General features: G+C 67.4%; 60 protein-coding genes (2 of these 60 only partly in view). 24 read left to right on the forward strand and 36 right to left on the reverse strand.

What is annotated here, in order from left to right; all coding sequences use genetic code 11:
* Both ACNR9O_RS14240 and efp read right to left on the reverse strand, forming a co-directional pair.
* Nucleotides 1-1,084, reverse strand: partial view of a TRZ/ATZ family hydrolase gene (locus ACNR9O_RS14240; protein WP_473687739.1) — the 5' portion only. The gene continues 257 nt to the left of window position 1, outside the view; only the first 1,084 of its 1,341 coding nucleotides appear in the window; the start codon lies at nt 1,082-1,084; the stop codon falls past the left edge of the window.
* A gap of 94 nt (nt 1,085-1,178) precedes the next feature.
* Entirely contained in the window at nt 1,179-1,748 is a 570-nt protein-coding gene (gene efp / locus ACNR9O_RS14245) for an elongation factor P (protein ID WP_473687737.1), read from the reverse strand.
* Nucleotides 1,749-1,831: 83 nt separating this feature from the next.
* Here efp and epmB point away from each other — a divergent pair, with 83 nt between their 5' ends.
* Nucleotides 1,832-2,842: an EF-P beta-lysylation protein EpmB gene (gene epmB, locus ACNR9O_RS14250; protein ID WP_473687735.1), complete on the forward strand. Its 1,011-nt coding sequence runs from the start codon at nt 1,832-1,834 to the stop codon at nt 2,840-2,842.
* A 139-nt stretch (nt 2,843-2,981) separates the two neighbouring features.
* Nucleotides 2,982-5,033, forward strand: a complete 2,052-nt coding sequence (locus tag ACNR9O_RS14255) for an EAL domain-containing response regulator (protein ID WP_473688375.1) — start codon at nt 2,982-2,984, stop codon at nt 5,031-5,033.
* Between the two features lie 114 nt (nt 5,034-5,147).
* Here the strand turns inward: ACNR9O_RS14255 and rplS are convergent, their stop codons facing one another.
* The 5 genes from rplS to ffh all read right to left on the reverse strand — a co-directional run bounded on the left by rplS (nt 5,148) and on the right by ffh (nt 8,668).
* Complete coding sequence (gene rplS, locus ACNR9O_RS14260; protein WP_473687733.1) at nt 5,148-5,519, reverse strand: 50S ribosomal protein L19; 372 nt, start codon at nt 5,517-5,519, stop codon at nt 5,148-5,150.
* Between the two features lie 31 nt (nt 5,520-5,550).
* Complete coding sequence (trmD, locus tag ACNR9O_RS14265; RefSeq protein WP_473687731.1) at nt 5,551-6,330, reverse strand: tRNA (guanosine(37)-N1)-methyltransferase TrmD; 780 nt, start codon at nt 6,328-6,330, stop codon at nt 5,551-5,553.
* Between the two features lie 34 nt (nt 6,331-6,364).
* Entirely contained in the window at nt 6,365-6,880 is a 516-nt protein-coding gene (rimM, locus tag ACNR9O_RS14270) for a ribosome maturation factor RimM (protein ID WP_473687729.1), read from the reverse strand.
* A gap of 2 nt (nt 6,881-6,882) precedes the next feature.
* Nucleotides 6,883-7,140 carry a 30S ribosomal protein S16 gene (gene rpsP, locus ACNR9O_RS14275; RefSeq protein ID WP_473687727.1) on the reverse strand — a complete coding sequence of 86 codons (258 nt, stop codon included), beginning with the start codon at nt 7,138-7,140 and terminating at the stop codon, nt 6,883-6,885.
* A 148-nt stretch (nt 7,141-7,288) separates the two neighbouring features.
* The gene (gene ffh / locus ACNR9O_RS14280) at nt 7,289-8,668 is read right to left on the reverse strand and encodes a signal recognition particle protein (protein ID WP_473687725.1); all 1,380 of its coding nucleotides are present in this window, start codon (nt 8,666-8,668) and stop codon (nt 7,289-7,291) included.
* A 94-nt stretch (nt 8,669-8,762) separates the two neighbouring features.
* On the opposite strand from ffh, the gene ACNR9O_RS14285 reads away from it, so the two are divergent.
* Both ACNR9O_RS14285 and ACNR9O_RS14290 read left to right on the forward strand, forming a co-directional pair.
* Nucleotides 8,763-9,560: a cytochrome C assembly family protein gene (locus ACNR9O_RS14285; protein ID WP_473687723.1), complete on the forward strand. Its 798-nt coding sequence runs from the start codon at nt 8,763-8,765 to the stop codon at nt 9,558-9,560.
* A gap of 17 nt (nt 9,561-9,577) precedes the next feature.
* Nucleotides 9,578-10,186 carry a glutathione S-transferase family protein gene (locus ACNR9O_RS14290; protein WP_473687721.1) on the forward strand — a complete coding sequence of 203 codons (609 nt, stop codon included), beginning with the start codon at nt 9,578-9,580 and terminating at the stop codon, nt 10,184-10,186.
* An 18-nt stretch (nt 10,187-10,204) separates the two neighbouring features.
* Here ACNR9O_RS14290 and ACNR9O_RS14295 read toward each other — a convergent pair whose 3' ends face one another.
* The 8 genes from ACNR9O_RS14295 to ACNR9O_RS14330 form a co-directional block, all read right to left on the reverse strand.
* On the reverse strand, nt 10,205-11,893 hold the full coding sequence (locus ACNR9O_RS14295; protein ID WP_473687719.1) for a hydrogenase maturation protein: 1,689 nt from the start codon (nt 11,891-11,893) through the stop codon (nt 10,205-10,207).
* Nucleotides 11,894-12,078: 185 nt separating this feature from the next.
* A complete protein-coding gene (gene radA, locus ACNR9O_RS14300; RefSeq protein WP_473687717.1) occupies nt 12,079-13,458 on the reverse strand; it encodes a DNA repair protein RadA in 1,380 nt (459 codons plus the stop codon).
* A 77-nt stretch (nt 13,459-13,535) separates the two neighbouring features.
* Entirely contained in the window at nt 13,536-14,624 is a 1,089-nt protein-coding gene (gene alr, locus ACNR9O_RS14305) for an alanine racemase (RefSeq protein ID WP_473687715.1), read from the reverse strand.
* A gap of 206 nt (nt 14,625-14,830) precedes the next feature.
* A complete protein-coding gene (locus tag ACNR9O_RS14310; RefSeq protein WP_473687713.1) occupies nt 14,831-16,225 on the reverse strand; it encodes a replicative DNA helicase in 1,395 nt (464 codons plus the stop codon).
* A gap of 203 nt (nt 16,226-16,428) precedes the next feature.
* Complete coding sequence (gene rplI, locus ACNR9O_RS14315) at nt 16,429-16,878, reverse strand: 50S ribosomal protein L9 (RefSeq protein ID WP_473687711.1); 450 nt, start codon at nt 16,876-16,878, stop codon at nt 16,429-16,431.
* A gap of 98 nt (nt 16,879-16,976) precedes the next feature.
* Complete coding sequence (rpsR, locus tag ACNR9O_RS14320; protein WP_131150740.1) at nt 16,977-17,207, reverse strand: 30S ribosomal protein S18; 231 nt, start codon at nt 17,205-17,207, stop codon at nt 16,977-16,979.
* Between the two features lie 14 nt (nt 17,208-17,221).
* Nucleotides 17,222-17,647, reverse strand: coding sequence for a 30S ribosomal protein S6 (gene rpsF / locus ACNR9O_RS14325; protein WP_473687707.1), 426 nt, complete (start codon nt 17,645-17,647; stop codon nt 17,222-17,224).
* Nucleotides 17,648-17,818: 171 nt separating this feature from the next.
* Entirely contained in the window at nt 17,819-18,145 is a 327-nt protein-coding gene (locus tag ACNR9O_RS14330; protein WP_473687705.1) for a HesB/IscA family protein, read from the reverse strand.
* Between the two features lie 165 nt (nt 18,146-18,310).
* On the opposite strand from ACNR9O_RS14330, the gene asnS reads away from it, so the two are divergent.
* From asnS to ACNR9O_RS14365, 7 genes are all read left to right on the forward strand, one after another.
* Complete coding sequence (gene asnS, locus ACNR9O_RS14335; RefSeq protein ID WP_473687703.1) at nt 18,311-19,711, forward strand: asparagine--tRNA ligase; 1,401 nt, start codon at nt 18,311-18,313, stop codon at nt 19,709-19,711.
* Nucleotides 19,712-19,726: 15 nt separating this feature from the next.
* Entirely contained in the window at nt 19,727-20,605 is an 879-nt protein-coding gene (locus tag ACNR9O_RS14340; protein WP_473687701.1) for a hypothetical protein, read from the forward strand.
* Between the two features lie 47 nt (nt 20,606-20,652).
* Nucleotides 20,653-20,967: a hypothetical protein gene (locus tag ACNR9O_RS14345; RefSeq protein WP_473687699.1), complete on the forward strand. Its 315-nt coding sequence runs from the start codon at nt 20,653-20,655 to the stop codon at nt 20,965-20,967.
* Between the two features lie 43 nt (nt 20,968-21,010).
* On the forward strand, nt 21,011-21,802 hold the full coding sequence (locus ACNR9O_RS14350; RefSeq protein ID WP_473687698.1) for an SDR family oxidoreductase: 792 nt from the start codon (nt 21,011-21,013) through the stop codon (nt 21,800-21,802).
* A gap of 99 nt (nt 21,803-21,901) precedes the next feature.
* Nucleotides 21,902-23,353 carry an aldehyde dehydrogenase gene (locus ACNR9O_RS14355; protein ID WP_473687696.1) on the forward strand — a complete coding sequence of 484 codons (1,452 nt, stop codon included), beginning with the start codon at nt 21,902-21,904 and terminating at the stop codon, nt 23,351-23,353.
* A 10-nt stretch (nt 23,354-23,363) separates the two neighbouring features.
* Complete coding sequence (can, locus tag ACNR9O_RS14360) at nt 23,364-24,032, forward strand: carbonate dehydratase (RefSeq protein ID WP_473687694.1); 669 nt, start codon at nt 23,364-23,366, stop codon at nt 24,030-24,032.
* Complete coding sequence (locus ACNR9O_RS14365) at nt 24,029-24,451, forward strand: RidA family protein (protein ID WP_473687692.1); 423 nt, start codon at nt 24,029-24,031, stop codon at nt 24,449-24,451. The genes can and ACNR9O_RS14365 overlap by 4 nt, the downstream gene beginning before the upstream one ends.
* A gap of 64 nt (nt 24,452-24,515) precedes the next feature.
* Here the strand turns inward: ACNR9O_RS14365 and ACNR9O_RS14370 are convergent, their stop codons facing one another.
* From ACNR9O_RS14370 to ACNR9O_RS14385, 4 genes are all read right to left on the reverse strand, one after another.
* Nucleotides 24,516-24,731, reverse strand: coding sequence for a hypothetical protein (locus ACNR9O_RS14370; protein WP_473687690.1), 216 nt, complete (start codon nt 24,729-24,731; stop codon nt 24,516-24,518).
* A 187-nt stretch (nt 24,732-24,918) separates the two neighbouring features.
* Nucleotides 24,919-25,698 (reverse strand): N-formylglutamate deformylase, encoded by a 780-nt coding sequence (gene hutG, locus ACNR9O_RS14375; protein WP_473687688.1) that lies wholly within the window; start codon nt 25,696-25,698, stop codon nt 24,919-24,921.
* A 108-nt stretch (nt 25,699-25,806) separates the two neighbouring features.
* A complete protein-coding gene (gorA, locus tag ACNR9O_RS14380) occupies nt 25,807-27,156 on the reverse strand; it encodes a glutathione-disulfide reductase (protein ID WP_473687686.1) in 1,350 nt (449 codons plus the stop codon).
* Between the two features lie 73 nt (nt 27,157-27,229).
* A complete protein-coding gene (locus ACNR9O_RS14385) occupies nt 27,230-28,489 on the reverse strand; it encodes an NAD(P)/FAD-dependent oxidoreductase (RefSeq protein ID WP_473687684.1) in 1,260 nt (419 codons plus the stop codon).
* A gap of 69 nt (nt 28,490-28,558) precedes the next feature.
* On the opposite strand from ACNR9O_RS14385, the gene ACNR9O_RS14390 reads away from it, so the two are divergent.
* The 5 genes from ACNR9O_RS14390 to ACNR9O_RS14410 all read left to right on the forward strand — a co-directional run bounded on the left by ACNR9O_RS14390 (nt 28,559) and on the right by ACNR9O_RS14410 (nt 32,888).
* Nucleotides 28,559-29,845: a hypothetical protein gene (locus ACNR9O_RS14390; RefSeq protein WP_473687682.1), complete on the forward strand. Its 1,287-nt coding sequence runs from the start codon at nt 28,559-28,561 to the stop codon at nt 29,843-29,845.
* Nucleotides 29,846-29,873: 28 nt separating this feature from the next.
* Entirely contained in the window at nt 29,874-31,181 is a 1,308-nt protein-coding gene (locus ACNR9O_RS14395) for a hypothetical protein (RefSeq protein ID WP_473687680.1), read from the forward strand.
* Nucleotides 31,182-31,268: 87 nt separating this feature from the next.
* A complete protein-coding gene (locus ACNR9O_RS14400; protein ID WP_473687677.1) occupies nt 31,269-31,829 on the forward strand; it encodes a C40 family peptidase in 561 nt (186 codons plus the stop codon).
* Nucleotides 31,830-31,951: 122 nt separating this feature from the next.
* A complete protein-coding gene (locus tag ACNR9O_RS14405; protein WP_473687675.1) occupies nt 31,952-32,404 on the forward strand; it encodes a MarR family winged helix-turn-helix transcriptional regulator in 453 nt (150 codons plus the stop codon).
* Nucleotides 32,405-32,447: 43 nt separating this feature from the next.
* Nucleotides 32,448-32,888: an organic hydroperoxide resistance protein gene (locus ACNR9O_RS14410; protein WP_473687673.1), complete on the forward strand. Its 441-nt coding sequence runs from the start codon at nt 32,448-32,450 to the stop codon at nt 32,886-32,888.
* A gap of 81 nt (nt 32,889-32,969) precedes the next feature.
* On the opposite strand, the gene ACNR9O_RS14415 is transcribed toward ACNR9O_RS14410, so the two are convergent.
* Nucleotides 32,970-33,455 carry an FKBP-type peptidyl-prolyl cis-trans isomerase gene (locus tag ACNR9O_RS14415; RefSeq protein ID WP_473687671.1) on the reverse strand — a complete coding sequence of 162 codons (486 nt, stop codon included), beginning with the start codon at nt 33,453-33,455 and terminating at the stop codon, nt 32,970-32,972.
* A 48-nt stretch (nt 33,456-33,503) separates the two neighbouring features.
* On the reverse strand, nt 33,504-34,748 hold the full coding sequence (locus ACNR9O_RS14420) for an MFS transporter (RefSeq protein ID WP_473687669.1): 1,245 nt from the start codon (nt 34,746-34,748) through the stop codon (nt 33,504-33,506).
* 135 nt (nt 34,749-34,883) lie between these two features.
* Between ACNR9O_RS14420 and ACNR9O_RS14425 the strand changes: the two genes are divergently transcribed.
* Together ACNR9O_RS14425 and ACNR9O_RS14430 are read left to right on the forward strand one after the other, a co-directional pair.
* Nucleotides 34,884-35,543, forward strand: coding sequence for a class I SAM-dependent methyltransferase (locus tag ACNR9O_RS14425; protein ID WP_473687667.1), 660 nt, complete (start codon nt 34,884-34,886; stop codon nt 35,541-35,543).
* A 118-nt stretch (nt 35,544-35,661) separates the two neighbouring features.
* Nucleotides 35,662-36,972 (forward strand): DEAD/DEAH box helicase, encoded by a 1,311-nt coding sequence (locus ACNR9O_RS14430; protein WP_473687665.1) that lies wholly within the window; start codon nt 35,662-35,664, stop codon nt 36,970-36,972.
* A gap of 100 nt (nt 36,973-37,072) precedes the next feature.
* On the opposite strand, the gene rimJ is transcribed toward ACNR9O_RS14430, so the two are convergent.
* From rimJ to ACNR9O_RS14445, 3 genes are read right to left on the reverse strand one after another with little or no spacing between them, the layout of a single operon-like run.
* The gene (gene rimJ / locus ACNR9O_RS14435; RefSeq protein WP_473687663.1) at nt 37,073-37,624 is read right to left on the reverse strand and encodes a ribosomal protein S5-alanine N-acetyltransferase; all 552 of its coding nucleotides are present in this window, start codon (nt 37,622-37,624) and stop codon (nt 37,073-37,075) included.
* Complete coding sequence (fghA, locus tag ACNR9O_RS14440; protein ID WP_473687661.1) at nt 37,621-38,466, reverse strand: S-formylglutathione hydrolase; 846 nt, start codon at nt 38,464-38,466, stop codon at nt 37,621-37,623. The genes rimJ and fghA overlap by 4 nt, the downstream gene beginning before the upstream one ends.
* Before the next feature lie 50 nt (nt 38,467-38,516).
* Nucleotides 38,517-39,266: an SDR family oxidoreductase gene (locus ACNR9O_RS14445; RefSeq protein ID WP_473687659.1), complete on the reverse strand. Its 750-nt coding sequence runs from the start codon at nt 39,264-39,266 to the stop codon at nt 38,517-38,519.
* A gap of 120 nt (nt 39,267-39,386) precedes the next feature.
* Here ACNR9O_RS14445 and ACNR9O_RS14450 point away from each other — a divergent pair, with 120 nt between their 5' ends.
* Together ACNR9O_RS14450 and ACNR9O_RS14455 are read left to right on the forward strand one after the other, a co-directional pair.
* Nucleotides 39,387-41,228, forward strand: coding sequence for a DEAD/DEAH box helicase (locus ACNR9O_RS14450; protein ID WP_473687657.1), 1,842 nt, complete (start codon nt 39,387-39,389; stop codon nt 41,226-41,228).
* A 132-nt stretch (nt 41,229-41,360) separates the two neighbouring features.
* A complete protein-coding gene (locus ACNR9O_RS14455) occupies nt 41,361-42,161 on the forward strand; it encodes a dioxygenase family protein (RefSeq protein WP_473687655.1) in 801 nt (266 codons plus the stop codon).
* On the opposite strand, the gene ACNR9O_RS14460 is transcribed toward ACNR9O_RS14455, so the two are convergent.
* Together ACNR9O_RS14460 and ACNR9O_RS14465 are read right to left on the reverse strand one after the other, a co-directional pair.
* On the reverse strand, nt 42,158-42,493 hold the full coding sequence (locus ACNR9O_RS14460; protein ID WP_473687653.1) for a cupredoxin domain-containing protein: 336 nt from the start codon (nt 42,491-42,493) through the stop codon (nt 42,158-42,160). The genes ACNR9O_RS14455 and ACNR9O_RS14460 overlap by 4 nt on opposite strands.
* The gene (locus tag ACNR9O_RS14465) at nt 42,490-43,521 is read right to left on the reverse strand and encodes a metallophosphoesterase family protein (RefSeq protein WP_473687651.1); all 1,032 of its coding nucleotides are present in this window, start codon (nt 43,519-43,521) and stop codon (nt 42,490-42,492) included. Before ACNR9O_RS14465 ends, ACNR9O_RS14460 begins: the two co-directional genes overlap by 4 nt.
* Nucleotides 43,522-43,595: 74 nt before the next feature.
* Here ACNR9O_RS14465 and ACNR9O_RS14470 point away from each other — a divergent pair, with 74 nt between their 5' ends.
* Entirely contained in the window at nt 43,596-44,171 is a 576-nt protein-coding gene (locus ACNR9O_RS14470) for a sigma-70 family RNA polymerase sigma factor (protein ID WP_473687649.1), read from the forward strand.
* Nucleotides 44,158-44,916 carry an anti-sigma factor family protein gene (locus tag ACNR9O_RS14475; protein ID WP_473687646.1) on the forward strand — a complete coding sequence of 253 codons (759 nt, stop codon included), beginning with the start codon at nt 44,158-44,160 and terminating at the stop codon, nt 44,914-44,916. The genes ACNR9O_RS14470 and ACNR9O_RS14475 overlap by 14 nt, the downstream gene beginning before the upstream one ends.
* Before the next feature lie 6 nt (nt 44,917-44,922).
* Here ACNR9O_RS14475 and ACNR9O_RS14480 read toward each other — a convergent pair whose 3' ends face one another.
* Both ACNR9O_RS14480 and ypfJ read right to left on the reverse strand, forming a co-directional pair.
* Nucleotides 44,923-45,306, reverse strand: a complete 384-nt coding sequence (locus ACNR9O_RS14480) for a YkgJ family cysteine cluster protein (protein WP_473687644.1) — start codon at nt 45,304-45,306, stop codon at nt 44,923-44,925.
* Between the two features lie 125 nt (nt 45,307-45,431).
* Nucleotides 45,432-46,292: a KPN_02809 family neutral zinc metallopeptidase gene (gene ypfJ, locus ACNR9O_RS14485; RefSeq protein WP_473687642.1), complete on the reverse strand. Its 861-nt coding sequence runs from the start codon at nt 46,290-46,292 to the stop codon at nt 45,432-45,434.
* Nucleotides 46,293-46,414: 122 nt separating this feature from the next.
* On the opposite strand from ypfJ, the gene ACNR9O_RS14490 reads away from it, so the two are divergent.
* Nucleotides 46,415-46,810, forward strand: a complete 396-nt coding sequence (locus ACNR9O_RS14490) for an MAPEG family protein (protein WP_473687640.1) — start codon at nt 46,415-46,417, stop codon at nt 46,808-46,810.
* An 11-nt stretch (nt 46,811-46,821) separates the two neighbouring features.
* Here the strand turns inward: ACNR9O_RS14490 and ACNR9O_RS14495 are convergent, their stop codons facing one another.
* Both ACNR9O_RS14495 and ACNR9O_RS14500 read right to left on the reverse strand, forming a co-directional pair.
* Nucleotides 46,822-47,589, reverse strand: coding sequence for a class I SAM-dependent methyltransferase (locus tag ACNR9O_RS14495; protein ID WP_473687638.1), 768 nt, complete (start codon nt 47,587-47,589; stop codon nt 46,822-46,824).
* A gap of 17 nt (nt 47,590-47,606) precedes the next feature.
* A complete protein-coding gene (locus ACNR9O_RS14500) occupies nt 47,607-49,160 on the reverse strand; it encodes a TerC family protein (RefSeq protein ID WP_473687636.1) in 1,554 nt (517 codons plus the stop codon).
* Nucleotides 49,161-49,363: 203 nt separating this feature from the next.
* Between ACNR9O_RS14500 and ACNR9O_RS14505 the strand changes: the two genes are divergently transcribed.
* Nucleotides 49,364-50,161 (forward strand): lysostaphin resistance A-like protein, encoded by a 798-nt coding sequence (locus tag ACNR9O_RS14505; RefSeq protein ID WP_473687634.1) that lies wholly within the window; start codon nt 49,364-49,366, stop codon nt 50,159-50,161.
* Nucleotide 50,162: 1 nt separating this feature from the next.
* Here ACNR9O_RS14505 and ACNR9O_RS14510 read toward each other — a convergent pair whose 3' ends face one another.
* The 6 genes from ACNR9O_RS14510 to ACNR9O_RS14535 form a co-directional block, all read right to left on the reverse strand.
* On the reverse strand, nt 50,163-50,723 hold the full coding sequence (locus tag ACNR9O_RS14510) for a Maf family protein (protein ID WP_473687632.1): 561 nt from the start codon (nt 50,721-50,723) through the stop codon (nt 50,163-50,165).
* A 26-nt stretch (nt 50,724-50,749) separates the two neighbouring features.
* On the reverse strand, nt 50,750-52,264 hold the full coding sequence (locus ACNR9O_RS14515; RefSeq protein WP_473700649.1) for an acetyl-CoA hydrolase/transferase family protein: 1,515 nt from the start codon (nt 52,262-52,264) through the stop codon (nt 50,750-50,752).
* Nucleotides 52,265-52,347: 83 nt separating this feature from the next.
* Nucleotides 52,348-52,797 carry a GNAT family N-acetyltransferase gene (locus ACNR9O_RS14520; RefSeq protein ID WP_473687628.1) on the reverse strand — a complete coding sequence of 150 codons (450 nt, stop codon included), beginning with the start codon at nt 52,795-52,797 and terminating at the stop codon, nt 52,348-52,350.
* Between the two features lie 65 nt (nt 52,798-52,862).
* The gene (gene rlmH, locus ACNR9O_RS14525; RefSeq protein ID WP_473687626.1) at nt 52,863-53,333 is read right to left on the reverse strand and encodes a 23S rRNA (pseudouridine(1915)-N(3))-methyltransferase RlmH; all 471 of its coding nucleotides are present in this window, start codon (nt 53,331-53,333) and stop codon (nt 52,863-52,865) included.
* An 82-nt stretch (nt 53,334-53,415) separates the two neighbouring features.
* Nucleotides 53,416-53,805 (reverse strand): ribosome silencing factor, encoded by a 390-nt coding sequence (rsfS, locus tag ACNR9O_RS14530; RefSeq protein ID WP_473687624.1) that lies wholly within the window; start codon nt 53,803-53,805, stop codon nt 53,416-53,418.
* 109 nt (nt 53,806-53,914) lie between these two features.
* Nucleotides 53,915-54,059, reverse strand: the 3' end of a protein-coding gene (locus ACNR9O_RS14535) for an NAD(P)H-dependent flavin oxidoreductase (protein WP_473687622.1). Its footprint extends 923 nt past the window's final position; 145 of the gene's 1,068 nt are visible here — the last part of the coding sequence; the start codon falls outside the window, past its right edge; its stop codon occupies nt 53,915-53,917.

Below are 54,059 nucleotides of genomic sequence, written 5' to 3' on the forward strand. Positions count from 1 at the left end.
CCTCCAGACCCATCGCCTTGGCGCCATTCAAGGTAGCGGCGCGCAGGGCATAGGCGGCATCGAAAGCCGCGGCGTCATGCGCCACCGCCTTGGCCAGCATTGCCGCGGTACGCATTTCGCCGAACATGTCCAGGTCGTTGTTGGATGCGCAGCCGTCCGTGCCGATGGCGACGTTCACGCCGGCGGCGCGCAGTTTCTCCGCAGGGCAGAAGCCGGAGGCCAGCTTGAGGTTGGATTCGGGGCAGTGCACCACCGAAACGCCAGCCTCCGCGCAGGCGGCGATCTCGCTGTCCGTCAGCTGCGTCATGTGCACGGCGATCAGGCGGTCGTTGACCAGGCCCAGTTTCTGCAGGCGCTGGAATGGACGCAGCCCGGTCTTCTGTTTCTCCTCTTCGACCTCATGCGCCGTCTCGTGCGTGTGCAGATGCACCGGGATGTCGAGCTGGTCGGCCAGCACGCGGATGCGCTCGAAACTCTGATCGGACACCGTGTACGGCGCATGCGGCGCGAACGTGGTGCTGATCAGCGCATCGCCGCGGAAGCTGTCATGCACCTCGGCAGCGCGCTCGAAGTACTCATCCTGGGTCTTGGCCCAGGCCGTGGGAAATTCGATCACCGGCAGGCCGACGGCCGCGCGGAAGCCCAGGCGACGGTAGGTGGCGCCGATCACATCGGGGAAGAAGTAGTTTTCGTTGGCGCAGGTGGTGCCGCCACGCAGCATCTCGGCTACCGCCAGTTCCACGCCGTCGCGCACGAACTCCGGCCCGATCACCTGCCCTTCCACCGGCCAGATGTGCTGCTGCAGCCACACCATCAGCGGCAGATCGTCGGCCAGGCCGCGCAGCAAGGTCATCGGGTTGTGCGTATGCGTGTTGACCAGGCCAGGGATCAGCGCGTGCTCGCCCAGCTCGATGCGCTCGCGCGGCACGTAAGCGGCACGCGCCTCGGCGATCGGCAGCAAGGCCACGATCGCGCCCTTGTCGATCGCCACGGCGTGATTCTCGAACACCACTCCATGGGGTTCCACGGGCACGACCCAGCGCGCTTCGACAAGAAGATCAATAACGGTGCTGCCGTGGCTCATGCCTTACCTCGTCGATGTCGTTGCCAGAAAACATCTATAAAAAAACGGCACGGCGTCCGCGAGACTGCCGTGCCGTTCGATGTCGCCGCCGCGATTACTTGCCGACGCGGCTGACGTATTCGCCCGTGCGGGTGTCCACCTTGATCACTTCGTCGGTGGTGACGAACAGCGGCACGCGCACCACGGCGCCGGTTTCCAGGGTGGCCGGCTTGCCGCCGCCGCCGGAAGTGTCGCCGCGCAGGCCCGGATCGGTCTCGGTGATCTTCAGCTCGACGAAGTTCGGCGGCTGCACGGCGATGATTTCGCCGTTGAACAGCGTCACCACGCACTCTTCCTCGCCCTTCAGCCACTTGGAGGCATCACCCATGCCGACCTTGTTGGCTTGGTGCTGCTCGAAGTTCTCCTGCTGCATGAAATGCCAGTACTCGCCATCGGAGTACAGGTACTGCATGTCGGTATCGACCACGTCGGCGACTTCGAAGCTATCGCTGGACTTCATGGTCTGCTCGGTGGTGCGGCCGTTCTTCAGGTTGCGAATGAAGATGCGGGTGAAGGCCTGGCCCTTGCCCGGCTTGATGAAGTCCGCGTCGGTGATGACCCACGGGTCGTTGTTGTGAAGGATCTTCATTCCCTTCTTGACGTCGTTGAGACCGACGGTGGCCATGCGCTTGTGCTCCAGAGGTGACACCGCCCGGTGGCGGCTACAATAGGGATTTGACCGGGCCGACGCCCGACTCAAGGCCGGATATGATAACCGCAAGCCCCGCCGCCCGCCTATCGCCGCCCGTCTCCGACTGGCGCGAATTGTGGCGCTCGGCCATTACCGACGCTGGCGAGCTGCTGCGGGCCGTGGGCCTGGAGCACCTGTTCGCGCGCTTGCCGGAAAGCGATGCCGGGTTCAGCCTGCGCGTCCCGCGGGGCTTCGTCGCACGCATGCGCCATGGGGACCCTGGCGATCCTTTGCTGCTGCAGGTACTGCCTCAGCTGGCCGAACTGGAGCGCATGCCCGGTTATGTCGACGATCCGGTAGGCGACCTGGCCGCACGCGAAGCGCAGGGCCTCCTGCACAAGTACGACGGCCGCGCCCTGTTGATCGCCAGCGGCAGCTGCGCGATCAACTGCCGTTACTGCTTCCGCCGCCATTTCCCCTATGGCGAGGAGATGGCGGCCGCGGGCCAGTGGCGCAAGGCACTGGAGCATCTCCGTCAGGACAACTCGATCACCGAACTGATCCTGTCGGGCGGCGACCCGCTGGCACTGGCCACGCCGAAGCTGGAAGAGCTGACCCAGGGGTTGGCGGATATCCCGCATGTGCGGCGCCTGCGCATCCACTCCCGCCTCCCGGTGGTGCTCCCCGAGCGCATCGACGACGCCTTCCAGGCCTGGCTGGCCGCACTGCCGCTGCAAAAGGTGGTGGTGCTGCACGCCAATCACGCCAACGAATTCGACGCCTCGGTGGACGCCGCCTGTCGGCGCCTGCGCGATGCCGGGGCCACCCTGCTCAACCAGTCGGTGCTCCTGCGCGGCGTCAACGACAACGCAGGCACGCTCGAGACGCTGTCCGAACGACTGTTCGCGGCGGGTGTGCTGCCCTACTACCTGCATCAGCTCGACCGGGTGCAGGGCGCGGCCCATTTCGAGGTGGACGACGCGCGCGCCCTGTCCCTGCTCGACATCATCCGCAGCCGCCTGCCAGGCTACCTGGTGCCTAAGTTGGTGCGGGAAGTCGGCGGAGATGCCTCGAAGCGCCCGCTTTGAGGCGATTGCGCGCCCCGTCACTCCGGGGACATTTCCGCTGGCGGTTGTCATCGGAATCCGTTAAAACCCCCGGGCAGCGCCGGCTTGCGCCATGCCGGCGCGAGCCGCCGGCGGCGCCCATGGAAAGCACTACGTGCCAATGAAGACAGACCTGGTCATCAAGATCCTTTTCATCGAGAAATCGGTCGAAGACGCGGAACAGATCGTCAGCCTGCTGCGCAACAACGGCATCGCCGTGCGGCCTTCGCGGGCCACCGGCGTCGACCAGGTGCAGGCCGCGCTGGAGGAACTCGGGCCCGACATCGTGCTCTACGATCCGGCCATCGGCTCCGTCGGACTGGCCGAACTGATCCGCCTGCTCGATGCGCATGGCCGCGACCTCTCGCTGATCGCCCTGGTGCCGCAGGTGGACAACACCTCGGTCAGCGATCTGTTCGCCAGCGGCGTGCGGGCCATCGGCCTGCGCCCGCAGCCCAAGCAATTGCTGGCGGTGATCCAGCGCGAATTCGATTCGCTCAACACGCGGCGCCAGGTGCGCCGCCTGGAGACCGCGCTGCGCGAATCCGAACGTCGGTGCGACGCCCTGCTCGACTCTTCCAACGACGCGATCGCCTACGTGCATGAAGGCATGCACGTGCGCGCGAACCAGGCTTACCTGGAGACCTTCGGCTACACCGAGTTCGATGATCTGCTGGGCCTGCCCGTGCTGGACATGATCGGCGCCGCCGATGCGGAGGCGTTCAAGGCGACGCTGAAGAGCCTCTCGCGCGGCGAAAAGCCCTCCACGCCCGTGGAGCTGCAGGCCCGCCGGGCCGATGGCAGCACCTTCAAGGCCTCCGTGGAATTCGCCCACGCCACCTTCGAGGGTGAGCCCTGCCTGCAGATCGTGTTCCGGCGCCAGCAGGTTGATCCGTCGGTGCTGGAGCAGTTGCAGCGCGACCCTGTCACCGGCCTGTTCAACCGCGCGCGCATGCTCGAATGCGTCGACCAGGCGGTCGCCGCCGCTACCGAAGGCACCAAGGGGCAGTCACTGCTGCTGATCGAGCCGGATAACTGGCAGGCGATCGTCTCCGGCATCGGCCTGGGCAAGGCGGACGAACTGCTCGCGGCCTTCGCCGCGCGCGTCAACGCCCTGCTCGGACTGGAAGACACCGCCGGCGTGCTGGCCGACCACACCATCGGCGTGATCCTCCATTCGCGCAACGACGACGGCATCAAGGAATGGATCGCCAGCCTGCAGCAGGCGGTGGCGAACGAGATCTTCGACGTAGGCACGCGCTCACTGACCGTCACCGCCAGCATCGGCGGCAGCCTGCTCGGCGAGAAGAACGCCAATGCCGAACTGCTGCTGGAGCAGGCCAGCCAGGCCCTGCGCAGCGCGCAGAGTCTCGGCGGCAATCACCACGACCTGCACGATCCGGCGGCGCGCGAAAAAGCCGACGCGGAGCGCGAGCGCTACTGGCTCGGCCAGCTCAAGCAGGCGCTAAGCCAGGACGAATTCGTGCTGTATCACCAGCACATCATCAGCCTGCAGGACGCGGAGGGCGAATTCTCGGAAATCCTGCTTCGCCTCAATGGGCCGCAAGGCGAAGTACTGCCCGGCTTCTTCCTGCCGATCGCCGAGAAATACAACCTCACCCCGGCGGTCGACCGCTGGGTGCTCAACCAGACCATCCAGGCACTGACTGCGCGCGAGCGGATGGGCTCGCCCACGACGTTCTTCGTGAAACTCACCTCCGGTTCGCTGCAGGACGAGCAGTTGCTGCCCTGGCTGGGTACACGCCTGAAGCAGGCCGGCCTGCGGCACGGCCGCATCGTGCTGGAAATGACCGAGAGCAAGGTGGTCACCGCGTTGCGCCCCGCGCAGGAGTTCGTGCGCGCCTGGAAGGCGCTTGGCGGCCAGTTTGCGCTGGAACAATTCGGCTCGGGCCTCAATTCGTTCCAGTTGCTCAACCATATCGACGCGGACTACCTGAAGATCGACCGCAGCTATATGGCCAATCTTCCGCAGCAGCCGGACAATCAGAAGAAAGTGGCCGAGCTATGCCGCCAGGCGCGCGAGATCAAGCGCCAGACCATCGCCGAATGGGTGGAGGACGCGGCCAGCACCTCGCTGCTGTTCGCCTGCGGCGTCGACTTCGTCCAGGGCAACTTCCTGCAGGAGCCGCAGCGGCTGGCGATCACCCCTTGAATCCGTGCCGGGCCACGCGCCCGGCGTTGCGCGCAAAGCGGCAAGACAGGCACGAAAAAACCCGCGGTCGCCTGGCGACCGCGGGTTTTTTCTTGGATCAGGAAATCGCGAGGATTACTCGCCCTTCGCCTTGGCGGCGGCGGCGATGTCTTCCTTGATGCGGGCAGCCTTGCCTTCCAGGCCGCGCAGGTAGTACAGCTTCGCGCCGCGCACCTTACCCTTACGCTTCACCTGCACCGATTCGATGGTCGCGCTGTGCGACTGGAACACACGCTCCACGCCGGTGCCGTGCGAGATCTTGCGCACGGTGAAGGCCGAGTTCAGGCCGCGGCTGCGCTTGGCGATCACGACGCCCTCGAAGGCCTGCACGCGCTCGCGGTTGCCTTCCTTCACCTTCACATTGACCACCACGGTGTCGCCAGGGCCGAATTCCGGCAGCTGGCGGGTGATCTGCTCGGCTTCGAACTGTTCGATGATCTTGTTCATGGCAACACCTATCTGATTTCAATGGCTGCGGTTACTGCTTGGCCGCATCGTTAGTTTGCCGCGCCTGCTCGTCACGAGCGTGCTCACGGCGGAATTCATCCAACAACGCCCGGGATTCCGCATCCAGCGTGCGTTGCACCAAGAGGTCCGGACGCCGCAGCCAGGTCCGCCCCAGGGACTGCTTCAGGCGCCAGCGGCGGATCGCCGCGTGGTCGCCGGACAACAGCACCTCCGGCACGTCACCCAGTGCGTGGTGCACCGGTTTCGCGTAGTGCGGGCAGTCCAGCAATCCGTCGGAAAACGAATCCTGCTGCGCCGACTGCGCGTCGTTAAGCGCCCCTTCCTGCAAGCGGCCAACGGCATCGATGATCACCGCCGCACCAAGCTCGCCGCCTGACAGCACATAATCGCCGATCGACAGCTCTTCGTCGACCTCGTGCGCCAGCAGACGCTCATCCACACCTTCATAACGCCCGCAGAGCAGCGCGATGCGCGGCAGCTTCGCCAGCGCCTCCACCCTGCCCTGCGTCAGCCGCGCGCCTTGCGGGCTGAGGTAAATCACGTGCACCGGCTCCGGTGCGGCCTCGCGCATTGCCCTGAGGGCGGAGCGCAGAGGATCGATCAGCATCACCATCCCGGGTCCACCGCCGCAAGTGCGGCCGTCCACGGTGCGGTAATTATCGGTGGCGTAGTCGCGCGGATTCCAGGTTTCCACCTGAAGCAACTCGCGCTGCTGGGCGCGCCCGACGACACCGACGGCGGCACACTGACGCACGAAGTCGGGAAACAGCGTGACGACATCGAAGCGCATAGACCCTCAAACTCCAGCTGCGGCGAGACCGCCGTCAGAATTCAGGATCCCAGTCCACCACCATGCGCCCGCCGGACAAGTCCACCGAACGCACGTAAGAACCCTGGACGAAGGGAATCAGCCGCTCGCGCTCGCCATCCCTCACCACCACGACATCGTTGGCGCCGGTGGCGAACAGGTGACTGACCCGCCCAAGCGCCACGCCTTCCGTGGTGACGACCTCGAGACCCTCGAGATCGACCCAGTAATACTCGTCCTTGCCGGGAGGAGGCAGCAGCTCGCGGGCGACATAAATGTCTTGCCCCACCAGCGCCGCCGCCGCGTCACGGTCCTCGATGCCGGGCAACTGGGCGACGAGCCCCTTGCCCTGCGGACGACCCTTGACTCCCTGCACTTCCGTTTCCGTGCCCGGCGCCGCACTGAGCAGCCAGGGCTGGTAGCGGAAAAGCTGCATGCGGGGCTCGGTCCAGGATTCGACCTTGAGCCAGCCCTGCACGCCATACAGCCCGACGATGCGTCCGACCAGGACGCGCCGACCGGCTGCGGTCATACTCAGGCAGCAGCCTGCTGCTTGCCGGCTTCCTTCACCAGGGCGGCGACCTTGTCGCTCAGCTGGGCACCCTTGGACACCCACTCCTGGATGCGGACGACGTTCAGCTCAAGGCGCTTGTCCTTGCCCGAAGCCACCGGGTTGTAGAAGCCCACGTTTTCGATGTTGCGGCCGTCGCGCGCGCTGCGCGAGTCCGTGACGATGACGTGGTAGAACGGACGGCCCTTGGCGCCGCCGCGCGAAAGACGAATCTTGACCATAAGTAGAAGCTCCAGAATTGCCGGCTGCGCCAGCAGCACGCCCGGGCACGGGCGCGGTAAACGCGGCATTTTAGGGTGGAAAGGAAAAAAAGGGAATAGGTAACGGAAAAAGCCGGCGAGAAAACAGCCCGTTACCCGCTCCGCGGCGTTACCGCATGGGCGGCAGCCCGCCCATGCCGCCCATGCCCTTCATGGCGCCGCGCATCTGTCGCAGCAGACCCTTGGTGCCGCCCTTGGAGAGCTTGGACATCATCTTTTCCATCTGCATGTACTGCTTGAGCAGGCGGTTCACATCGGCCGGCTGAGTACCCGAGCCGCGGGCCACGCGGGCGCGGCGGGAGCCATTCAGCAGATCAGGGTGGCGACGCTCTTTCTTGGTCATCGAATTGATGATCGCGACCATGCGCTTGATCTCACCGTCGTTGACCTTGGACTTGACGTTTTCGGGCAGCCCGGACACGCCCGGCAGCTTGTCCATCAGGCCGGCCAGGCCGCCCATGTTGGACATCTGCTCGAGCTGATCGCGCATATCGTTGAGATCGAAGCGCTTGCCCTTGATGACCTTCTCGGCCAGCTTCTGCGCCTTTTCCTGATCGACCTTGCGCTCGACTTCCTCGACCAGCGACAGCACGTCGCCCATGCCGAGGATGCGCTGGGCCACGCGGTCCGGATGGAACGGCTCGAGCGCGTCAGTCTTCTCGCCGGCGCCGAGGAACTTGATCGGGCGACCGGTGACGTAGCGCACCGACAGCGCGGCACCGCCACGGGCGTCGCCATCGGTCTTGGTCAGCACCACGCCGGTCAGCGGCAGCGCTTCGGCGAAGGCCTTGGCGGTGTTGGCCGCGTCCTGACCGGTCATCGAGTCGACCACGAACAGGGTCTCGATCGGCGTGATCGCGGCGTGCAGCGCCTTGATCTCCGCCATCATGGCCTCGTCCACGTGCAGACGGCCGGCGGTATCCACCAGCAGCACGTCGACCACTTCGCGGCGCGCGGCGACGATCGCGTTCTTCGCGATGTCGACCGGATCCTGGCCAGCCTCGGACGGGAAGAACTTCACCCCCACCTGTTCGGCCAGCGTGCGCAGCTGCTCGATGGCGGCCGGACGGTAGACGTCGCAGCTGACCACCATCACCTTCTTCTTTTTGCGCTCGGTGAGGAAGCGCGCCAGCTTGGCCACCGTGGTGGTCTTGCCCGCGCCCTGCAGGCCGGCCATCAGCACCACCGCCGGCGGCTGCTGCGCCAGGTTCAGTTCGCTGTTGGCGGTGCCCATCACGGCAGTCAGTTCGTCGCTGACCACCTTCACCAGCGCCTGGCCGGGGCTGAGGCTCTTGAGCACGTCCTGGCCGACCGCGCGCACCTTCACGCGCTCGATCAGCGCCTGCACCACCGGCAGGGCCACATCGGCCTCCAGCAGCGCGATACGCACCTCGCGCAGCGACTCGCGGATGTTTTCCTCGGTCAGGCGGCCACGGCCGCGCAGGCGGTTGACGGTGGCGGAAAGGCGTTGGCTGAGCGACTCGAACATGGCGGAGTACGGCAGAGGGAAAGTGAGCAAGTATAGCGGAGTGCGCTTTGCCGCATTCACCAGCGCCAAGACCCTATGCGACACTCGCCGGATCATGGCCATCCCTCTCCTCTCCCTGCTTGCCATCGCGCTCTACCTCGCCGCCGCTGGCGGGCTTGCCCGGCCACTGCTGGGTGGCGGGCAGCCGCTGAACAAGTCGGCCCTGGCGCTGGCCGGCACGGCGGTGGTGGTGCATGCCGGCATCTTGCTGGGCGTCCACCGCGGCGCGCTGGATCTGCACTTCTTCGCCGCCCTGTCGCTGGTCGCCTGCGTGGTATCGGCACTCACCCTGGTGGTCAACCTCACCCGCCCGGTGGCGGCGCTCGGGGTGATCGTGTTCCCCCTCACCGCGCTCCTGTTGGCGGCGGACAGCTTCCTGGCCCCGGCGACCATGCCACTGGCGATGGGCTGGCAGATCAAGCTGCACGTGACGGTCGCCCTGCTCGCCTTCAGCGTGCTCTCGATCGCGGCGGTGCTGGCGATCCTCCTTGCCGTGCAGGAACGCACCCTGCGGCATCGCCAGTTCGGGCCATGGCTGCGCGCGCTGCCGCCGCTCACGCTCACCGAGACACTGATGTTCCGCCTGATCGGTGCCGGCTTCGCGCTGCTCACGCTTACCCTGCTGACCGGCGCGCTGTTCGTGGGCGACCTGTTCGGCCAGCACCTGATCCACAAGACCGTGCTGTCGATTGCCGCCTGGCTGGTGTTCGGCGCCCTGATGTTCGGGCGCTGGCGCTACGGCTGGCGCGGCCGCCGTGCGGTCAATCTCACGCTGGTGGGCATGGCCGCGCTGCTGCTGGCGTTCTTCGGCACCAAGGCGGTGCTGGAGCTGATCCTGCACCGCACTGCCTGATCCTGCGGAGACACACCATGAAGCTTATCGGCATGCTGGATTCTCCCTTCGTACGGCGTGCTGCGATCACGCTTCGACTCAAGGGGCTGGCGTTCGAGCATCAGTCGTTGTCGGTATTCCGCAACTTCGAGGAGTTCCAGGCGATCAATCCGCTGGTGAAGGCGCCGACCCTGGTCGGCGACGGCGGCTGGCAGCTGGTCGATTCCTCGCTGATCATCGACTGGGCCGAAACCACCGGTTCCGGCCCAGGCCTGATGCCCGCCGAACCGGCGGCCCGCCTGCACACGCTGCGCCTGATCGGCCTGGGACTGATCGCGGCCGAGAAGAGCGTACAGATCGTGTACGAAGGCAAACGCATCGAGCAGCATCGCGATGCGGACTGGCTGGCGCGCGTGCAAGGCCAGCTCAAGGCCGCGTACGCGGCACTCGAACGCGAGGCATCCGGCCGCGATGGCTGGCTGGTCGGGGACACGCTGACCCAGGCCGACATCACGGTGGCCGTGGCCTGGGGCTTTACCCAGCTGATGCAGCCGGAACTGATCGCCAGCGCGAGCTATCCCGCGCTGGCAGCGCATGCGGCCCGGGCCGAACAGCTCCCGGCCTTCGCCGCACTGCCGCCGATTTGAGCGACTCCGCCGACGCGCTTACGCGCGTTCGGCGGCAACGCCTTCCGCCGGCAATTCCTGCTTGCGCACGAAAGCACGGCGCGCCAGGTGATACGCCGGATCGGGCCCGAAGAAGTTGCGGCGCATCTCCGCGAGCTCTTCCTCCGCATAATGCTCGAGCGGCTTGCGCTGCTCGTCCTCCTCACGCTGCGCCGCTTTGCGCGTCAGTTCCTCGCGCCAATGCCTGGCCTCATTGCCCGGCGCCAGGATCGTCTCCATCGCCGCCGGCAGATCGTTGCCGGATAGCACGCCGTCGACCATGCCGATGCGCCTGGCGCGCGACGTGCCCAGCGGCTGCAGCGATTCGGTGAGCAGCCGCGCCGCCGTCTCGCCTACGCGACGAGGGAGCAGATACGTCCAGTACTCGGATCCGTACAGCCCGCCCATCCCCTTGTAGTGCGGATTGAGCACGATGCCTTCGCGCGCATAGACCAGGTCCGCGGCCAGCGCGAGGATCACGCCGCCGGCACCGGCGTTGCCGCGCATCAGCGACACGGTGCGCTTGTCCTGCGTGAGCACGATCTCCCGCACCAGCGCATTCATCGCCAGGATGTTGCGCCACGATTCCTCGGCGGGATCGGCCGACGCCTCGATCGCATTGAGATCGATGCCGTTCGACCAGAAGTCATCGCCACCGCACAGCACCAGCGTGCGGGTGGGCCGCCGGCGCGCATGCCGATAGGCGGCGAGCAGGCGCTCCAGCGCCTGTGTGCTCATCGCGCCATTGAGGAAGTCGAAATGCAGATAACCGTTATGGCCTCGCTCGCGATAGCGGATCGGCTGCCAGGTCGGCACGGACGGCCGCGCCTCGGGCGCCAGCGCCGACTCGGGCACGCCATTCAGGCGATCGACTAGCACCTGCGCCGCAGGCAGCTTGACGTCGTAGCGAGGATCGTCGGTGGACAGGCCTTGCTTGCGTCGCGCATGGCTGATCCATAGCGCGCCATCTGCACAGGCCACGCATACCGCGCCATCGCGCTGCGCGAGCAGCTGCCCGGGACGGCCGCGCAGCTTGCCTTCCGGCTGCGCGCCGAACAGACGCACTCTGGCGCCGCCGAGCGTGGCCAATAGTCCGGGCGAACTATCGGCGGAGCGGATATGCCGCAGCACCTGTTCCCATGGCGCGTTCCATTCGATCTGCCGATCGGCCTGACGGCATGGCGGACGTTCGCGCCCCTCATCCACTGCGGCATCGCCGAAGGGCGGACGCGTTCCGCGCTGATAGCGTTCCAGCGCCTCGCAGATCGCCGCCATCGCGGTATCCGTGGTCTCGCGGCGATAGATGGCGCTCTTGCTGGCCGCGCGCATGGGAAAACCGCGATGCGCCCACACCGGACCGCCATCCAGCTCGTCGCGTGCCTCGAGCACGGTCACTCCCCATTCCGGCGCACCTTCCAGCAACGCCCAATCCAATGCGGATGGGCCACGGTCGCCGGGAATGCCCGGATGCACGATGAGGCAGGTGTAGCGCCGCCACACGCTGGCGGGGATGGCCGACTTGAGCATCGGCGCGAGAATCAGTTCGGGACGGAAGCGTTGCGCCGCCGCTTCCATGTCCGCCGGGTGAGTGACCTCGGCGATGTCCAGATGATGTCCCAGCTCTTCCAGTTCCACCTGCGCGCGCTGGGAAAGTCCGTTATGCCTGGTGGACAGAAACAGGATCCGCATAGCCCCCTCCTTGCAGTGCGCTCCTCGCACTGGAGTGGACGATGCTGCCAGCGGCCTGCGACGCTGATGTTGATGCGCAGCACACCTTCACAAGGAGATGCGCAGCGTGAAATGCGCACGCCTCTTCACTCACTATCGACGCACTCTATGCAAGCGACGAGTGCCCTCGTGCAGAGATACACACATCAACGACAAGCGTCGATCGCCTGCGCGAGACGTTCCACGCCGACCACCTCCATCTCGCCGACACGTCCCTTCTTCGGCGCGTTGGCCTTGGGCACGATCGCGCGCTGAAAGCCGTGGTGCGACGCCTCTTTCAGGCGCTCTTCGCCATTGGGCACCGGACGTATCTCGCCCGACAGGCCGACTTCGCCGAACGCGATGGTCTTCTCCGGCAGTGGTCGGTCGCGCAGGCTCGACAGCACCGCCAGCAGCACCGGCAGATCCGCCGCGGTCTCCTGCACGCGGATGCCACCCACCACGTTGACGAACACGTCCTGGTCGTACGCGGCGACACCGCCGTGTCGATGCAACACGGCCAGCAGCATGGCCAGGCGGTTCTGCTCCAGACCGAGCGCCACGCGCCGCGGGTTGCCCAACGAGGATTGGTCCACCAGCGCCTGCACCTCCACCAGCAGCGGTCGCGTGCCTTCGCGCGTCACCATCACCGCGCTGCCCGAGGTCGGACCGGCGTGCGCGGAAAGAAAGATCGCCGACGGATTGGGTACTTCGCGCAGCCCCTTCTCCGACATCGCGAACACGCCCAGCTCGTTCACCGCGCCGAAGCGGTTCTTGAACGCGCGCAGCACGCGGAAGCGGCTGCCCGATTCACCTTCGAAGTACAGCACCGCGTCCACCATGTGCTCGAGCACGCGCGGACCGGCAATGCCGCCCTCCTTCGTCACGTGCCCGACCAGGAATACCGAGGTGCCGGTTTCCTTGGCGAAGCGGGTGAGCTTGGCCGCGGACTCGCGCACCTGGCTTACCGAACCCGGCGCGGCGGTGAGGAGTTCCGTCCAGATGGTCTGGATCGAATCGATCACCAGCACACGCGGGCGCGCCGACAAGGCCTGCTCGAGGATGCGCTCGATACAGGTCTCGGCCAAAGCGTGCAGCGGACCGAGTGGCAGATCCAGGCGCTGTGCGCGCGCCGCCACCTGCGCCAGCGATTCCTCGCCGGTGACATAGACGCTGGCCAGCTGCTCGCCGAGCTTGCCGAGCATCTGCAGCAGCAGCGTGGACTTGCCGATTCCCGGATCGCCACCGATCAGCACCACCGAGCCGTCCACCAGGCCGCCGCCGAGGACGCGATCCAGTTCGCCGATGCCGGTGAGCGTACGCTGCTCCGCGGTGAGCGCCACCTCCGTCAGCGGCGTCACTTTCGGCGCCCCCGCTGCCTTGCCCGCATAGCCGACGCTACGGGCGGCGCCGGCGGATTTCACGGCTGGCTGCACCACGATTTCGCTGAGCGTGTTCCACGCACCACATTCGATGCACTGCCCCTGCCATTTGGAGTGCTCCGCCCCGCAATCGGTGCAGACATAGGCAGTCTTGGCCTTGGCCATGGAGATCGATTCCCGGAAAAACGAGAAGGCGAGCTTAGCCCGCCTTCATCGCAAACCGCGAGACGCCGAAATCTCTATCAGCTGTCGTCTTCGACGAACAGGACACGCCGGGTCATGCCGCAGGTCAGGTCGTAGGCGATGGTGCCGGCCTGGGCGGCGATATGTTCCACCGGCAGCTCCGGTCCCCACAGGGTGACGCGATCGCCGACTTTCGCCTGCGGCGCGTCGCGCAGGTCCAGCGTGATCAAGTCCATCGATACGCGCCCCACCAGCGGCACCTGCCGATCGCCTACCAGCACCGGCGTGCCGCTGGCCGCACTGCGCGGATAGCCATCGCCGTAGCCGACGGCGGCGACGCCCACCGGCATGTCCTCCGGGCAGGTCCAGATACCGTTGTAGCCGATGCGCTCGCCGCGCCTGATCTGATTGATCGCGATCAGGCGGGTGGTCAGCGTCATCGCCGGACGGAAACCGACATCCGCGCCAGTCTTGCCCGGCACCACCGACAAGCCATACAACAGGCCGCCCGTGCGCACCCAATCGCCGCGGGCATCTGGCCAGCCGAGCACGCCGGCCGAATTGGACAGCGCGCGCGGACCGCTCAGCCCCGCAACCGCCTCATTGAAGCGGCGAATCTGCGCCGGCGTTTCCTCGCCCTCGAACGCTTCGGATTCGGAAAAGTGAGTCAGCAGACCCACTTCCGGATCGATGCCCGGCATGGCGGCGAGGCGTGCATGGATCTCAGCCGCACGCTCCGCCGGAAAGCCCAGGCGATGCATGCCGGTATCCACCTTCAGCCACACGCGCAACGGACCGCGCGCAGGCGAGGCCTCGCCAAGCCAGGCCAGCTGCGATTCGTGATGGATCGCCGCATCCAGCTGCAGGCGCTGCATTTCGGCGATGTCGCTGGCGCGATCGGGACCGGACAGCACGACGATGCGCTGCCGATGCCCCGCGGCGCGCAGACGCAGCCCATCGCCCTGCGCCGCCACGGCGAACGCGTCCGCGGCACCGTCCAGCGCACGCGCCACCCGCTCCAGGCCGTGCCCATAGGCATCGGCCTTGACCACCGCCATCACCTTCGCCGGCGCGGCCATCGCCTTGATGCGGGCGAGGTTGTGACGCAGGGCGCCGAGATGGATGGTGGCGACGGTGGTGCGACTCATGATTCCTTGGCGCCGCGACACGGAGGCGGCGGCAGCTTTACTGAAGGGAGAATGGCGGTCGAGACGGGACCGGAACAGATGCGACCAAGCTTAGCAGCCCGTCTTCAACCTATCGGACCGGCATCCTAGCCGGCCCCGCCGCTCGCGACATGGAGGCGGCGGGGCTCGCACGGGGAATTTCGCGGGCGGACGTCGGCCGGAAGGTCTTATTCGAATGCACCGACGAACGAATCCGGCGCATAGTTCTCGAACTTGGTGTAATGGCCAAGGAAGGCGAGCTTCACCGTATCGGTCGGGCCATTACGCTGCTTGCCGATGATGATCTCGGCCAGGCCTTTGTCCGGCGATTCCTTGTTGTAGTACTCATCGCGGTAGATGAACATGATCACGTCCGCATCCTGCTCGATAGCGCCGGACTCGCGCAGGTCGGACATCATCGGGCGCTTGTCGGCACGCTGCTCCAATGAGCGGTTGAGCTGCGACAGCGCGATCACCGGGCACTGAAGCTCCTTCGCCAGACCCTTGAGCGAGCGCGAGATCTCGGAGATCTCGGTGGCGCGGTTTTCCTTGTTGCCGGGCACCTGCATCAGCTGCAGGTAGTCCACCACGATCAGGCCCAGGCCGCCGTGTTCGCGATGCAGGCGGCGCGAGCGCGAACGCATTTCCACCGGCGACAGGCCAGGGGTGTCGTCGATGAAGATCTTCGCTTCCGACAGCAGCGCGATGGCGTTGGTGACGCGCGGCCAATCCTCTTCGGCCAGATCGCCGTTGCGCAGGTGCTGCGCATGAATCCGGCCGACCGACGAAATCATGCGGAAGGCCAGCTGCGACGCGGACATTTCCATCGAATAGATGGCCACCGCCTTCTTGGCGCGCATCGCGGCGGCCTCGGCGATGTTCACGGAGAACGCCGTCTTGCCCATCGAGGGGCGCGCCGCCACGATGATCAGGTCCGACGGCTGCAGGCCGGAAGTGAGTTCGTCCAGGTCAGTGAACCCGGTGGAGATGCCGGTCAGCTGGCCGCGTTTTTCGTAGCGCTCGGACAGGATGCGGAACGCATCCTTCACCGCATCGCGCATCGACACGGTGTCCTTCTTGCCGCGCGCACCGGACTCGGCAATCTTGAAGACGCGCTGCTCGGCGCTTTCCAATACTTCCTGCACGGTCTTGCCTTCCGGACGATAGCCATCCTCGGCGGTTTCCGTGCCGGCATCGATCAGCTGCCGCAGGATCGACTTCTCGCGCACGATGTCGGCATAGGCGCCGATGTTCGCCGCGCTGGGCGTGCCGTTGGCCAGCTCGATCAGATATGCGGCGCCGCCGACCATCTCGGCCAGGCCGTTGGCCTCGAACCAGTCGCCCAGGGTCACCGCGTCGCAGGGCATGCCCTTGTAGGCCAGCTCGGTGATGGCGCGCCAGATGAGTCGATGGTCCTTGCGGTAGAAATCCCGCTCGCCGAGGCGGTCCGCCACTTTGTCCAGCGAATCGGGCGACAGCATCAGGCCGCCGAGCACTGCCTGCTCGGCGTCGATGGAATGGGGCGGGACGCGCAGCGCCTCGATGGCGCTGTTGCCCGACTTGCGGTCAGGAGCGAAAGACATCGAATCTCCTCGCGAGGGCGAGTCCGACCAACGCGGATTGTCGGAGTCCGAGGATACGCGGCGTTTTCTCATGCGACGAGACAATAACTCTGTGGATAACTTGTGGGCAGCGGTGGATAAACACCCTGCGGACGGGATCTCGCCCCAAAGCAAACGGGCGCCCGAGGGCGCCCGTCTGGATCAGCTGAAGGCGATGCGGCGGATTACTTCTCGCCGACCACGATCACCTTGACGGTCGACTGCACGTCGGCGTGCATCGCGACCACGACTTCGAACTCGCCGGTGGTGCGGATCGGGCCTTCGCCCTGGATCACTTCGTTCTTGTGCACGTCGAAGCCGGCGGCCTGCAGGGCCTCGGCGATCTCGCGCGGGCCGACCGAGCCGTACAGCTTGCCTTCCGGGCTGGCGTTGGCGGTGATGGTCACCGAGGCTTCGGCCAGCTTGGCCTGACGGGCCTGGGCATCGGCCAGCAGCGTGTTGGCCTTGGCTTCGTACTCGGCGCGACGCTTCTCGAAGGCTTCGAGGTTGGCGGCGGTGGCCGGCGCGGCCTTGCCCTGCGGCAGGAGGTAGTTACGGCCGTAGCCCGGCTTCACCTTGACCTTGTCGCCCAGGTTGCCGAGACCGCGGACCTTCTCGAGGAGGATCAGTTCCATGGTTGTTCCTTTTCGTTAGCGCCGGATGGGCCCGGCGCAGCCGTGGACGGTTGTCCGAAGAGTTGAGGGACGCGCCCGGCCAGGCCGGGCGCGTGCCATCAGACGTCGTGGTTGTCGGTGTACGGCAGCAGCGCCAGGAAGCGCGCGCGCTTCACCGCGGTGGCCAGCTGACGCTGGTAACGCGCCTTGGTGCCGGTGATGCGGCTCGGCACGATCTTGCCGTTCTCGGTGATGTACTGGCGCAGCGTGTTGAGATCCTTGTAGTCGATCTCTTTCACGTTTTCGGCCGTGAAGCGGCAGAACTTGCGGCGGCGGAAGAACTTGGACATGGCTTGGCTCCTGATCAGTCGTCGCTGTCGCGGTCGTTGTCGTCACGGCCGCTGCGGCGGTCGTCACCTTCGCTGTCGTCGTCGCGGCGACGCGAGGACTTGGCATCATCCTTCTCCTTGGACTTCAGGATGAAGGACGGCTCGGTATCGGCGGCATCGCGCTTGACGACCAGGTGGCGCAGCACGGCGTCGTTGAAGCGGAAGCCCGACTCCAGCTCGTTCAGCGCGTTCTGGCCGACTTCGATGTTCAGCAGCACATAGTGCGCCTTGGCCAGGTTGACGATCGGGTAGGCCAGCTGGCGGCGGCCCCAGTCCTCGAGACGGTGGATCTTGCCGCCGTCGGCTTCGATCAGCGACTTGTAGCGCTCGATCATGGCCGGGACCTGCTCGCTCTGGTCAGGGTGGACCAGGAACACGACTTCGTAATGACGCAGGGTCATTGGTGGGTAACTCCTTGTGGATGCGGCCCTTTCGGGGCCTGGCAGCCTCCCGCCGGATGCGGTGAGGCAAGGTCCTGCCCCGGCCTTTTTCGCCAGGGCAGAAGCGGAATTGTAAATAACTATAGGGATTTATCGCAAGCGGCAGCGCAGCCGCCCGCTGGGGGGAGCCCCTCAGGAGACGGTAAAGCTCTCCCCGCAACCGCATTCGCCGGTGGCGTTGGGGTTGTGGAACACGAAGGCGGCATTGAGGCCCTGGCGCTGGAAGTCGATCACCGTGCCGTCCACCAGGGGCAGGCTCTTGGCATCGACGATCAGGCGCACGCCGTCCACGTCCAGGGTCTGGTCGCTGGCGGACACGCTGTCGGCCAGGTCGACCACATACGAGAAACCCGAACAGCCGGTGCGTTTCACGCCGAAGCGCACGCCGGCGGCGCCGGGGGTGCCGGCGAGGAAATGACGCATGCGCTCGCTGGCGGCGGGGGTGATGCTGATGCTCATGGAATGCGGTGTTCTGCGCGAATGGCGAATGGATGGCATCGAACCGTCGCGGCGACGCCGAGGCCTACATTATCATGCCGGTTTGCCCTGAACGTCCCGCATCGCGCGGTGTGTTCGTCCGGTCCCACGTGCCCAGATGCGGCACTTCAGCAGGAGTTTCAATCCATGACGGTGGTCAGCGTCAAACAGGCCCTCTCCGGCAAGATCGAGGCCGGCAGCAAGGTGACGGTGCGGGGCTGGGTGCGCACCCGGCGCGATTCCAAGGCCGGCCTGTCCTTCGTCAATGTCACGGACGGCTCCTGCTTCGACCCGATCCAGGCGGTAGTGCCCGCTACGCTGGGCAACTACGAGTCGGAGGTGAAGCACCTGACCGCCGGCGCCGGCCTGATCGTCGAAGGCACCCTGGTGCCCTCGCAGGGCAAGGGCCAGGCCTTCGAGCTGCAGGCCGAGCGAGTGGAGGTCACCGGCCTGGTGGACGATCCGGAGACCTATCCGATCCAGCCCAAGCAGCACTCCATGGAATTCCTGCGCGAGGTCGCCCACCTGCGCCCGCGCACCAACCTGTTCGGCGCCGTCACACGCGTGCGCCACACCATGATGACGGCGATCCATCGCCATCTCACCGAACAGGGTTTCTTCTGGATCAACACGCCGATCATCACCACCTCGGACGCCGAGGGCGCGGGCGACATGTTCCGCCTGTCCACCCTGGACCTGGCCAACCTGCCGCGCACCGACGACGGCAAGATCGATTTCCGCAAGGATTTCTTCGGGCGCGAAGCCTTCCTCACCGTGTCCGGCCAGCTCAACGTCGAGGCCTATGCGCTGGCGATGAGCAAGGTCTACACCTTCGGCCCCACCTTCCGCGCCGAGAACTCCAACACACCGCGCCACCTCGCCGAGTTCTGGATGGTGGAGCCGGAAATCGCCTTCGCCGACCTCGCGGCCGATGCCGACTGCGCGGAGGCCTTCCTCAAGGCGATCTTCAAGGCCGTGCTGGAGGAACGCCCGGACGACATGGCCTTCTTCGCCGAGCGTGTGCTGCCCGAGGCCATCACGCGCCTGGAGACGTTCATCGCGCAGCCGTTCGAACGCATCGACTACACCGACGCGATCGAGATCCTCAAGAAGTCCGGCCAGAAGTTCGAGTACCCGGTGACCTGGGGCGTGGACCTGCAGACCGAGCACGAGCGCTACCTGGCCGAGAAGCACATCGGCCGCCCTGTCGTGGTGATGAACTACCCGGAGCAAATCAAGGCGTTCTACATGCGCCTCAACGACGACGAAAAGACCGTCGCCGCAATGGACGTGCTCGCTCCGGGCATCGGCGAGATCATCGGCGGCAGCCAGCGCGAAGAACGCCTGGACTACCTCGACCGCCGCATGGCCAAGTTCGGCCTCGATGCCACCACGTATGGCTGGTACCGTGACCTGCGCCGCTATGGAACCGTGCCGCATGCAGGCTTCGGGCTGGGCTTCGAGCGCCTGCTGGTTTACGTTTGCGGACTCGCCAACATCCGTGATGCCATTCCCTACCCCCGCGCGGCGGGAACGGCGGACTTCTGACCCAAGCCTAGAGACATGCGCCTACGCCTTGCTTTCCTGCTCGCCGCCTTCGCCCTCACCCTGGGCGCCTGCCACAGCGTAAAGCGACTGGTGCCGCCCAATCTGCGGGCACCGGAGGACAACCGCACGGCGCTGGACCAGGCCAAGGCGTCGCTGCAGCAGGCCACGCCCTGCTGCAGCAGCTTCGCCGATTTCTCCTACCAGACCCTGCTGCCGTTCCGGCCCAAGCGGTTCGAACTCGGGCCCGGCAGCATGGTGGCCAGCATCAATGGCGACCGCAGCTATTTCCTCAGCTTCCGACTGCCGCCGGACGCCAAGCTGCCCTATCGCGTCGCCATCAAGTCGGAATTGAACGGCCGCTGGCTGCGCGCCAGCTATCTGTTCGCGCCCACCATTACGCTGCTGGACGAGGCCTTCCAGCCGATCAGCAGCGAAGACGTCGGCCTGTGCGAACACATGGGCTGGACCAGTGAAACCACCGGCGCGTTCGGCAGCATCAAGGTCACCAGCAAGCAGGCGCACTACCTGGTGCTGTACAGCTCGGCCAAGCAGCAGGCCGGCAGCACCTACTGGGAGCAGTCGCCCGCGGCGTTCTCCGCCGAGGCGCCGGTGAAAATGGCCGCGGCCGGCAATTTCCGCATCCCGCACGGGCCCGACGGCACCGTGTGGGTGGGCCTGATGAACAAGACGTTCGAAGAAGCGGTCGACAGCTCCATCTGCGGCAAGGCGCAGCAGGGTGAGGGCGTGCTCAATACACTGCGTACCGTGCTGCCCGTGCCGCTGTGGCCCGGCACCGACCCGGTCGGCCAGACCAACCAGAGCAAGGCGCCGACAGCGGGCGATGCCGCGCCATCGGACACCAAGATCAAGGACACCGGCGAAGCGCATCCCTGATGCCATCGCCCTGATCCCTCCTCGCCACGACACCGGATACTCGCTGCATGGTCATGCTTTATCTCTCGCTGCTGCTCGCCGGCGTGGTGTTCTTCCTGCTGCATTTCCTCGCACAGGCGCGCATCGCCAGCCTGTTGCGCCTGCGTCATCCCGCGCAGTGGCGGATCATCGCCGAGACCGAACGGGGCAAGCCCGGCCCCCTGCGCATATGGATGCGCCTGCAACTGGCGCTGCGCTCGCCGATCCTGCCGGCGCTGGAAGATGCGGCCATCACCCGCTGGCGACGGGTATGGCGCTACTGTCCGTGGGGCGCGTGGCTGTGCTGGTTCGCTGCGCTGGGCATGCAGTGGATGGCCCGTTGATTCCTTCATGCCGGAGCCGTCCGGTGACCGCAGGAGTTCCGTCATGCAGCTGGATCTGAGCGGGCGTCACGCCCTGGTCTGCGGCGCCTCGCAAGGTATCGGCCGCGCTACCGCCGTCGAACTGGCCCGGCTGGGCGCCAACGTCACCGTGCTGGCACGGTCGCCGGACACGCTCAAGCTCCTGGTGGACGAACTTCCTCGCCTCCATCCCGGCCAGCAGCATCGCTGGCAGTCGGCCGACATGCTCGATACCGCGCGCCTGCTCACCGCCGCGACCGACGCGATTGCCGCCGAGCCGGTGCACATCCTGATCAACAATACCGGCGGGCCGCCCGGCGGTTCGGCACATAACGCCGAAGCCGCCGCTTTCGAAGCCGCCTTCCGCCAGCACGTGCTGGCCGGCCAGGCGCTGGTGCAGGCGGTGCTGCCGGGTATGCGCGCAAGCGGCTACGGCCGCATCGTCAACGTGATTTCCACTTCGGTGAAAGAACCCATCCCGGGCCTGGGCGTCTCCAACACTATCCGCGCCGCCGTGGCCGGCTGGGCCAAGACGCTCGCCGGCGAACTGGCCGCCGACGGCATCACCGTCAACAACGTGCTGCCCGGCTACACCCGCACCGCCCGCCTCGATGGCCTGCTGCAGGCGCAAGCGGCCAGCACCGGCCGCAGCCGCGAGGAGCTCGAGCGCGGCATGCTCGCCACCGTGCCTGCCGGCCGCTTCGGCGAGGCGGAGGAAGTGGCGTCCGTGATCGCGTTCCTTTGCACGCCGGCGGCGGCCTACGTCAACGGCGTGAGCATTGCGGTGGACGGCGGACGGACACGCGCGCTGGCCTGACCGTCAGCAGGCAACGGACAAGGTTCGCGGCCGCTGTTTTCCACGGCCATACCCCCGCGTCCGGTGCATTCGCCGTCCCCACGAATTAAGCTTTGCGGGATGCCAAGCCTGCGCCTCGCCAACCTCATCGACGGTCGCCTGCAGGCACCGCGCCAGGACCGTTGGCTCGACGTGTTCGAGCCGGCCACCGGCGAGGTTTTCGCGCACTGCCCCGATTCCGGCCATGACGACGTCGATGTCGCCGCCGCCGCCGCGCGCGCCGCCGCGCCGGCCTGGGCGGCGACGCCGGCCGAACAGCGCGCACGCCTGCTGCACCGTCTCGCCGACCTGATCGAAGAGCGACTGGAAGCCTTCGCCGAACTCGAGTCGCGCGACAGTGGCAAGCCGCTGAGCCTCGCCCGCACGCTCGACATCCCGCGCGCGGTCAGCAACCTGCGCTACTTCGCCGCCGCCATCGTGCCGTGGAGCAGCGAATCGCACGCGATGGAGCTGGGCGCGATCAACTACACGCTGCGCCAACCGCTGGGCGTGGTCGGCTGCATCAGCCCCTGGAATCTGCCGCTGTATCTGTTCACCTGGAAGATCGCGCCTGCGCTGGCCGCAGGCAATGCGGTCGTGGCCAAGCCTTCCGAAATCACGCCATGCACGGCCGCCCTGCTCGGCGAGCTGAGCATCGAAGCGGGCTTTCCGCCCGGCGTGCTCAATATCGTGCAGGGCCGTGGCCCCACGGTGGGCCAGGCGATCGTGGAACATCACGGCGTCAAGGCGGTGTCCTTCACCGGCAGCACACGCACCGGCGCACAGATCGCCGCTGCCGCCGCGCCGCAGTTCAAGAAGGTGTCGCTGGAACTGGGTGGCAAGAACCCTGCCATCGTGTTCGCCGATGCGGACCTGAGCGATGCCAACCTCGACACCATCGTGCGCTCCGGCTTCGCCAACCAGGGCGAAATCTGCCTGTGCGGTTCCCGTCTGCTGGTGCAGCGCTCCATTTACGACGCCTTCCGCGAACGCTATCTCGCCCGGGTGCGCGCGCTGCGCGTGGGCGATCCGCGCGATCCGGCCACCGACCTGGGCGCGCTGGTATCGCGAGAGCATTTCGACAAAGTACTGGGCTGCATCGCACAAGCTCGCGCCGAGGGCGGCAGCCTCCTGTGCGGCGGCGAAGCCCTGACCATGCCTGGCCCGCTCGCCGGCGGCTGGTACGTCGCGCCGACGGTGATCGATGGACTGCCCTCCGAAGCGACGACCAACCAGCAGGAAATTTTCGGCCCGGTGGTCAGCCTGCTGCCCTTCGACGATGAGGAAGAAGCGCTGACCATCGCCAACGGCACCGGCTATGGCCTGGCCGCTTCGCTATGGACGAGCGACCTGTCGCGCGCCCACCGCCTCGGCGCGCGCCTGGACTTCGGCATCGTGTGGATCAACTGCTGGCTGCTGCGCGATCTGCGTACACCCTTCGGCGGCACCCGGCAATCCGGCCTCGGCCGCGAAGGCGGCGCGGAAGCGCTGCGCTTCTTCACCGAGCCCAAGAACGTTTGCATTCGTTACTGAGATCCGTCCCTTGAAAAGCCCACTGCAAGATCTGCTCGATAGCAACCGCCGCTGGTCGGCGGCCGTACGCGCGGAAGACCCGCGCTTTTTCGAACGCCTCGCCCAGCAGCAGGCGCCCAAGTACCTGTGGATCGGCTGCTCCGATTCGCGCGTGCCCGCCACGCAGATCGTGGACCTGCCGCCCGGCGACATCTTCGTGCAACGCAACGTCGCCAACGTGGTGTCGCACACCGATCTCAACTGTTTGAGCACCATCCAGTTCGCGGTCGACGTGCTCAAGGTGGAGCACATCCTGGTGGTGGGCCATTACGGCTGCGGCGGCGTGCAGGCGGTACTGGACGATCGTCGCCTGGGCCTGGTCGACAACTGGCTGCGCCACGTGGCCGATGTCGCACAGAAGCACAACGGCATGCTCGCCTCGCTGGATCTCATGCACCTGCGCAACACGCGCCTGTGCGAACTCAACGCCATCGAGCAGGTCGTCAACGTGTGCCACACCACGATGGTGATGGACGCATGGGAACGCGGCCAGAAGTTGTCCGTGCATGCCTGGTGCTACAGCCTGTTCGACGGTCATGTGAACGACCTGGGCATGCACATCAGCTCGCGCGATCAGCTGCGCCCCGCCTACGAGCAGGCGCTGCAGCGCCTCACCCAGGTGCAGGAGCCGTCGCGATGAACGGCGGCGTGGTGCGCACCGACACGGCGCCCGCGCCGGTGGGCGCGTATCCGCATGCGCGTCGCGTGGGCAACTTGCTGTTCCTGTCGGGCGTGGGTCCGCGCATGCCGGGGAGCAACGCCATCCCCGGCAACGTGCACGATGCCGAAGGCCGCCTGCTGAGCTACGACTTCGAGGCGCAATGCCGTCAGGTCTTCGCCAACGTGCGCGCGGTGCTGGAAGCCAGTGGTGCGCGCTGGGAAGACCTGGTCGACGTCACCGTCTACCTCACCGACATGACGCGCGATTTTCCCGCCTACAACCGTCTGTACGCCGAGCACTTCGCCGGCATCGACGCGTGCCGCACCACGCTGGGCATCACCGCCCTGCCCACGCCGATCGCGATCGAACTCAAATGCGTCGCGGCCCTGCCGGGCTGATGCGTCCATGAAAAAGCCCCGGCGCGCTGCGCGCCGGGGCTTTCGCGACGATCCGCCTTGCGGCTTACTGCGCGGTGGTGGTCGCCGGCGTGGTGTCCTTCTTGGAGCCCTTGTGCCCCTTGTGGCTCTTGTGCGAATTGCTCTTCTTGGCGTGGTGGTGCGTCGCCGACTTGGTCGTCGTCGCGGAGCCCTGCGGCGCGGCCGCGCCGTCCTGGGCAAACACCGATCCGGAAAGTGCGACACCTGCGATCAGCAGGGAAGCGATGGCCAGTTTGCGCATGGGTATAGCCTCGAACTAGTGGTGGCCGCGGACCCGGCCGGAACCCGGCGACACGGGCGGCGCGGCGTGTTCACATTGGCACGATCGACGCCGCGCGTGAACCGGAAAATCGCTGCGTGCGGCGCACGCGGAGACAGCGGCCCGCTTGACTTTCCCTCACGTCGGCACGCATCGAAAATCCTTGCGATCAGCCCAGGCAGAGCCGCAGCAGCGCGAGGATGATTTCCTGCAGGCGCGCGGCCTTTACCTCGTCGTAGGCGAAGCTGTCCTCGTCCATGTAATTGAGCTGTGCCAGCTCCAGCTGTACCGCCTGCACGCCCTGGCCGGGCTGCGCGTAGTGACGGGTGATGTAGCCACCCTTGAACCGCCCATTGATCGCGTAACTGTAGTTGGACTGCGCCTTCAGCCGCTCAGCCAGGCTCGCCTGCAAGGCCGCTCCGCAGCTGGCGCCGTCGGCCGTCCCCAGGTTCAAGTCTGGCAGGCGCCCTTCGAACAGCATGGGCACGTGGCCGCGGATCGAATGGCCTTCCCACACCACCACGCGCCCATGCGCCGCATGCAGTCTCGCAATTTCCTGCGCGAGCGCCTGGTGGTACGGCTGCCAAAAATCGTTTACCCGCTGTTGTATTTCCGCCGCGTCGGGCTCGTGTCCGTCGAGATACAGCGGCTCGCCATCGAAACCGATGGTCGAAACCAGCCCGGTCTCGCGCTGGCCCGGATAGAGCGCATGCCCGTCCGCCGGACGATTGAGGTCCACCACATAGCGCGAGGCATGCGGACGGATCACGCTCGCACCCAGCATGTCGGCCAACGATCCGTACAGACGGCTGACATGCCAGTCGGTATCGGGCGAGCGGCGCGCGTACGGATGCATGCGCGCGGCGATGTCGTCGGGAATGAAGCTGCCGTCGTGCGGCAGGCTGATCAGCAGCGGCGCGCTGCCTTGATGCAAGGTGTAGGTATCCATCCACGCAGTTTAAGGCGACGCTGATTAAATATCGCCGCCGTCACTCGCCCTGTCTGTTCGCAGGGCGCAGGACCGCCGGCGAAGACCACCTGTTAACGGCAGCGCGGATCAGGACATCAGCACCAGCTCCTCCGCCGAGCTGGGGTGAATGGCCACGGTATCGTCGAGGTCGCGCTTGCACACGCCCATCTTCACCGCCACCGCAAAGCCCTGCAGCATTTCGTCCGCGCCAGGGCCCAGCACGTGCACGCCAGCGACGCGCTCGTCCGGACCCACGCAGATCAGCTTCATCAGTGTCTGTCCGTGCAGGCCGCCAAGCGCCCATTGCATCGGCGTGAAGCGGCTACGGTAGACGCGCACCGCGGCATCGCCGAAGCGCGCGCGGGCCGCGGCCTCGGTCAGCCCCACCGCCGCCAGCGGCGGCTCGGCGAAGACCACACTGGGCACGTTCTCGTAGTCGAGGCGCGCTTCGTTCAAGCCGCCGAACCAACGATCGGCCAGCCGCCGCCCGGCCGCTACCGCCACCGGTGTCAGCGCCAGCTGTCCGGTGACGTCACCCACTGCGGCGATGCCCGGCACGTTGGTGTTCTGCCATGCATCGACGGTGACGTAACCGAGTTCGTCGCACTGCACGCCGGCGGCATCCAGGTCGAGCCGATCCGTGTTGGGCAGACGGCCCAGCGCCCACAGCACCGCATCGTACGGCCCGCATTCGCCGCAGGCGGCGTCATCCAGCACGATCGCATCGCCGTCGCGCCGCGCGCCGCCGATACGCGCCCCGGTGGCGAGCATGATGCCTTGCATGCGCATGTGCTGCTCCAGCGCCTCGACGACTTCGATGTCGAAACCGCGCAGCAGGCGCTCGCGCACGTGCAGCGTCACTTCCGCGCCGAGCGCGCGCAGCAGGCCGGCGAATTCCACCGCGATATAGCCGCCGCCCACCACCGCCATGCGCCGCGGCAGCTCGCGCAACGCGAACATGTCATCGGAAACCAGACCCAGCTCGAAGCCCGGCAACGGCGGACGCTGCGGCCTTCCGCCAGTCGCGATCACAATCTGCGGCGCGCGCAGCTCTGCACCGCTGGCGGTGGCGATGGCATCGGGACCCACGAAACGGCCTTCCTCTCGCAGCCATTGCACGCCGGCATGTTCGAGGCGCTCTTCGTAGCGCTGCTTGATGCCGTCGATGTAAGCCAGACGACGCTGACGGAAGCGCTCCCAATCCAGCGTCCCCGCTCCGCCGCTGAAGCCATAGGGCTCCGCCAGCTGCTGCATGTGCGCGATCTGCGCGGCGAACCACAGCGACTTCTTCGGTACGCAACCGACGTTGACGCAGGTGCCGCCGAGCGCGCCAGGATCCAGCAGCGCGACACGCGCGCCGTGGCGCGCGGCGCGGAACGCCGTGGCGAGGCCGCCGGACCCCGCTCCCAGCACGATCAGGTCATAAGTGTCGGCCATGCGGCGGTGCCCTTCGCGATAAAGCGCCAAGCTAACGGCGCCGGCTTTAAGTGAATGTCAACGACGCGGCCGATCACAGGCCGAAACGCGCTGGCGCATAAGGCGTCGGATCGATCGCCGGCGTACCGCGCCCGGCCAGCGCGGCGATCAGTTCGCCGGTGGCGGCGGACATGCTCACGCCAAGCATGCCGTGCGCGGTGGCCAGCAGCAGATTGGACCAGCGCGTGCTCGGGCCGATGATCGGGATCTCGTCCATGCTCATCGGTCGCCAGCCCCACCACTCCTCCACCACTTCGGGGCCCTCCGGTTCATGCAGCGCCGCTGCCGCGCCGCGGCGCAGCGCGTCGAGGCGTGTGCGATTGAGGCCTTCCTCGTAGCCGGAGAACTCCATCGTGCTGCCCAGGCGGTAGCCGCTGCCCCAGGTGGTGACGCATACCGCCGCCTCGCGCAGCACCAGCGCGTGCCGCGGCATGCGCCGCGGCCGCGTGTAGGTGATCGAATACCCTTTGCCAGGCTGCATGGGCAAGCGCAGGTCCAGCAGGCGGCCCAGCAGCGGCGACCACGCGCCCAACGCCATCACCACGCGTTCGCCGTGGAAAACGCCGCGCGTGGTGCGCACGTGCGAAATGCGACCGTCCTGCGTGCCGAACTGGTCGATGCGCGCACCCGATTCGATGGTGCCGCCCAGCTCCCGCACGCGGCGCGCGAGTTCGGCGACATAGCGATTGGGCCGCAGCTGCGCATCGCCCGGATGAAACAAACCGCCGGCCACGCCGGGCAGCAGCGCCGGTTCCGCGGCCTCCACCTCGTCGCCGCGCATGCGGCGCACCTCGATGCCGAGACGATCCAGGACCTGGGCGTGATGCCGTTCGTCCGCTTCCATCTGCGCCCGGCTGCGGTAGACGTACAGCTCGCCACCGGGAACGAACTCGCAGTCGAGAGCTTCGTCGCGCACCAGTGCTTCGAGCCGGTCGCGCGAACGCTGCAGGATTGCCGACCGGGCACGCGCCGCATGCTCGAAGTCGCGCCAGTTGCAGCGCCGCGCGAAACCCAGCAGCCAGCGCAGGCGCTCCAGGTCGGGACGCGGATTGAGATAGAGCGGAGCGTCGGCGCGGAACATCGAACGCAACGCCACGCCCACCATGCCGGGCATAGCCAGCGGCGCGGCGTGGCTCGGGGTGATGGTGCCGCAGTTGCCGTGCGAACTCCCGCTGCCCGGCGTGCCCTGCTCCAGCACCCGCACCGTGGCGCCGGCCTTCAACAAGTAATAGGCGCTGGCGAGGCCGATCACGCCGCCGCCGAGAATCAGTACATCGCTGCGGGAAGCATCCATGCCGGCTATTGTAGCGGCGCCAGAGGCCGTTCCCCCCAACCGTGCCGCAGCGCGAACGAGAGCCCAATCATGGATATCGCCCGACGCCGGATGCATCGACGCCTTACCTGTGGCCTGGCTGCCCTCATGCTCGCGCTGTCCGTCCATGCCGCCGATACGCCGGCGCATCCCTCGACCGCGACAACGCCGCCCCGCGATCTCTATGCGGAACTGCAACCACTAAAGAACGACCTGCAGCGCTACGAGCATCTGATCGATGCCATGCCTCGGCTGGGAAAAGATCAGCGCATCGTTCCGCTGCAACTGCTGGCGGCGGTGGAGGACGAGCTTGGCCTGTATCCGGAAGCGATCCGCGATTTCCCGTTCGACAATCGCGTGGGCTTTGATGGCGAGTTGCCGCAGCCCGACCAATGGCAGGCGAGCGACGCGGCCGACACCATCGTCAGGCTCGCCGCCGGCCGCCGCATCGTGATGATCAACGAAGCCCACCACGACGGGCACACCCGCGCGCTGACGCTGGCCCTGCTGCCGCGGCTGAAGGCCGCGGGTTTCACGCATTTCGCGGCCGAGGCCTTGCATGACGCCGATCCGGATCTGGCCCGGCGCGGCTATCCCACGCCGGCCAGCGGCAGCCAATACCTGCACGACCCGCTGTATGGCGAGATCGTTCGCCAGGCGCTCAAGCTCGGCTTCATCGTGGTGCCCTACGAATCCGAAGCCGCCACGATGGCCGAGCGCGAGGCCGGCCAGGCGCACCTGCTGTACCGCAAGGTGTTCCAGGCGGATCCGAAGGCGCGGCTGTTCATCCACGCAGGCTATGCGCATATCGACAAGGCACCGGGAAACCTTGGCGCCGGCGTGCAGCCGATGGCGATGCAATTGCGCGCGCTCACCGGCATCGATCCGCTGTCCATCGACCAGACACGCTGGCGCGACATCGGCTTCAGCGCCGGCAAGAAGGATCCGTACCGCCAGCTCATCGCCTTGTACCGGCCGCGACAAGCCGTCGTGCTGACCCGCCGCAATGACGGCAGCGCCTGGACCGCCGATCCTTCCCGCCACGACGTGGACGTGCTGCTGCCCGGCCCGGGCCACCAGCGCCGTCCGCGCTGGCTGGATCTGGATGGCCAGCGCACGCCGCACCTGATCACGACCGATATGTGCGGCAGCCATCTTCCATGCGTGGTCGAGGCGCGCCATGCCGATGAAACCGACGATGCGATTCCCGCCGACCGCTTTACGTTTCTCACGCCCGACAGCATGAGCTCGCTCTATCTCTACCCTGGCCCATACCGCCTGCGCGCGTGGGATAGCGAAGGACACACGCTGACCGAGCGGACCATCGACATCCATTGACCCCATGCCGCTTCAAGGAAGACCGCCCATGACTGCCGCACGCCACGTTGTCGCGTTCGCCGCCGGCCTGCTGCTCGCCCAGGCCGGCGCCCTCCAGGCCGATACGCTCGCGCCTTCCACCCTGGCCCTGCTGCGCGAGCTCAAACCCCTGACGGACGACGTCGCCCGCTATCGCCATCTCGGCGACGCGCTGCCGACCTTGCCGGAAGACCAGCGCTCCGTGGCGCGGCAGATGCTGGCCAGCGTGGAAAGCGACCTGGGCCTGTACGCCGAGGCTCTTGCCGATTTTCCGTTCGGCCCACGCGCCCCGCGGGATAAGCTGCTCTCGCCCGCGGACTGGCGAACGCTCGACGCCGCCGACGCCATCACCGGGCTCGCGCATGGTCGCCGCCTGGTGATGATCAACGAAGCACATCACGACCCGCGCACCCGCCTGCTTACCCTCGCCCTGCTGCCGCGCCTGAAAGACCAGGGCTTCACCCATCTGGCCCTCGAAGCCCTGGGCGACCAGGATGCGACGCTGGCGACCCGTGGCTATCCGCTGCGCGACAGCGGCAGCGAATATCTGCGCGAGCCGCTCTACGGCGAAATCGTGCGCGAGGCGCTGCGCCTGGGCTTCATCCTGGTGCCGTACGAAGTTGACACCGGCACGTTCGAAGAGCGCGAAGCGGGCCAGGCACGAAACCTTTACCGCAAAGTGTTCCAGGGGCATCCGGAAGCTCGACTGTTCGTCCATGCCGGACCGGCGCATATCGACAAGGCCAAGGGCCGCCTCGGCAACGCCGTACCGATGGCTGCGCAGCTGGCCCGGCTCAGCGGCATCGAACCACTGTCGATCGATCAGAGCCTGTTCCGGGAAAGCACGCCTTTCGCGACGACCGACGGTGCGGCGGCGACGCCCGCGATGTCACGCGCCTTCGTGCTGATGAAACGCCATGCGTCCGGCGGTGCGCCAGTATTCTGGAGCGATCGCCCCGAACTGCACGACGTTTCAGTGATCCTGCCGCCACTGGCGAAAGGCGATAAACGCGATCAAAGCAGCAGCGCACCGGACGGGCATCGCCCCAGCTGGCTCGATCTCGACGGCAGACGCGCACCGCTGCCGATCGATACCTCGCTGTGCGCCGGCACACTGCCCTGCCTGATGGAAGCCTTCCATGCCGACGAACCCGACGAAGCGACGGCAGCCGACCGCTATCTGCTCACCGCCAGCGGCACCCGCAGCGCGCTTCATCTCTTTCCGGGACGCTACCGCCTGCGAGCCAGGGACACCGACGGCAAGGCACTGGGAGAGCGATCCATCGAGATAGCAGCCGAGACCACGTCGTCTCAGTAACCCCAGAGCCTCAATCAAGACCTGAGGACTTCATCCCAACTCCTTGATTTGATAACCTCGCGCCGTCCTTCCGCCCAGGGGATCATCATGCGCCAGGCTCTCACTCTTCCGCTTGCCGTCCGGCCGGCCATGCGGCATGTGCTGCTGGCCGTGACATTGCTGGCCCTGGCAGCCTGTTCCAGCGCCCCCCGGCGGCCGCAGCCCACCTACAAGGAATCCCGCTCGTCCCTGGCCAACCTGCCGGCACGCGCACCGGCGGGCGCCGCAGGCACCGCCAATGACGTGCTGTTCCGCGCCATTGCCCTGGTCGGCACGCCCTACCGCTGGGGCGGCAATACGCCGGACGGCGGCTTCGATTGCAGCGGGCTGGTCGACTACATCTACCGCCAGGCGGCGGGCCTGCAGCTGCCGCGCACCTCGCGCGAGATGTCCGCGATGGACGCGCGCAAAGTCGGCGCGATGGACGATCTGATGAGCGGCGACCTGGTGTTCTTCGGCAGCCGCGGCGGCATCAGCCACGTGGGTGTGTATGTGGGCAAGGGACGCTTCGTGCATGCGCCCAACAGCGGCGGCACGGTGCGCCTGGACGATATCGACGGTCCTTACTGGAAGGACCACTTCGCATTCGGCAAACGGCTGCTCGACTAGCCTTCCCGCCCTCGCCGTTCTTCCTGTCCAAGATTCGCAAGCCGCGTCGTTAGGCACGGGCTATGGTGTCGATTGAAAAATTGAATTGTACACAATTTAATTTCGCGCTTAAGGTACGCCCCATGAAGACCACCACCCCACCCTCGCTGCTGCTGGACCAACAGCTCTGCTTCGCGCTGTACGCCGCCTCGCGCGCCGTGACCGCCACGTACCGGCCGCTGCTGGAAGCGCTCGACCTGACCTATCCGCAGTACCTGACCATGCTGGTGCTGTGGGAACAGGACGGATTGACCGTACGCGAGCTGGGCGGCCGTCTGCAGCTGGACTCCGGCACGCTGACCCCGCTGCTCAAGCGCCTGCAGCAGGCCGGACTGGTCTCGCGCGAACGCCGCCGCAGCGACGAGCGCGAAGTGGAAATCCGCCTCACCCCGCAAGGCCGTGCGCTGCGCGCGTCGGCCGAATCCATCCCCGAATGCCTGGCCGCGCGGTTATGCCTCGCCCCCGACGACATGCGGCGCCTGCGCGATGAATTGAAACAGCTCGCCGCCAAGGTCAACCGCTCCACCGAAACCTGATCCATCCCGATCCATCACGCCCCACCCACCCGAGGAAATCACCATGAGCAACGGCACTGTCAGCAAGATTCTCTACACCGCCACCGCCACCGCGAAGGGCGGCCGCGAAGGCCACATCCATAGCAGCGATGGCGTGCTCGACTTCGACCTGAAGGTACCCAAGGAGCTCGGCGGCCCCGGCGGCCACGGCAGCAATCCGGAGCAGTTGTTCGCCGCCGGCTATGCGGCCTGCTTCGAAGGCGCGGTGCGCTACGTGGCACGCGAGCAGAAGGTGGCGCTGAAGGACGCTTCCGTCACCGCGCAGGTCGGCATCGGTCCGCGCGAACCGACCGGCTTCGGCATCGCCGTGAAGCTGGAAGTGAGCCTGCCGGGCATCGACCGCGACGTCGCGCAGAAGCTGATCGACACCGCGCATAGCGATATCTGCCCCTACTCGCACGCCACGCGCGGCAATGTGGACGTGCAGATCACGCTCGCCCCGTAATCGGCGTAATCGGACCGCGAAGCAAAAAAAGAACGGCGCCCGATGGGCGCCGTTCTCGCATGCATCGTCAGCGAAAACTGCTCAGTGCGCTTCAGCGCCCGGCGGATGCGCGTGGCCGTGCTGGATTTCTTCCTCGGTACCATCGCGCACTTCGTTGATGGCCACCTCGAAGTTCAGCGTCTTGCCAGCCATCGGGTGATTGAGGTCCACGTCGACGGTGGTCATGCCGACCTTCTGCACCACCACCACGCGATGGCCGCCTTCCTTCAGCGCCAGCACCGTGGTCATGCCCGGCTTGAGCTTGGCCGCCTGCTGGAAGTACTTCTTCGGCACGCGCTGGGTCATGCCTTCGTTGCGCGCGCCGTAGCCTTCCTCCGCGGTCACTTCCACCTGCAGGGTCTCGCCGGCTCCGTGGCCGTCCAGCGCCTTTTCCAGACCGGGGATCAGCTGGCCATGGCCCAGCAGCACCCACAGCGGCTCGTTGCGATCGTGCGAGCTCTCTACTTTCTCGCCGTCCACCGTCAGGGTGTAGTGGAGCGAGATGACCTTGTCCTTGCCAGCCTTCATTGCCTGTCTCGTGATGTGCGAAAGACGGGCATTCTAGCAGCCCGCCGGCTAGCCGGCCTGCCCAGGCGGGCGGGCTCCGAAGCCCACGCCCTGCTTCTCCGGGCCTAGCCACACCAGCAAAGCAAGCACCAGGGCGATGCCGGCGATCCACACGCTCATGGCGAAAGCGAGGTCACCGCCGCGCCAGTCCGCAATCAGGTTCTGCGCGTTGGCCGTATAGGCTGCCAGCAGGTTGCCCAGCTGATAGGCCACGCCCGGCAAGGTGCCGCGCACTGCATCGGGCGACAACTCGTTCAGATGGGTGGGCACCACGCCCCAGGCGCCTTGCACCATCACCTGGATCAGGAAGGCACCCAGCGCCAGCCACAGTATCGAGCCGCCGTACATCCACAAGGGGATCACCGGGATCGCCAGCAGCGCCGCGGTGATCATGGCCCGGCGTCGCCCGATCCGCTCGGACATCGCGCCGAAGCCCAGCCCGCCCACCATCGCACCGAGATTGAGCATCGCCACCAGCAGGAAGGCCGTGCCGGACCCGGTGGGCAGGTGCAGGGTCTCTTCTTCGAAGGTGTGATAAAGGTCCTGCGAGCCGTGGCTGAACATGTTGAACGCCGCCATCAGCAAGGTCAGATACAAGGCCAGCTTCCAGTGCCCGCGCATCTGCGCGAACAAGCCCAGCCTGGCCCGATCGCTGCGGCCGGCCTCCCATACCGGCGATTCGGGCACGCTCGAACGGATGTACAACACCAGCAGGGCCGGCAGCGCGCCCACCACGAACAGGCCTCGCCAGCCGATGTGGTCCACCAGCAGCCAGTTCACCAGCGCGCCGAGGAAGAAACCGCACGGATAGCCGCTCTGCAGCAGGCCGGAGACCAGGCCGCGCGCGCGCGCAGGGATCGACTCCATCGCCAGCGAGGCACCCAGGCCCCACTCGCCCCCCATCGCCACGCCGAACAGAAAGCGCAGCACGAGAAAGATGGTCAGCGAGGGCGCGAACGCGGTAGCGAATTCGAACAGACAGAACAGCAGCACGTCGATCATCAGGATCGGCCGGCGCCCGTAGCGATCCGCCAGCCGCCCGAACAGAAACGCGCCCAGCGGACGTGCGGCGAGCGTGAGGAACAGGCCGTACAGCACCTCGGCCTTGCTCGCATGGAAATCGTGCGCCACCGCGACGATCACGAACGTCAACAGAAAGTAGTCGAATGCATCCAGCGTCCAGCCCAGGAAACTCGCCATCACGGTGTGGCGCTGGGTAGCGTTCAATTCACGCAATGGCTCGAGCAGCCGCATGGAAGCTCCGGGGGTGGCGACCTGGGGCGCCCACGAGACACCAACGCGCGCGTTCGCGCAAGGCCGCGGCCGCTCGCGCGGGTAGCGCCGCGCAGACATGAACGCTAGGCTGCGGGCATTGCCACAAGCCACGAGATGATGGATCGACTCTCGCGCCAACGCATCGCCGATTACTACGACGGCAGCTTCCAGCGCGGCTACGTACGCGGCAAGCTCGCCTCCGACCCGGTCTACGCGGCCGCCGCCGAAGCCATCGACGGCAGCGCGCTGCCGCTCATCGACATCGGCTGCGGCATCGGCTTGCTCGGTCTGTATCTGCATGCGCACGGCACGCTGCCGCGCTATGTCGGACTCGACCACGACGAGCGGAAGATCCGCGCCGGCCAGGCCGCGGCCCGGCGGGCAGGGCTGGAGCAGGCGATGCAACTGCTGATTGCCGACGCTTCCGCGCTGCCCGAGCTGCGTGGCCATGTCGCCCTGCTGGACATGCTGCATTACCTGCCGAAGGACGCGCAGAGCGCATTGCTGGATGCCTGCCTGCAGCGCGTCGCTCCCGGCGGCGCGCTGGTGATCCGCAGCGTGCTGCGTGACGACAGCTGGCGCTTCCAGGCCACCCGGGCCGAGGAGGTCTGGTTGCGCGTGAGCGGGCGCATCCGCGGTGGCGCCAAGCACTACCCCAGGGCGGAAGAACTGCTCGCGCCGCTGGAGGCCGCCGGCCTCGCGGTGACCCTGGCTCCCCTGTTCGGACGCACCCCGTTCAACAGCTATCTGCTGGTGGCGCGCCGCCCGCCGTGACCCGATCGGGCGGAGCGGCGCGGTTTCGGCTATACTTCGAAAACGGCATTCCGCCGCCCTCCCCCACGAACTACTGCAACGCGGTCCGCCAGACGCTCCGGGTTGCTCTGGAGCATCCATGTCTTTCGAATCGCTGGGCCTTGCGCCCACGTTGCTGCGTGCGCTCGCCGAACAAGGCTACGCCAACCCCACCCCGATCCAGGCCGGCGCCATCCCGCTGGCACTGGAAGGCCACGATCTGCTCGCCGCCGCGCAGACCGGTACCGGCAAGACCGCCGCGTTCGCGCTGCCGTTGCTGCAGAAGCTTTCCACCGGCCGCGAAACCCAGACGCGCCGTCCGCGCGCGCTGGTGCTCACCCCGACGCGCGAGCTGGCTGCCCAGGTCAATGACAACTTGCGCGACTACGGCAAGCACCTGCGCGTCAGCAGCACCACCATCTTCGGCGGCGTGAGCATGGGCCCGCAGATGCAGGCGCTGCGCCGCGGCGTGGACATTGTCATCGCCACCCCGGGCCGTCTCATCGACCACATGCAGCAGCGATCGGTGGATCTCTCCGGCGTGGAAGTGCTGGTGCTGGATGAAGCCGACCGCATGCTGGACATGGGCTTCCTGCCCGCGCTCAAGCGCATCCTCGGCGCGCTGCCCAAGCAGCGCCAGACGCTGCTGTTCTCCGCCACCTTCGCGCCGCCGATCAAGGCGCTGGCGCTGCAGTTCATGCACGAGCCGCGCGAAGTGTCGGTGACCCCGCCCAATACCGTGGCGACCACGGTCAGCCACCACGTGCATCCGGTGGATGCCGCGCGCAAGCGCGACCTGCTGCTGCACGTGCTGGCCCAGGACAGCCGCCGCCAGACACTGGTGTTCAGCCGCACCAAGCACGGCGCCGACAAACTGGTGCGCTACCTGGAAGCCGCCGGCCTGCGCGCCGCCGCGATCCATGGCAACAAGAGCCAGAACGCGCGCACCCGCGCACTGAGCGACTTCAAGAGCGGCCGCATCACCGTGCTGGTGGCCACCGATATCGCCGCGCGCGGCATCGACATCGACCAGTTGCCGATCGTGATCAACTTCGACCTGCCGATGGTGGCCGAGGACTACGTGCATCGCATCGGCCGCACCGGCCGAGCCGGCGCCGACGGCCTGGCCGTGTCGCTGGTGAGCCATGACGAATCCGGCCTGCTGCGCGATATCCGCCGCCTGCTCAAGCAGGAGATCGCGATCACCGACGTTGCCGGTTTCGAGCCCTCGCAGCCGCTGCGCCTGGATGCCGGCGCGCCGCGCCCGGTCCAGGGTCAGCGCCAGCCTCGCGCGTCGCGTCCGACGCCGTCGCACCGCCCGCACGGCCATGCCCAGCAGGGCAACGCCGAGCGCGCCAGCGAAGGCAACCGCACGCGCCGCCGTCGGCGCCGCCCGGCCGCCAAGGCCTGATCCGACGGCATAGATCGGGGTTGAGCCAAAGGCTCACCCCGATCACCGCGCCGGCGCATAACGTGGCGAACGCCGAGGTTTGCCTTCGGCTCGTCCCGACCTATCCCTTCGGATGAATGCGCGCCGTAAGTACGTGGTCCTCCCACGCGCCGGCAATGCATAGATACCGCTTCGCATAGCCCTCGCGCTCGAACCCGAGCCGCTCCAGCAGCCGCCCGCTGCGCTCGTTGCGCGGCATGTAGTTGGCCATCACGCGGTGCAGCCCGAGCGGACCGAAGGCCCAATCCAGGCCGCTTTCCAGCGCCTCGTGCATCAGCCCCCGCCCCTGCCACCGCTGCGCGATCGCGTAGCCGAGATGGCAGGCCTGGAACACGCCGCGCACGATGTTGGCGAAATTGAACGTGGCGATGATCTCGCCCTCTTCCGGGTCGAGCACGAGGAACGGATAGCCGCGATCCAGCCGGATCGACTCTGCCCAGTCGGCGATCGTCTGCGCGGTGTGCCCTACCGAGTAGTAATGCTCTTCGCGCAGCGGCTCCCACGGCGCGAGGTGCTCGCGGTTCTCCGTCCGATACCGCCATAGCGCCGGCGCGTCCGCCGCCGTCGCATGGCGGATCACGGTGCGCGCGGTGGCGATGCGCAGCGCGCTCATGCCTCCAGAGCCTGCGCGTGATGGCGCAGGTGATCCTCGATGAAGCTGGCGATGAAGTAATAGCTGTGGTCGTAGCCGGCATGGCGCCGCAGACGCAGGGCCTGGCCGGATTCCGCGCAGGCCTGGTCGAACAGCTCCGGCCGCAGTTGCTCGGCGAGGAATTTGTCCGCTTCGCCCTGGTCGATCAGGATCTCGCCGGCAAAGCCGTGCTCGCGCACCAGTTCGCAGGCGTCGTAGGCGGCCCACGCCGCGGGATCGGCGCCCAGATAGCGCGGCAGGGCCTTGCGGCCCCACGGCACCTGGGTAGGCGCGACGATCGGCGCGAACGCGGAGACCGAGCGATAGCGCTGCGGATGCTTCAACGCAATGGTCAGCGCGCCGTGCCCGCCCATCGAGTGGCCGAGGATGCCACTGCGCGCGACGTCCACCGGAAAATGCGTCGCCAGCAGCGCGGGCAGTTCGTCCACCACATAGCTGTGCATGCGGAAACGGGTCGACCATGGCGCCGCGGTGGCATCGACGTAGAAACCTGCGCCCTCGCCGAACTCCCAGTCGCCGGTGGCGCCTTCGATGCCGGTATCGCGCGGACTGGTGTCCGGCATCACCAGCACCAGGCCCAGTTCGGCCGCCACGCGCTGTGCGCCGGCCTTGATCGTGGCCGTCTCTTCCGTGCAGGTCAGGCCGGCCAGGAAATACACCACCGGGCAGGCGCGCGAAGCGGCCTGCGGCGGCTGGTACACGGCAAAGCGCATGGGCCCGCCGCACGCGGCCGAGGCATGGCGATAGAAGCCTTGCACGCCATCGTGGCAGCGCTGCTCGGACAGGGTTTCGATCTGCGACATGCGTTCCTCTCCATAGAACCGGGCCGGCATGATAGCGGCCCGGCCTGCGCTCAGCGTTCCTGGTCGGTGGGACGCATCAGCACTTCGTTGACGTTGACGTGCGCCGGCCGGGTCACGCAGAACACGATCGCTTCCGCCACGTCTTCCGGTTGCAGCTGACGCATGCTCTCGGCCCACGCGCTGACGGCCTGGCGCGCCGCGGCGTGACCGACATGGTCGCGCAGTTCCGTTTCCACCACGCCCGGTTCGATCACGCTGACGCGGATGTTGTGCTGGCAGACCTCCCGGCGCAGCGCCTCGGAGAACGCGCCGACGCCGAACTTGGTAGCCGAATAGGCCGCCGCATTGGGGTTGGCCACGCGCCCCGCGGTGGAGGAGATGTTCACCACATGGCCATCCCGGCGCGCCTGCATGCCCGGCAGTGCAGCCTGGCTGGCGGCGATCAGGCTCATCAGGTTGAGCTGCAGCATGCGCTCCCAGCGGCCCAGATCGGCCTCGGCGACCGGTTCCAGATACATCACGCCGGCGTTGTTCACCAGGATGTCCAGGCGGCCGTAATGGGCTTCGGTTTCCCGCACGATGCGCTGGGCCTCGGCGGTCGATTGCAGGTCCGCCTGCAACACCAGCGGCTCGGCGCCCAGGCCAGCCAGGCGCGTGGCCAGGGCATCCAGCCGTTCGCGCCGCCGCGCGGCGACCGCCACCTTGGCGCCGGCCTCGGCCAAGGCCATCGCGGTGGCCTCGCCGATGCCCGAAGATGCTCCGGTCACCAAGGCTACCCGCCCCTGCAAGCGCTGTTGCATACGAATTCCTCATGGGAAATGGGGATTTCGACCATACATCGCGCGGCCTGGGCCAGCCAGGCTGCTACAATGGCGCCCTTCTCACGCATGCGCGCCGCGCCTGCCCTGTCGAGGTTCCCCATGTCCTCCCCGTCCTCCGAATCCCAGCCGGCGGCCGCCGGCTTCGCTGCGCTTGCGCTCAAGCCGGAAGTGCTCAAGGCACTGACCGACGTCGGCTACGAGTCGCCGTCGCCGATCCAGGCCGCCACCATCCCGCCGCTGCTGGAAGGCCGCGACGTGCTGGGCCAGGCGCAGACCGGCACCGGCAAGACCGCCGCGTTCGCGCTGCCGATCCTGTCGCGCCTCGAATTGAAACCTGGCAAGCCGCAGGCGCTGGTGCTGGCGCCTACGCGCGAGCTGGCCATCCAGGTGGCCGAAGCGTTCCAGCGCTACGCCGCGCACATGCCCGGCCTGCAGGTGCTGCCGATCTACGGCGGCCAGAGCTATGGCCCGCAGCTGCATGCGCTCAAGCGCGGCGTGCAGGTGGTGGTGGGCACGCCCGGCCGCGTAATCGATCACCTGGAGCGCGGCACGCTGGATCTCTCCGAGCTGGCCTACCTCGTGCTCGACGAGGCGGACGAGATGCTGCGCATGGGCTTCATCGACGACGTGGAGAAAGTGCTGGAAGCCACGCCGCCGCAGCGCCAGGTGGCGCTGTTCTCCGCCACCATGCCGCCGCCGATCCGCAAGATCGCGCAGCAGCATCTGAAGGATCCGGTAGAGGTCACCATCAAGGCGGCCACCACCACCAATACCAATATTCGCCAGCGCTACTGGTTCGTCAGCGGCCTGCATAAGCTCGATGCGATGACGCGCATTCTCGAGGCCGAGCCGTTCGACGCGATGATCATCTTCGCGCGCACCAAGCAGGCGACCGAGGAACTGGCCGAGAAGCTGCAGGCGCGCGGCTTCGCCGCCGCCGCGATCAACGGCGACATCGCGCAGGCGCAGCGCGAGCGCGTGATCCAGCAGCTGAAGGACGGCAAGCTCGACGTGCTGGTCGCCACCGACGTGGCCGCGCGCGGCCTGGACGTGGAACGCATCAGCCATGTACTGAACTACGACATCCCGTACGACACCGAAAGCTATGTGCATCGCATCGGCCGCACCGGCCGCGCGGGCCGCAGCGGCGAGGCGATCCTGTTCGTCACGCCGCGCGAGAAGGGCATGCTGCGCGCGATCGAGCGCGCCACGCGCCAGCCGATCGAAGAGATGCGGCTGCCCACCGTCGAAGCGGTCAACGACGTGCGCATCGCCAAATTCAAGCAGCGCATCACCGACACGCTCGCGGTCGGCGAGCTGGAGCTGTTCCAGCAGTTGATCGAGCAGTACGAGCAGGAACACAACATCCCTGCGGTCGAGATCGCCGCGGCGCTGGCGCGCATTTCCCAGGGCGATCAGCCGCTGCTGCTGACGCCGCCGCCGAAGCGTGAGCCGGCACCGCGGGAATTCGCGCCGCGCGAGCGTGACGAGCGCGGCGGTGACCGCGATCGCTCGCCCCGCCAGCAGCGCGACCGCGACAGCGCGCCACGCGAATTCGGCACGCGCCCGGTGCGTGCGCACCAGACCGAACAGGGCAAGCGCACCTACCGCATCGAAGTCGGCCACGAGCACGGCGTGAAGCCCGGCAACATCATCGGCGCCATCGCCAACGAGGCGGGGCTGGAGAGCCAGCACATCGGCCGCCTCAGCATCCGCGGCGATTACAGCCTGATCGACCTGCCCGACGGCATGCCCAAGGAAGTGTTCGAGCACCTGAAGAAGGTATGGGTAGCCCAGCAGCAGCTGCGCATCCGCGAATGGGACGGCGACGACAGCGGTGCCGGCGACACTCCGCCGCGCCGCGCCGGCGGTTATCGCCCGGGTGGCTTCAAGGGTCACGGCAAGCGTCCGGGCGGCGGCAAGCCCTTCAAGAAGCGCTGATCCGCGCGTCGCCCATGCCACGGCATGGGCGACGACGATCGTTTCGCGTGCGCAACGCTTAGTCCGATCGCGCACGGCTACCGGCAGGACATGGCGGCCCTACTCTAGGGTGGTCCCCACGAGACCGCCGCCATGACCACCCTGCCCAGCCTCTACATCTCTCACGGCTCCCCGATGACCGCCCTGCATCCCGGGCAGGTCGGCGAGCGCCTGGCCGGGCTGGCCCAGGCCATGCCGCGCCCGCGCGCGATCGTGATCGCCTCCGCGCACTGGCTGGCGCGCCAGCCCAGCGTGGGTGGCGCGGCGCGACCGGAGACCATCCATGATTTCTATGGTTTCCCGCGTGAGCTGTTCGAGATCCGCTATCCCGCCCCGGGCGAGCCGGCGCTGGCCGCTCGCGTCGCGGAGCTGCTGGACGGCGCCGGCCTGCCGACCATGCTCGACCCGCGCCAGGGCCTGGATCACGGCGCCTGGGTGCCGTTGCGCCTGCTGTATCCGGCGGCCGACATCCCGGTGGTACCGCTGTCGATCCAGCCGATGCTCGGCCCGCGCCATCAGTACGACGTGGGTCGCGCGCTCGCCCCGCTGCGCGAGGAAGGCGTGCTGGTGATCGGCTCGGGCAGCATCACCCACAACCTGCACGATTTCCGCGCCGGTTTCAGCGAAGAACACGAGGCGCCTTATGTGCGCCCGTTCATCGGCTGGATCGAGCAGAAGCTCGCCGAGGGCGATGTGGAAGCGCTGCTCGACTACCGCCGCCAGGCACCGTTCGCCGAACGCGCGCATCCCACCGACGAACATCTGCTGCCGCTCTACGTCGCCCTGGGCGCAGCCGGTGCGAAGGCCCGCGCCGAACGCATCGACGCGGGCATCGACCTGGGCTTCCTGGCGATGGACATCTATCGCTTCGACAGCGCGCAGCCGCACGGCTAACGCACGACGATCGTCCCCACCATGTGCGGGTGGATCGAGCAGAAATACGCATAGGTGCCGGGCTTGTCGAACACCGTGGCGTAGCTGTCGCCGGTATCCAGCGCCTTGGACGAGGCGAATCCGTTGCCCGCGCTCACCACGATGTGCGGCTCGTCGTCATGATTGACCCAGACCACGCGCGTGCCAGCCGCGACGGTGAGCGTGCCAGGCGCAAACGTGAAGTGGCTGATCGCCACCTGCGCCTCCGGCGCCTTGCCCGCCGTCGCCGCCACCCAGCCACCGAGCGAGACCAGCGCCAGCAGTGCCATCGCCCAACCGCGCAGGCCGTTCATGCCAGCACCTCATCGGTCACCGCCAGCGCCTGCCGGCCCTGCACATGACGCACGTCACGCACGCCCAGATAGCGCTGCAATGCACCCGGCGCGATGCCCTTCAGCGGCCCCGGCGCATCCGCCGCGCCAGGCGCCGGCTGGGGATAGGCGGTCGACCGCGCCGTGTAGAACGTGATGTTGCCTTCGACCTTTTGCTGGATCTGGTGGATGTGCCCGTTCAGCACGCTCACCGAACCGAAACGGCGCAGATGCCCCAGCGCTTCACCACTGTCGTCGGTGCCCCAGCCCCACGGCGGATACAGCGGCCACAGCGGCATGTGCGCGAACACCACCAATGGCGTTTCCGCCGATAGCGGCGCCAGGTCTTTCTTCAGCCAAGCCAGTTGATCGGCGCCGAGCGAGCCGAGACCGCCGGCCTTCAGGTTCAGCACGTTGATCAGCCCGACGAAATGCACGCCGCGATGGTCGAAGCTGTACCAGCCACCGGACGACTGGCGCAGGCCGAAGCGCCGGAAGAACTCCGCGCCGTTGTCTCCGATCACGTCGTGCTCCCCGGGCACGTAGAAAGTGTGCGCCGCGCGCGCCTGCTGCATCACGCCGGCCAGCGTGTCGAACTCCTCCGGCTTGGACAGGTGCGTGAGATCGCCGGTGTGCAGCAGGAAATCCGGCGGCGTCCGCTGGGCGCCGATGCGCGCCAGCGACGCCCGCAGGGTGGCGACCACATCGGGGTTGGGCTCTTTGTGAAACCCGATGTGCGAATCGCTGATCTGGGCGAAGCTGAAGCTCGCATCGGCGATGTCCTTCGCTCCCAGGTCGTCGAGGGCATGGGCCTGCAACACGCCGCCCTTCATCAGCCATAGCGTGCCGGCACCGGCCCAGGCCATGCATTGCAGGAATTGGCGGCGGCCCCGCGCCGTGTCGTCGTGGTCTCGATCGTGGTCTCGATCGTGGTCTCGCATGGTGCGCTCCGAATGGCCGGCCGGCAGGCCGATCTGGCCGGCACCGCCATGGCGCCGGCCCCATTCCATACCGCTCCGCTATCTCGCCTATTCCCGCGATCGCGGCGCGGGAATAAAGTCGCGCGCAGCGAGGTATTCCCCTCATGGCCATCGATGCGCCCACGCCACTGCACCGTCCGGACGCCGCTTCCAGCGCGCGCTTCCAGGCTGCCGTGTTGCCGTATCTGGATGCGGCCTACAACCTGGCGCACTGGCTCGCGCGCAATGATGCGGATGCCGAAGATGTGGTGCAGGAGGCGATGCTGCGCGCGCTGCGCTACTTCGACAGCTTTCACGGCGGCGATGCGCGCGTGTGGCTGCTGGCTATCGTGCGCAACACCTTCTATACCCTGCGCGCCAAGCACTCGCCGGATGCCGCGCACGATCCGCTCGATGAAGAGAGCCATCCGCTGGTCGATCCGCAACCGTCACCGGAGACCGTCGCCCTCCTCGCGGTGGACGTAGGCTCGCTGCAGGAAGCACTCGCACGACTGCCGTCGGCGTGGCGCGAAGTATTGGTGCTGCGCGAGCTGGAAGAGTGCTCGTACAAGGAGATCGCCGCCATCACCGGCCAGAAGATCGGCACCGTGATGTCGCGCCTGGCGCGCGCACGCGAACGCCTGCGGGAGGAACTGACCCATCATCGCCCCAAGGAGCCACGCCGCCATGACCTGCGATGACACCAGGCTGCTCCTGCACGCCTATCTGGACGACGAACTGGACGCCGCGCAGAGCGTAGCGGTGGAACGCCATCTTGCCGGTTGCGCCGCCTGCGCAGCGACGCAGCGCGAACACGATCGCCTGCGCAAGGCCATGGCCCAGCCGGCGCTGTACCGCCGCGCACCGGAAGCGCTGCGCCGCCAGTGGCAGGCACCGGCGGCAACCGTCGCACCACGCCCTCGCCGCACCCTGCTCCTGGCCGCCGCGGCCGGCTTCGCCGGCGCGCTGGTGCTGTCGGCGCCGGCCTGGCTGTGGCTTGCCCGGCCCGGCGCGGCGCCGACCGCACTGGTGGACGAGGCGATTTCCGGCCATCTGCGCTCGCTGCAGCCACAGCACCTGATGGACGTGGTGTCGACTGACCAGCACACGGTCAAGCCGTGGTTCGAAGGCAAGCTGGATTTCGCGCCGCGCGTGAAGGAACTTGCCGAAGAAGGCTTTCCGCTCGCCGGCGGCCGCCTGGATGCGATCGGCGGGCGCAGCGTCGCCGCGCTGGTCTATCGCCGCCGCCTGCACGCGATCAATCTCTACCAATGGCCCGCCGATGGCGCGGATACGTCCCAGGCCACGACGCAGCGGCACGGCTATACCGTCATCGACTGGCGCCAGGGTGGGATGCGCTTCGTGGCGGTGTCGGACCTCAACGAGAGCGAACTGCGGCAGTTCGCCCTGGCGTTCGAGAACGCCGCGCCCATACCAGCACGGTGAGAGCACTCAGGCCGCGACGGGCTCCGCCAGGCCTTCATCGGGTCGTGCCGCCCAGTCCGCCGGAGTGAGCGGGGCCATGCCGTGGGCCAGGCGCGCCTTATCGCATTGCAGGCTGGCCCGGCCGAATTCCCATGAGGGTTCGACGTCCCGGCACACCGACGGCCGGCGCTCGTAGATACCGCAATGGGCGGACTTGCCCAGCTCGCCGCGCAGGGCCACGCAATGCGGCTTGGCTGCCTGCGTACCCTGCATGACCAGGCGGTGCGGATCGAGTTTTTCGGTCAGTTCGATCGGCACCACGCCGCCCAGTGCGGGCTCGGCTTCGGACCAATGGAAGGCAACGCGGTATTGCGCGCAGCAGGCGCCGCAGCGAAGGCACGGATGGACCATGGCAAAGGAGGTGAGCGCACCCCCTGGCGCGCGGCGTCGGCATTCTGCCTGGGGAACAGTCGCCCTGGAATAGGGCGTCGGGAATAGGAAGGCCGGTCTGCCGGCCTCCCCTGTTCCCGCCGTGATTACGGCTCGCCCGCGAACGTATTGCAGCTGCCCACGTTGCCGCTCTGGAAACCCGTGCGGAACCACTTCACCCGCTGGGCGGAGGTGCCGTGAGTGAAGGAGTCCGGCACCACGCGGCCGCGCGCCTGCTGTTGCAGGGCGTCGTCGCCGATCTGGCTGGCGGCGTTGAGCGCCGATTCGATGTCGCCGTCCTGCAGCCACTGCAGACGCTGCTGGCTGCGGTTGGCCCACACGCCGGCGAAGCAGTCCGCCTGCAGCTCCTGGCGCACCGACAGCCCGTCGGCACCTTCCATGCGGGCGCCCTGCCGGCGCGCCTGTTCGGCGCGGTCGAACACGCCCAGCAGGTTCTGCACGTGGTGGCCCACTTCGTGCGCGATCACATAAGCGCGAGCAAAGTCGCCGGCGGCGTGAAAGCGATTCTGCAATTCCTGGAAGAACGCCAGGTCGAGGTAAACCTTCTGGTCGCCGGGGCAATAGAACGGCCCGACTGCGGTAGACGCCGCGCCGCAGGCCGTGTTCACGCCGCCGCTGAACAGGGTCAGCTTCGGCTGCACGTACTGCTTGCCGTTGGCCGCGAAGATGTCGCCCCAGGTCTTCTCGGTGGAGCCGAGGATGGCGCTGACGAAGTCCTTCTGCCGCGGATCGACCTGCGCCGGCTGACCGGTCGGCGCCGCGACCTGGCCGCCCCCCTGGTCGACCTGGCTGAGCAGCGCGGTGGGATCCTTGAAGAACACCAGGCCAAGGATGGCCAGGATCACGATGCCGCCGATGCCCAATCCGCGGCCGCCGCCGAAGCGCGGGCCGCCGCCACCGCTGTCGACCTCGACGTTCTGACTGCGTTCGCCTTTTTGCCAGTCCATGCCAGCCTCATCTGCCGTAGGCCCCGCCACCGGCGCCGCCGCGCGACGATAACCCCTGCCCGGACGCACGCCAAGCGCGCGGGGCCGGCTACAGTAGGCGACCTTTCAGCGAGTCCTCCCGCATGCTCCAGCACCTTCCCGCCATCGTGGTCCTGCTCACCGTGTTGTTGCAGGCAGGCACGGCCTTCGCGGTGGCGCGGGCCCGCATGCTTTACGGCGTCAAGGCGCCGGCGACCATCGGGCACCCGGATTTCGAGCGCGCCTTCCGGGTGCAGATGAATACGCTCGAGGCAACGCTGATGTTCCTGCCTTCGCTGTGGCTGGCCGCCACCTATGGCGCGCCGCTGTGGGCCGGGCTGGCGGGGCTCGTGTGGGTGGCCGGGCGCGTGTGGTACGCGCTGGCGTATCTGCGCGATCCGGCGAAACGCGAGGGCGGTTTCGCGGTGGGTTCGGTCGGCCTGCTGGCGACCCTGTTGATCGGCGTTATCGGCCTGGGTCGGGCGCTGCTGCTGGGCTGACGCGATCTCCCTCAGCCCGGCGCCACGGCGCTGAGCACCCATACGCAATGCGGCACCGCCATCGGCTCGGCCGGATGGCGCTCGGTCAGCAGGGCCCCCAGTTCGGCATCGAAACGCTCCACCGCCGCCGGCTCCATCGAAGCGCCGACGCCGGCGCTGGCGCGGATGCGTCCGCGCCAGTCCGCATGGCTGTACGGCACGGCCAGGTCAAACGAAAAGGTACGCACATCACCGAAGCCGGTCTCGCGCACTTCCTTCAGCCAGGCCGGATACAGGCCGCTGTTGCCGCCCAGGTGCCAGGCTGGATTGTGCGCTCGGATCAGCCTCTCAGTGTCTTCGACCATGTTGCCCGCCAGCGGTAGCCAGTCGAAGTGCGCGATCACGAGCCGGCCACCGGGGCGCAGCCAGCGGCGCGCCAGCGCGGCCGCACGCGGCCGGTCGAACCAGTGCCAGCATTGTCCGGCGGTCAGCAGATCGAAGCTGGCCGGCGCGAAATCCGCCTCCTCCACCGTCGAGCGCACCTGCCGCACCTGTACGCCGGCGGCGCGATCCAGCGCCGCTGCCTGGGCCAGCAAGGCCGCGGATGGATCCAGGCCGGTGACCGCGCAGCCGCGCAGGGCCAGGCCGCGCGCCACGGTGCCGGTGCCCGTGCCCAGATCCAGCGCGGATTCGCCCGGCCGCGCCAGGCCTTCGTCGAACAGCCGCGTGAAGAATGCGTCCGGGAAGCCCGCACGATGACGGGCGTAGTCGCCCGCGGTCTTGCCGAAGTCGACCTGCATGCCCGCCTCCGTACTCGTCATTCCGTCGTCGTCACTTTCAGGCGCTCGATGCGCGCGCCGTCCATCGCCGTCACTTCAAAGTGCAGGCCGTCGCTGTCCAGGCTGTCGCCCACGCGCGGCAGACGGCCGAGCTGCTGCAACACGTAGCCGGCCAGGGTGGAGAAGCTGCCATCGCCGGCCAGCTCGCGATCGAGCAGGTGCTCGGCGCGGCGCAGGTCCAGGCCGCCGTCGAGCAGCCAGGCGCCATCGGTGTCCTGCACCGCGGAAGGATCGCCACTGTCGTCGCCGCGGAATTCGCCGGCGATCGTTTCCAGCACGTCGGTGGGCGTCACCAGGCCCAGCACGCTGCCGTACTCGTCCACCACCAGCGCCACCTGCAGCGGCGAGCGACGGAACGCTTCGATCAGGCGCAGCACGCTCAGCGACTCCAGCACGGTGAGCGGCTTGCGCACCACCTGCTCGACCTCGATGCGGCCATGCTCCAGCAGGCTCGCCAGCAAGTCGCGGGAGGAGGCCACACCGACCAGCTGATCCAGGTCGTCCTCCGCTACCGGCAGCCAGGCATGCGAAGAAGAGGTGACTTCCCCGCGCAGCGCTGCGGCGCTTTCGCGCGGATCCACCCAGCTGATTTCGGTGCGCGGGGTCATGATCGAACGCACCGGACGGTGCGCCAGATCGAGCACGCCCTGCACCATCGCCAGTTCGTCCTTGCCGAACACCGCCATGCCGGACTCGGCGGCGGCATCGGCTGCCTTGGGCGCGTCTTCCTCTTCCTCGCCGCCGGCGCCGAGCAGGCGCAGCACCGCGCGCGCGGTGCGGTCGCGCAGCTTGCGCGGGCTGCTGAACAGCACGCGCCGCCGATTGCGCCGCATGGTCTGGTTGAACACCTCGATCATGATCGAGAAGCCGATCGCGGCGTACAGATAACCCTTCGGGATATGGAAGCCCAGGCCCTCGGCGACCAGGCTGAAACCGATCATCAGCAGGAACGACAGGCACAGGATCACCACCGTCGGCCGCGCGTTGACGAAGGCAGTGAGCGGTTTGCTCGCGCTGATCATCAGGATCATCGCCACCACCACGGCGATCATCATCACCGAGAGCTGGTCGACCATGCCGACGGCGGTGATCACCGAGTCGAGCGAGAACACCGCATCGAGCACCACGATCTGCGTCACTACCAGCCAGAAGCGGGCATGCACGCGGTTGCCTTCTTCTTGCTCGTCGCCTGCCTCGAGCCGCTCGTGCAGTTCGAGCGTGGCCTTGAAGAGCAGGAAGATGCCGCCCAGCAGCAGGATGATGTCGCGCCACGACAGCGAGAAGCTTTGCCAGGTGACGATCGGCTCGGTGAGTTTCACCAGCCAGGACATCGCGCCGAGCAGAAGCAGCCGCATCACCAGGGCCATGCCAAGACCCATGATGCGGGCCTTGTCGCGCTGCTGCGGCTGCAGCTTGTCGGCGAGGATGGCGATGAAGACGAGGTTATCGATGCCCAGCACGATCTCCAGCACCACCAGGGTGAGGAGACCGGCCCAGGCAGTGGGGTCGGCCAGCCAGTCGAGTGCGAACATGGGTCGGCGCCTTGGCGCCAGCTTCCTCCTTGGACGAACCTCGACACTATACAGGCAGGTGCCGCACAACCATGACGAAGGGCAGGATTGCGCACGCGCGGCGGCGGCGTTTAGCGTGGAGGCGTCGGAGATAGTCAGGGAATAAAGGTGCGCCAAGCCCTGCCTGGTGCGTCTCGCCGATCGACACCAGCAGGATGATCCCGATGGAAGCGCCCCGCCTTGATCCCGTCTTCACGCCGCCCGCGCCGTTGCGGCTCCCCACGCTATGGTCCGCGCTGGGGTTGATCGCGCTGTACTTCGTGCTGCAGTACGCGATCGGCGCAGTGGTCGGCCTGGCGATCGGGCTGGCGGTCGGCCTGGCGCATGGCGGCGACGCGATGGCGCAGATGCGGTCGCTGCTCACCCGGCCGGACGTCAACGCGCTGATGGTGATCCTCACAGTGCTGGCCACGGCCCTGATCACCCTGTGGCTGGCGCGGCGCCAATGGCCCGCGCTATGGCCGCTGTCCGCGCCACCCGGCTTCGGTTTCTCGCCGCCCGCGCAGGGCGGCTACTACGCCATCGCCCTGGCGCTGGGCCTGATGTTGCCCTTCCTCGGCGGACTGCTGACGCAATGGCTCGCGCGCGGCCACGAGGTCAGCCAGGACATCAAGAGCCTGGGCGCGGCCGCGTCGCTGGGCCTGCGCATCCCGCTCGCCCTGCTGGTGACCACACTGGGGCCGCTGGTCGAGGAGCTCCTGTTCCGCGGAGTGCTGCTTTCGGCGTCGCTGCGCTATGCGCCGGCCTGGGTGGGCATGTTCATCACCGCAGCATTGTTCGCCTGCGTGCACCTGCCCGACCTGGGCTTCCTCTGGTATGCCCTGCCCAATCTGCTGTTGCTCGGCGTGACGCTGGCCTGGCTGCGGCTGCATTCGGGCTCGATCTGGCCAGCCGTGCTCGCGCACGGCGTCAACAACGCGCTGGCCGTGGTGTCGTGGTTCGTGGTGCTGCCGCCAGCCTGACTCAGCCGATGCCGAAGCGGCGGAGCAGCCGCGCGGTCTCGAAGACCGGCAAGCCCATCACGCCGGTGAAGCTGCCCTCGAGATGCTCGATCAGCGTCGCGCCGCGCCCCTGGATGGCATACGCGCCGGCGCGCCCGAACGGCTCGCCGCTGGCCACGTAGGCAGCGATGTCCTCGTCGCTCAGCGGCGCGAAGCGCACCTTCGATACGCAGGTCGCGCTTTCCGCGCGACCGCCCTGCACCGCCCATACCACTGAGATCGTCTCGTGCGTATGGCCGGACAGCTTGCGCAGCATGACCGTGGCGTCGGCGGCATCGGCCGGCTTGCCGAACACCTCGTCGTCCAGCACCACTTCGGTATCCGCGCTCAGCACCAGCGCATCGGAAGGCAACCCTGCCAGCCCGGCCTGCGCCTTGTCGCGCGCGACGCGGCTGACGTAGGCCAGCGGCGCTTCGCCCGGCGCGCGCACCTCGGGCACGTCCACGTCGATCGGCGTGAACGCGACGCCGATCTGTTCCAGCAGCTGGCGGCGGCGGGGCGATTGCGAAGCGAGATAGAGCATGAAGATCTTCCTTGCAGGTAGGGCCGTCAGGGGCGCATGTCGCCGGTATCGAGAAACCGCTGGTGCCAGGACAACGCTTCGCCCAGCAGATGCGGTGTGTGCTTGCCCTTGCTGTCGCGGCTGGCGCGCTCGAAGTAATCCTCCAGCAACGGCCGATAGGTCGGATGCGCGCAGTTGGCGATGATCGCCCTGGCGCGCTGGCGCGGCGACAAGCCGCGCAGATCGGCCAGGCCCTGCTCGGTGACCAGCACCGACACGTCGTGCTCGGTGTGGTCGACATGGCTGGCCATCGGCACCAGACAGGAGATCGCCCCGTTCTTGGCGGTGCTCGGCGTGAGGAAGCAGGACATGAACCCGTTGCGCGCGAAGTCGCCCGAGCCGCCGATGCCGTTGATCACGCTGCTGCCCGCCACGTGGGTGGAATTGACGTTGCCGTAGATGTCCGCCTCGACCATGCCGTTCATCGCGATGCAGCCGAGGCGGCGCACCAGCTCCGGATGGTTGGAGATCTCCTGCGTGCGCAGCACGATGCGCTGGCGGAAGAAATCGATGTCCGCCAGGAAACGCTCGATGCCCGCGGGACTCAGCGAAAACGAAGTGGCCGACGCGCTCGTCAGCACGCCCTCGGCGAGCAGATCGAGCATGCCGTCCTGGATCACTTCGGTGAACGCGGTGAGCCCGCGGAAACCACCTTCGCGCAAACCGGCCAGCACCGCATTGGCAATGTTGCCCACGCCCGATTGCAGCGGCAGCAGTTGCGGTCCGAGACGGCCGCGCGCGATTTCGTGGCGGAAGAATTCGATCAGGTGCCCGGCGATGCGTCGGGAGGTCTCGTCGATCGGCGCGAACGCGCTGTTGCGATCGGGCGCATCGGTTTCCACCACCGCCACCACCTTCGCCGGGTCGCAGCGCAGGTAAGGCTCGCCAATGCGATCGTCCGGGTGCACCAGCGGGATCGGCTTGCGATGCGGCGGCAGCGCGGTGCCGTAGTAGATGTCGTGCATGCCCTCCAGCGCCTCGGGCTGCCAGCGGTTGACCTCCACGATGACCTTGTCCGCCAGGTCCAGCCAGGTCTTGTTGTTGCCCACCGAGGAAGACGGCACCAGCGAACCGTCCTCGCGGATCGCCGTCGCTTCGATCACCGCCACATCGATCTTGCCGAACAGCCCGAACCACGCGTACTGCGCGACATGGCTCAAGTGGATGTCCAGATAATCGATCTCGCCGCGATTGATGCGCGCGCGCAGCTCGGGGTCGGACTGATACGGCAGGCGCAGATCCAGGCCGCCAGCGCGCGCCAGCGCGCCGTCCAGTTCCGGCGCGGTGGACGCGCCGGTAAGCGCGTTGACGCGGAACGTTTCGCCGCGCGCATGCGCCGCGGTCATGCGCGCCGCCAGCGCCTGCGGCACCGCTTTCGGATAGCCCGCGCCGGTGAAGCCGCTCATGCCCACCGTCATCCCGGGCTGGATCCATTCGGCCGCCTGCTCGGCGGTCATGACTTTGGCGGCCAGTTCGGCGTGGCGGATGCGTGACATGAGCATGGGGTCTGGCGAAGGGGACCGCCTATGGTAAAGCCTCGCCCGGGTGTGCCGGCTTCGACTTTCGTCGGCACGCAAGGATCGGATCAAAGCGTCAGGCTGTACTCGCGGAATTCAGTGTCCAGCTGCCAGCCCAGCGATTCGTACAGCCTCTGCGCCGCATGGTTGTCGTGCGCCGTGGACAGCGACAACCCGGCCACGCCCATCGCGCGGCCATGCTCGGCGGCCGCCTCCAGCAACGCCGCGGCCACGCCTCTGCGACGTGCGGCGGGCGCCACGTAAAGGTCGTTGAGCAGATAACGGCGCGTGCAGCGTACCGAAGAGAACAGCGGATACAGCTGAGTGAAGCCCAATCCGGCGCCTTCGCCATCGCGCGCCAGCAGAATCACCGATTCGGCGTGATGGAAACGCTCGGCGAGGAAGCGGCGCGCGCGCTCGAGATCCGCGGGTTGTCCGTAGAACTGGCGATAGCCGTCGAACAGCGGCGCAATGAGATCGAGTTCGTGGATCGTGGCCTGGCGCACGGCGAAAGACATGGACACCCCGCTGCTCGAAGAAGACATGCGGCGGAGCATAGCAAGCAGCGCCCGTCGGGCGTGGCTCACGCGCGGTGGTAGGGATGCCCCGCCAGCAGCGTGGTGGCACGGTACAACTGCTCGGCCAGCACCAGGCGCACCAGCATGTGCGGCAAGGTGAGCGGGCCGAGCGACCAACGCTGATCGGCGCGCGCGAGCACTTCCGGCGCATGGCCGTCGGGGCCGCCGATCAGGAAGGCGACGTCGCGTCCGGACATGCGCCACTTCGCCAGCTGTCCGGCCAGTTCTTCGCTCGACCAGGTCTTGCCGCGCCCGTCCAGCGCGACCACGTGGATGTCGCGCGGCAACGCCGCGAGGATCGCCGCGCCTTCGTCCTGGATCGCGCGCGCATCGTCGCGCCCCTTGCCGCGCGCGCCAGGCTTGAGCTCGATCAGCTCAAGCGGCAATTCGTGCGACAGACGCTTGCGGTACTCGGCGAAGCCCTCCGCCACCCAGGCGGGCATGCGTTCACCGACGGCGATGAGGCGAGCGCGCATTCGGAGCTCTTGAAAAAACGGAGAGTAAAAAGAGGGCGCGCACCCGGCGGGTGCGGCGCATGGCGTCCGCGTCGGGCGGGGCTCAGCCCACGCCGACGGCGGCGTCGTTATCGGCGTCGCGGTCGCCGACGGTCCACAGGCGCTCCAGGCCGTAGAACTCGCGGATGCGCGGCAGCATCACGTGGACGATCACGTCGCCCAGATCCACCAGCACCCACTCGGCCTCCTGCTCGCCTTCCACGCCGAGCGGCATCACGCCCGCCTTTTTGGCGAACTTCACCACTTCGTCGGCAATGGATTTGACGTGGCGCGCGGAGGTGCCGGAGGCGACGACCAGCAGGTCGGCGATGGAGGTCTTGCCGCGGACGTCGATCTCCCGGATGTCCTTGGCTTTGAGTTCTTCGAGCGCGTCGATGACGTGCTTGCGGAGCGATTCGGTATTGGCGGTCTTGTTGCGTTGGGTCTGACTCAAGTGGGCGTGCCCTCGATGCGGATCGATGCGCGGGATGGCGCGGGCGCAGTATAACGCCCCGCCTTGAAACCCGCGTCAAGCCTGGCTTTCGGCCGATCCGGCGCTGCTCTCAGGCCAGTGCGTGGCGCGCCTGGCCGTACTCGTCCATCAAGACGGCGACCAGCTCGCCCGCCGGCAATGCACGCGCCATGCCGGCACCCTGCCCGCACCACTCCGATAGCAGGTCTCCGCGCCCGGCCGCCGCCGCCGCGCGA

It is taken from the genome of Dyella sp. CR10, assembly GCF_055814425.1.

Coding starts and splice junctions, on each gene's coding strand:
- ACNR9O_RS14255 (WP_473688375.1), top strand. CDS start 2,982: ATGAAGACAGACCTGGTCATCAAGATCCTTTTCATCGAGAAATCGGTC.
- ACNR9O_RS14420 (WP_473687669.1), bottom strand. CDS start 34,748: ATGCGGCTGCTCGAGCCATTGCGTGAATTGAACGCTACCCAGCGCCAC.
- ACNR9O_RS14295 (WP_473687719.1), bottom strand. CDS start 11,893: ATGCGGATCCTGTTTCTGTCCACCAGGCATAACGGACTTTCCCAGCGC.
- ACNR9O_RS14500 (WP_473687636.1), bottom strand. CDS start 49,160: ATGTTCGCACTCGACTGGCTGGCCGACCCCACTGCCTGGGCCGGTCTC.
- ACNR9O_RS14490 (WP_473687640.1), top strand. CDS start 46,415: ATGCTCCAGCACCTTCCCGCCATCGTGGTCCTGCTCACCGTGTTGTTG.
- ACNR9O_RS14430 (WP_473687665.1), top strand. CDS start 35,662: ATGTCTTTCGAATCGCTGGGCCTTGCGCCCACGTTGCTGCGTGCGCTC.
- ACNR9O_RS14285 (WP_473687723.1), top strand. CDS start 8,763: ATGGCCATCCCTCTCCTCTCCCTGCTTGCCATCGCGCTCTACCTCGCC.
- radA (WP_473687717.1), bottom strand. CDS start 13,458: ATGGCCAAGGCCAAGACTGCCTATGTCTGCACCGATTGCGGGGCGGAG.
- rpsF (WP_473687707.1), bottom strand. CDS start 17,647: ATGACCCTGCGTCATTACGAAGTCGTGTTCCTGGTCCACCCTGACCAG.
- ACNR9O_RS14515 (WP_473700649.1), bottom strand. CDS start 52,264: ATGCTCATGTCACGCATCCGCCACGCCGAACTGGCCGCCAAAGTCATG.
- rlmH (WP_473687626.1), bottom strand. CDS start 53,333: ATGCGCGCTCGCCTCATCGCCGTCGGTGAACGCATGCCCGCCTGGGTG.
- ACNR9O_RS14355 (WP_473687696.1), top strand. CDS start 21,902: ATGCCAAGCCTGCGCCTCGCCAACCTCATCGACGGTCGCCTGCAGGCA.
- ffh (WP_473687725.1), bottom strand. CDS start 8,668: ATGTTCGAGTCGCTCAGCCAACGCCTTTCCGCCACCGTCAACCGCCTG.
- rimJ (WP_473687663.1), bottom strand. CDS start 37,624: ATGAGCGCGCTGCGCATCGCCACCGCGCGCACCGTGATCCGCCATGCG.
- rimM (WP_473687729.1), bottom strand. CDS start 6,880: ATGACCGCAGCCGGTCGGCGCGTCCTGGTCGGACGCATCGTCGGGCTG.
- ACNR9O_RS14370 (WP_473687690.1), bottom strand. CDS start 24,731: ATGCGCAAACTGGCCATCGCTTCCCTGCTGATCGCAGGTGTCGCACTT.
- rpsP (WP_473687727.1), bottom strand. CDS start 7,140: ATGGTCAAGATTCGTCTTTCGCGCGGCGGCGCCAAGGGCCGTCCGTTC.
- ACNR9O_RS14415 (WP_473687671.1), bottom strand. CDS start 33,455: ATGAAGGCTGGCAAGGACAAGGTCATCTCGCTCCACTACACCCTGACG.
- ACNR9O_RS14290 (WP_473687721.1), top strand. CDS start 9,578: ATGAAGCTTATCGGCATGCTGGATTCTCCCTTCGTACGGCGTGCTGCG.
- hutG (WP_473687688.1), bottom strand. CDS start 25,698: ATGGATACCTACACCTTGCATCAAGGCAGCGCGCCGCTGCTGATCAGC.
- ACNR9O_RS14475 (WP_473687646.1), top strand. CDS start 44,158: ATGACCTGCGATGACACCAGGCTGCTCCTGCACGCCTATCTGGACGAC.
- ACNR9O_RS14505 (WP_473687634.1), top strand. CDS start 49,364: ATGGAAGCGCCCCGCCTTGATCCCGTCTTCACGCCGCCCGCGCCGTTG.
- ACNR9O_RS14450 (WP_473687657.1), top strand. CDS start 39,387: ATGTCCTCCCCGTCCTCCGAATCCCAGCCGGCGGCCGCCGGCTTCGCT.
- ypfJ (WP_473687642.1), bottom strand. CDS start 46,292: ATGGACTGGCAAAAAGGCGAACGCAGTCAGAACGTCGAGGTCGACAGC.
- epmB (WP_473687735.1), top strand. CDS start 1,832: ATGATAACCGCAAGCCCCGCCGCCCGCCTATCGCCGCCCGTCTCCGAC.
- ACNR9O_RS14470 (WP_473687649.1), top strand. CDS start 43,596: ATGGCCATCGATGCGCCCACGCCACTGCACCGTCCGGACGCCGCTTCC.
- asnS (WP_473687703.1), top strand. CDS start 18,311: ATGACGGTGGTCAGCGTCAAACAGGCCCTCTCCGGCAAGATCGAGGCC.
- gorA (WP_473687686.1), bottom strand. CDS start 27,156: ATGGCCGACACTTATGACCTGATCGTGCTGGGAGCGGGGTCCGGCGGC.
- ACNR9O_RS14330 (WP_473687705.1), bottom strand. CDS start 18,145: ATGAGCATCAGCATCACCCCCGCCGCCAGCGAGCGCATGCGTCATTTC.
- ACNR9O_RS14405 (WP_473687675.1), top strand. CDS start 31,952: ATGAAGACCACCACCCCACCCTCGCTGCTGCTGGACCAACAGCTCTGC.
- ACNR9O_RS14480 (WP_473687644.1), bottom strand. CDS start 45,306: ATGGTCCATCCGTGCCTTCGCTGCGGCGCCTGCTGCGCGCAATACCGC.
- rplS (WP_473687733.1), bottom strand. CDS start 5,519: ATGAACAAGATCATCGAACAGTTCGAAGCCGAGCAGATCACCCGCCAG.
- ACNR9O_RS14455 (WP_473687655.1), top strand. CDS start 41,361: ATGACCACCCTGCCCAGCCTCTACATCTCTCACGGCTCCCCGATGACC.
- rplI (WP_473687711.1), bottom strand. CDS start 16,878: ATGGAACTGATCCTCCTCGAGAAGGTCCGCGGTCTCGGCAACCTGGGC.
- ACNR9O_RS14510 (WP_473687632.1), bottom strand. CDS start 50,723: ATGCTCTATCTCGCTTCGCAATCGCCCCGCCGCCGCCAGCTGCTGGAA.
- ACNR9O_RS14310 (WP_473687713.1), bottom strand. CDS start 16,225: ATGTCTTTCGCTCCTGACCGCAAGTCGGGCAACAGCGCCATCGAGGCG.
- ACNR9O_RS14460 (WP_473687653.1), bottom strand. CDS start 42,493: ATGAACGGCCTGCGCGGTTGGGCGATGGCACTGCTGGCGCTGGTCTCG.
- ACNR9O_RS14390 (WP_473687682.1), top strand. CDS start 28,559: ATGGATATCGCCCGACGCCGGATGCATCGACGCCTTACCTGTGGCCTG.
- ACNR9O_RS14465 (WP_473687651.1), bottom strand. CDS start 43,521: ATGGAATGGGGCCGGCGCCATGGCGGTGCCGGCCAGATCGGCCTGCCG.
- ACNR9O_RS14425 (WP_473687667.1), top strand. CDS start 34,884: ATGATGGATCGACTCTCGCGCCAACGCATCGCCGATTACTACGACGGC.
- ACNR9O_RS14445 (WP_473687659.1), bottom strand. CDS start 39,266: ATGCAACAGCGCTTGCAGGGGCGGGTAGCCTTGGTGACCGGAGCATCT.
- ACNR9O_RS14395 (WP_473687680.1), top strand. CDS start 29,874: ATGACTGCCGCACGCCACGTTGTCGCGTTCGCCGCCGGCCTGCTGCTC.
- ACNR9O_RS14345 (WP_473687699.1), top strand. CDS start 20,653: ATGGTCATGCTTTATCTCTCGCTGCTGCTCGCCGGCGTGGTGTTCTTC.
- ACNR9O_RS14400 (WP_473687677.1), top strand. CDS start 31,269: ATGCGCCAGGCTCTCACTCTTCCGCTTGCCGTCCGGCCGGCCATGCGG.
- ACNR9O_RS14410 (WP_473687673.1), top strand. CDS start 32,448: ATGAGCAACGGCACTGTCAGCAAGATTCTCTACACCGCCACCGCCACC.
- ACNR9O_RS14350 (WP_473687698.1), top strand. CDS start 21,011: ATGCAGCTGGATCTGAGCGGGCGTCACGCCCTGGTCTGCGGCGCCTCG.
- ACNR9O_RS14340 (WP_473687701.1), top strand. CDS start 19,727: ATGCGCCTACGCCTTGCTTTCCTGCTCGCCGCCTTCGCCCTCACCCTG.
- alr (WP_473687715.1), bottom strand. CDS start 14,624: ATGAGTCGCACCACCGTCGCCACCATCCATCTCGGCGCCCTGCGTCAC.
- ACNR9O_RS14365 (WP_473687692.1), top strand. CDS start 24,029: ATGAACGGCGGCGTGGTGCGCACCGACACGGCGCCCGCGCCGGTGGGC.
- fghA (WP_473687661.1), bottom strand. CDS start 38,466: ATGTCGCAGATCGAAACCCTGTCCGAGCAGCGCTGCCACGATGGCGTG.
- trmD (WP_473687731.1), bottom strand. CDS start 6,330: ATGCGCTTCGATGTCGTCACGCTGTTTCCCGACTTCGTGCGTCAGTGT.
- ACNR9O_RS14495 (WP_473687638.1), bottom strand. CDS start 47,589: ATGCAGGTCGACTTCGGCAAGACCGCGGGCGACTACGCCCGTCATCGT.
- rpsR (WP_131150740.1), bottom strand. CDS start 17,207: ATGTCCAAGTTCTTCCGCCGCCGCAAGTTCTGCCGCTTCACGGCCGAA.
- ACNR9O_RS14520 (WP_473687628.1), bottom strand. CDS start 52,797: ATGTCTTTCGCCGTGCGCCAGGCCACGATCCACGAACTCGATCTCATT.
- efp (WP_473687737.1), bottom strand. CDS start 1,748: ATGGCCACCGTCGGTCTCAACGACGTCAAGAAGGGAATGAAGATCCTT.
- ACNR9O_RS14385 (WP_473687684.1), bottom strand. CDS start 28,489: ATGGATGCTTCCCGCAGCGATGTACTGATTCTCGGCGGCGGCGTGATC.